The following is a 41,700-nucleotide window of genomic DNA, read 5'->3' on the forward strand; positions in this document are numbered from 1 at the left end:
TCTCGTAGATCTGGATAACCGAAATGCCATAAGTAAGCAACACCTCTTGCCCCACCACTCGGCACCTCGCCTAGGCTCGGTGTGCCCGTAATCCGCCAGTGATTTGGGGGGCCGCCGCCACGCGCCATCCATGGCGCGGGGCGGCTAAACCGGCATCCCTGCCGGTTTACCCCCCAAATCCCTGTCGAATTCCGGCCAGCGTGGTTTGATGGGGCGCCTAAGATCAAAAGCAGATCAAGAGCAAGATCAAGATCAAAAGCGGCTCGCTTCGCATCGTGGTTACCATCAACGCCGTGACGCTTGGCGTTCGGTCTTGCATCCAGTCCATTTCAACAGCGTTTCAACGCATATATCCATGGAACGCTGCTGCGTCTGCTCATACAACTGCAGCTCATCAATCGTGCTGCGCCCCAGCGCCTGCTCGAAGGCTGCCCGGTTGGAGTTGCCCGCGTAGTGACTCTGCGCCCCATCCCCCAGGTTTGACTGGAAGATTCCCGCCGCACTGACCGGCAGAAAATCCTCGTACACCAGCGGTTCCACCGCCACATGACCGGCGTTGACCAGCGTCTGCAACGTGCGTGGCTGGTCTACCTGGCCGCGTGCCGCCAAGCCCTTGTCGGTGACGAAGTAGCGAAAATACGCCAAGCCCTGCTCACGCATTTGCGGGTAGTTATCGGGGAAGGCATGGAAGTGCTGTTCCATCAATTGCACATAGCGTTCGGCGTTGGCTTCATTGGGGAATGTGCCGAGTTCGTCGCGGGCGGCGTTCAGCAGTTGGTCGTACAGGGCGCGACCTTTAGGCGTAAGCGCGACACCGCGTTGTTCGATTTCGCCGAAGCGCGCGCTGTGGCTGCCGTGGGCATCGGTGAAGGCGATGGGTTCGTCCAAGGCCTTGAAGCTGGTCTGGCGTAGCAGGATCGGGCACTGGCGCCGAGGTGGGCCTTCGATCACGGCTTTGGGGGTAATGCCTTTGCCAGGCATCGCCGCCTGCACCTGGTCGATGTCCAGGGTGCGTGGGGTGAGGTGGTTGATGTGCGGGCCTTTGAACGCGACGACGTCGGCGATCAGGCGGTGCTGGTCGCTCAGTTGCTGATATTGGGCGCCGGTGACCGTGGCAGTGTGGTGCCAGCGGAACGTCTCCAGGGCCTGGCGGATAAAGGCCTCGGCATCGCTGGCATTCAAGCCGCCTTGGGTCTCTGCCTGGTCGATCAATGCCAACGCCTCGGCGGTAAAGATCGAGCGTTTGGCCAGGGCGCTTTCGGCGAAGGCACGCAGGTCGGGGTTTTCGATCAGTTCCAGGCGCAGCAATGAGGTGAACACGCGAAACGGGCTGGTTTGCAGCGCATGTTCATGCACGGCGCGAAAGGCGGTGGAGTGAACAGGCACGCCAGCGGGGGTGAGGTCGTAGTAGCCCACCGGTTGCATGCCCATCACCGCGAATAAACGGCTGATGGTTGCCAGTTCCGCCGCGGTGCCCAGGCGGATGGCGCCGTGGCGTTCCATGTCCAGGCGCTGGATTTCGCCGGTACGTTGCAGTTGATGCGCCAGGCCCGGTTCGCTGTCGAGCACGCGGGCATTGGTCTGGGCCACCAGCTCAAGCAGCGCGCCGTACAAGGGCACTTCATCTCGATACATGTCGGACATGGCCTTGGAAAAGCCCTTGCGGATCTCGTCGGGGCTGACATGGGCGGTGGCGTGCATAGAAAAATTCCTGATGACTGGAGCGATGATCGTGGCCTTTGCCCGATTTTGTTGAGCGGCCGGCCGGCTTGCAAACGAAGATTCCTCTGGACTTCATTCTGCAAATGAATGAGTTGACCTTGCGTCCAAGTCTTCATGTGCATGCGGGCGTCATTGCGCTCTACACTGCGCCTCACTGTGTAGGTGAAGGAGGACCCGATGACGGCCAAACCCGCAACCAACCTGCTGGGCACCATTGAAGGCCAGCGCCTGGCAACGCAACACGCCGAACGTTGGCGCGAGTGGGGGCCGTACCTGAGTGAACGCCAGTGGGGCACGGTGCGCGAAGACTACAGCGCCGACGGTGACGCCTGGGCCTACTTCCCTCATGAACACGCTCGCAGCCGCGCCTATCGATGGGGCGAGGACGGGTTGGCCGGTTTCAGTGACAAGGCCCAACGCTGGTGCCTGGGCCTGGCGCTGTGGAACGAGCGCGATGCAATCCTCAAGGAGCGTCTGTTCGGCCTCGACAACGCCGAAGGCAACCATGGTGAAGACGTCAAGGAGCTGTACTTTTTCGTCGATGGCGTACCGAGCCATGCCTACATGCGCATGCTCTACAAATACCCCCATGCGGCGTTTCCCTACGCCGACCTGATCGCCGAAAACGCCCGTCGTGGGCTGGATGATGCCGAGTATGAAATCCTTGATACCGGTGTGTTTGCAGATAACCATTACTGCGATGTCAGTGTCGAATACGCCAAGCATCAACCCGACGATATTTTCATGCGCGTCACCGTGCATAACCGTTCGGACCAACCCACACGCCTGCAGGTGCTGCCCCAGCTCTGGGCGCGTAATGACTGGAGCTGGACCTTCGATGCACCCAAGCCCAGCTTGAGGCTGGACGGCGAGCGGATTCTGGCGCTTCATCATGAACTCGATGATCGCCACCTCAGTGCCTGGGGCCAGGACGGGTTGCAGTGGCTGTTCTGCGAAAACCAAACCAATCGGCCCAAACTGGACGGGCAACCGGCGCCGGGGCCATTCAAGGATGGCATTAACGATTACGTGGTGGGCGCGGTTGAGTCGGCCGTTCGCCGGGACGCCGGTACCAAGGTGGCCGCGCATTTCACCCTTGAGCTGGCAGGCCAGGAAAGCAAAACCCTTTACCTGCGTTTTGCGCCGGTGGGCGCGCCCGGTGTCAATGCGCGCAAACTGTTCGAACAGCGCCGCCAGGAGGCCGATGACTTCTACTCGGTGTTGCAACAGGGCCTTGCCGATGACGATGCGCGCACTGTACAACGCCAGGCCCTGGCCGGCCTGCTGTGGTCCAAGCAGCTGTACTATTTCGACGTGAACCAGTGGCTTGACGGCGACCCGGCCCAGCCCGCGCCACCGCCCGAGCGCCTGCATATCCGCAATACTCATTGGCGGCACCTGTGCAACTTCGACATCCTGTCGATGCCAGACACCTGGGAATACCCGTGGTACGCCTCCTGGGATCAAGGCTTCCAGGCGGTGGCCATCGCGCTGATCGACCCTGGTTACGCCAAGCAACAGTTGTTGTTGCTGGTAAAGGACCGCTTCATGCACCCCAACGGCCAATTGCCGGCCTACGAATGGCGCTTTGACGACGCCAACCCGCCCGTGCATGCCTGGGCCAGCTGGCGCGTATATCAGCAGGACAAGGCGCTGACCGGCGTGGGCGATATGGATTTCCTGGAGCGGATCTTTCACAAGCTGCTGTTGAATTTTTCTTGGTGGGTCAACCGCAAGGACGCCGAGGGCCGCAACCTGTTCCAGGGCGGTTTTCTGGGCCTGGACAATATCGCCTTGTTCGACCGCTCGGCCCCGTTGCCGACGGGTTACCAGTTGGACCAGGCCGACGGCACCGCCTGGGTGGCGGCCTATGCCCTGGACCTGATGCGCATCGGCCTGGAGTTGGCCAAGCGTAATGGGGTGTACGTGGATATTGCTGTGAAGTTTTTCGAGCATTTCCTCTACATCGCCGGCGCTATTAACCGCGTCGATGACAGCGCCGAAGGCTTGTGGGATGAGCAGGACCAGTTTTTCTATGACGTGCTGCACCGCCCTGATGGCCAGAGCGAGCCGGTGCGCCTGCGCTCCATCGTCGGGTTAATGCCGCTGTTCGCGGTGCTGGTGCTGGAGCAGCGCGAGCATGAAGGCTTGGAGGGCTTGCGCGAGCGCCTGCTGGGCTTTATGCATCATCGGCCGGACCTGGCCAAGCTGGTTTCGCGCTGGACCGAACCGGGGCAGGGCAACCGCCTGTTGCTGGCGCTGCTGCGCGGTGAACGCACCAAGGATTTGCTGCGGCGCATGCTGGATGATCAGGAGTTCTTGTCGGCCTTTGGCGTGCGCGCCCTGTCCAAGGCGTTCGCCGAGCAGCCCCTGGCGTTGAAGATGAATGGCGACACCTTGTGTGCCAGTTACCAGCCCGGTGAGTCCGACTCACGCTTGTACGGTGGCAACTCCAATTGGCGCGGGCCACTGTGGATGCCGGTCAATTACATGCTGATTGAATCGTTGCGCGAGTTTCACCGCTACTACGCCGATAACTTTTCCGTGGAGTACCCGGCGGGCAGTGGGTATCTGGCGTCTCTGGAGGAGGTGGCTGACAGCCTCAGCGAGCGGCTGACGCGGTTGTTTCTAAGAGATGAAAACGGGGTGCGGCCGTCGATGGCGGGCTATGCACAGTTGCAGGAGGACCCGGCCAGTCGTGACCTGGTGTTGTTCCATGAGTATTTTCATGGAGAGACAGGGCGAGGGCTGGGGGCTTCACACCAGACCGGGTGGAGCGCGTTGGTGGCGTTACTGTTACAACCAAAACCCTGAGCAATCCACAAACCAAATGTGGGAGCGGGCTTGCTCGCGAATGCGGTGGTTCAGTGCCTGATGCATTTAGCTGACACTGCGCATTCGCGAGCAAGCCCGCTCCCACAGAGATTCAGGGTTACCCGTGAATCAGGAAGGGAACAGCTCGCTCAGCTTCATCGCCAGCATCATGTCGCCTTCGGTGCGCAGCTTGCCGCCCATGAACGCCTGCATGCCGTCGGTGGAGCCGTCGACGATGCCTTCCAGGGTCTCGCTGTCCATCACCAGGGTGACCTGAGCGTCAGGGTTTTCGCCTTCTTTGAGTTCGCAGGTCTTGTCCTTGACCACCAGCGAGAAATTCTTGGTGTCGTCGATACGGAAACCGAACACCAGGTCCAAGCCTTCGGCAGCGCTTGGGTTGAATTTGGCTTTCATTGCTTCTACGGCTTTAGCTACGTCAGTCATGGTTTCGATCCTTAAGGGTAGAGTCCAGTGACCTTGGGGTCACGGTTGGCCACAGTTCATCGGAAAGTGATGAGCTGCGGCGCCTTCAACAGTTGCAAGTGGGCGTGACTGTTGAAGGAAGCCAGTGCCACCTCGCGACCACGGAACTTGAGTTGGTTGAGCGAGGTGTTAACAATTTGCCAGTTCATTTCGAAGGCCTGGGCGGCAGGCATTCGGGTAATCAGGTGAAGCAGGGCGGTGATGGTGCCGCCGGAGGTGAATACGGCGATTTTGTCGGTGTGGTTCGCGGCTTCCAGGATGCGCTGCAAGCCACCCTGAACCCGCTCGACAAACCCCAGCCAGCTTTCCAGCCCTGGTGGGTCATAGGTGCCGGCCAGCCAGCGCTCGATGATCAGGGCGAAAATGCGTTGGAACTCGCTGCGGTTCTGCGGGCCGTTGCGCAGGATGTGCACGGCATCCGGTTCACTGCTGAGCAGGTCGGGCAACAGGCCGCGAATGATCGCTTCGCCGTCGAACTCGTTGAACGCGCTATCTGTTTCCAGCGCCGGAACCGGCAAGCCCAAGGCGCTGTACTGATCGAACGTGGCGCTGGCAGTGTGCTGCTGGCGACGCAGGTCGCCGGCGATGCAGCGGTCAAACGCAATGCCCAGGTCTGCCAGGTGGCGACCGAGCACTTGCGCTTGTTCCACGCCAACGGGCGAGAGGACGTCATAGTCGTCTGCACCGAAGGAGGCCTGGCCATGTCGAATGAGATAAATGCTGCCCACGTCCGTTTTCCCGGTACGTTGAAAGTCTGGCGAGGTTATGAGGATGCCTGCGAGCTGTCAATGAAAAAACATACGCTTGTTTTAAAAGCGCGTTGGAGCCCGCCTGCTGGCGGTTTGATCACTGGCTCCTTCGCAGTGGCGTCGGTATGCTGGGGCCATCCGCGCCCGGCGCAGTGCATTTTTTAAGGAGACATATGGATTTTTTGGCCGAATACGCGAGCTTTCTGGCGAAGACCGTCACCCTGGTGGTCGCTATTCTGGTGGTACTGATCAGCTTTGCAGCACTGCGCAGCAAAGGTCGTCGTAAATCCGCCGGCCAATTGCAGGTCAGCAAGCTGAATGATTTTTACAAGGGCTTGCGCGAGCGTCTGGAGTCGAGCCTGCTCGACAAGGACCAGCTCAAGGCCCTGCGCAAGTCCGAAAGCAAAGCTGAAAAGAAAAAAGACAAGAAGAAGCCCGAGCCCAAGCCGAGGGTATTCGTGCTGGATTTCGACGGTGACATCAAGGCCTCGGCCACCGAAAGCCTGCGCCATGAAATCACCGCACTGCTGAGCCTGGCCACGCCCAAGGATGAAGTGGTGCTGCGCCTGGAAAGCGGCGGCGGCATGGTGCACAGCTATGGCCTGGCCTCTTCGCAACTGGCGCGTATCCGCCAGGCCGGCGTGCCGTTGACCGTGTGCATCGACAAAGTGGCGGCCAGCGGCGGCTACATGATGGCCTGCATCGGCGAGAAGATCATCAGTGCACCCTTCGCCATCCTCGGTTCCATTGGCGTGGTGGCGCAGTTGCCCAACGTCAATCGCCTGCTTAAAAAGCACGACATCGACTTTGAAGTGCTGACCGCCGGTGAATACAAGCGCACGCTCACAGTGTTCGGCGAAAACACCGAGAAGGGCCGGGAGAAGTTCCAGGAGGACCTGGACATCACCCACCAGCTGTTCAAGAACTTCGTCTCGCGTTACCGCCCGCAGTTGGCGATTGACGAGGTGGCCACCGGTGAAGTGTGGTTGGGCGTCGCTGCCCTCGACAAGCAGCTGGTCGATGAGCTGCAAACCAGCGACGAATACCTGGCTACCAAGGCCAAGACCGCCGAAGTGTTCCACTTGCACTATGCCGAGCGTAAGAGCCTGCAAGAGCGCGTGGGCCTGGCGGCCAGCGGTTCGGTGGACCGGGTGCTGTTGACCTGGTGGAGCCGCTTGACCCAGCAGCGGTTCTGGTAAGCCAGTACTGAAAACCAGGTAATCCCTTGTGGGAGCGGGCTTGCTCGCGAATGCGGTATATCAGTCAATAGATTTGCTGGCTGACACTCCGCATTCGCGAGCAAGCCCGCTCCCACATTGGTTTTCGGTCATGTCAGGTTAAGCGGGGTTTAATCGAGTCCGCCAACTGCGTAAGGATCAGGCAGCACGACACGGCCCCGGCATCCAGAACGCCGAGGGAGCGCTCACCCAAACGACTGGCCCGGCCAATCTTGGCCACCAGGTCCTTGGTCGAATCCCGCCCTTGGGAGGCGGCCGTTTTCATCGCATCGAGCGCATCGCTGAAAGAACGCCCCGACGCCTGCGCCCGTTCAAAGGCTTCTACCGCCGGAATCAATGTATCCATCAAGCACTTGTCGCCCACGCCCGCTTCGGTGATGTCCTGCAGCGAGGTCAAGCCGCCGCGCAGCAGGCGGGCGAAGGTGGCGGCGTCGATGTCTTCACTGCCGCGCACTTCGTCGGCCATGCCGATAAACAGGCTGCCATACAAGGGCCCCATGGAGCCGCCGATGCCTTCCATCAGGCTCAGGGTCAGTTCATCCAGAGCTTCGGCCAGGGTCAGTTGGCGGCCTTCGATCGTGCGGCCGCAATGGGCAAAGCCCTTGGCCATGTTTATGCCATGGTCGCCATCGCCTATAGCGCCGTCGACTTCGCTGAGGTACTCCCGGTTGGCCACGATCACGCTGACCAGGTCGGCGACGATGGCGCTGCCATCATGGGTGGAAAAATGCTGGCTCATGGTTCACTCCGCCTGGGTCATGCCGATGGAGCGGCAGGGTTGGTCGATCAGGGTTTTCAGCTCGGCGTCGAGGCCGAGCAGGGTCAAGGTCACGCCCATCATCTCCAGGGAAGTGAAGTAGTTGCCCACGTAGCAACGGTGAATCTTCAAACCTTTGGCCTTGAGCTGTTTTTCCACCTCGGCGTAGAAAATATACAACTCCATCACCGGGGTGGCGCCCAGGCCTGAGACCAACACCACCACGCTGTCGTCCTGGCTGAAATCGCGGTCGGCGAGGATCGGCGCCAGCATGCGCTTGGCCATGGCGGCGGCCGGTTCAATCGGGATGACTTCGATGCCCGGCTCGCCATGATGGCCAATACCTAATTCCATCTGCCCGTCGGGAATCTGGAAGTTCGGCTTGCCCACCGCGGCGATGGTGCAGGGCGTAAGGCCGATACCAATCGAGCGGCAGTGGTCGACGGTTTTCTGCGCCACCCGAATCACGCCGTCCAGGTCGTAATGCTGGGCAGCGGCGGCACCGCCGATCTTCCACATGAAGATCTCCCCGGCTACACCGCGACGCTTGGCGATGTCGGCCTTGGGCGCGGACGCCACGTCGTCGTTGGCGACCACCGTGCGGATGCGCATGTCTTTGCTGGCGGCCATTTTCATCGCCAGCTTCACGTTCATGTTGTCGCCCGCGTAGTTGCCATACAGGCAGGCAACGCCAGCACCATGGTCGGCAGCGCGGAAGGCGTCGAAAAAGCTTTTGGCGGTGGGCGAGGAAAAAATCTCGCCAACGGCCACCGCATCCACCAGGCCTGGGCCAACATAACCGAGGAACGCCGGCTCATGCCCGGAGCCGCCGCCGGTGACAATGCCAACGCGGCCCTGGGCTGAGGGCTTGGCCTTGACGATGACCCGTGGGTTGCTTTCGTACTGGCGCAGCTCGGGGTGCGCGACCAGGATGCCGCGCAGCATGTCTTCGACCACTTGGTCGGGATCGTTGATGACTCGATTCATAACGCGGGTTCCTGTGTTCTTGTTCTAAGGGGCGGCACTATTCCACTGTGGGAGCTGGCTTGCCTGCGATGGCGGTGTGTCAGCTGGGGATTTTTTACTGATGCACCGTCATCGCAGGCAAGCCAGCTCCCACAGGGTTTTGTGTTGTTACTCAGATCAGGGTTCGAGCACAACCTTGAGCGATTTATCGCCGCGCTCCATCACTGCAAACGCTTCCTTGAAATCCGCCAGCGCAAACTTGTGGGTCACCACGTCGCGCATGTCGATCTTGCGGTTGCCGATAAAGTCGATGGCCCTTGGGTACATATACGGTCCCAGGTGTGAGCCGAGGATATCCAGCTCCTTGCGATCGCCAATGATCGACCAGTCCACCGTGGCCTCGTCATTGAACACGCTGAATTCGACAAAGCGTCCCAGCTTGCGCAGCATCGCCAGGCCCTGGTTCACCGCCTTGTGGTGCCCGGTGGCTTCGATATAAATGTCGCAGCCGTAGCCATCGGTGATTTCGCGGATTTTCGCCAGCACATCCACCTCGGCCGGGTTCCACACTTCATCGGCGCCCAGGCGCAGGGCGAGGGCGGCGCGTTCGGGTTTCATGTCCAGCACAATGAGTTTTTTCGGGTTGCGCAACCGCACCGCGCCGATGATGCCCAGGCCCAGGGTGCCAGCGCCGGCGACCACCACGATGTCGTCATGGTCGACATTGGCGCGTTCCGCCGCGTGCAGCGAGCAGGCCAGCGGCTCGATCAGGATCGCTTCATCGGGGGCGATGGATTCCGGTACTTTGTGGATGATGCCTTCCTTGGTGAAGATCATGTATTGGGCCATGGCGCCCTGCACATTGTTCTGGAAGCCATACAGGTCGTGCTTCTGGCACATCCAGTACTGGCCGTGGTTGCAAAAGCGGCAGCCCCAGCACGGCACGATCTGCTCGGAGATCACCCGGTCGCCCACGGCCACGCCGCGCTTCTCGGCGCCTGGGCCAAGGGCGACCACGCGGCACACGAACTCATGCCCGGGGATCATCGGTGGCTTCACGTAGCGCGGTTGTTCGGCATCGCCCCAGAACGACGGCGCGCCGCGATAGGTCTTGATATCGCCCATGCAAATGCCGCACAGCTCGACTTTGGTCAGGATCTCGTCGGGGCCGGGGGTGGGCACGTCGACGGTTTCCAGGCGGTAGTCTTCCGGGCCGTGGCAGACCACAGCCTGCATGGTTTTCGGGATGCTCGGGGCGAGTTGTTCAGGTGTGCGTTCGGTGACAGTGGACATGACAAAACCTCACGACATAACGATGAATTACTGAATGCTGTAACCGCCGTCGATCACCATGTTGGCGCCGGTGATCATCTGCGCGGCATCGCTGAGCAGGTACAGCGCCAGCCCGGCGATTTCTTCCGGCTGGGCAAAGCGACCTGCCGGGATCTGCAATTTGGCCCGCTCACCCACCTCGCCGGCCCAGGCTTTTTTACCCAGGGCGGTTTCGACGATGGTGGGGGAGATAGCATTGACGTTCACCTGCGGCGCCCACTCCATGGCCAATACTTTGGTCATGCCGACGATGGCGGCTTTGCTGGCGCAGTAGGCGACGTGACGGTCCAGGCCAATCACGGCGGCCTGGGACGCCAGGTTGACGATGCGCCCGCTGCCCTGGGCGATCATGTGCCTGGCGCAGGCCTGAGCCATGAAAAAGCTGGCCTTGAGGTTGATGTCCAGGGTGGTGTCCCAGGCGCTTTCGCTGACGTCGATGGCCTTGTCCAGCAGCACCACGCCTGCGCTGTTGATCAGGTAATCCAGGCGCTGGAAATGTGCGAACACCTTGTCGACGGTCGGTTGTATCTGGTCGATCCTCCCGAGGTCGACGGCAATGCCCAGGTGCCCGGCACCCAGGCTGGCGGCCACCTCGACCACGGCCGGGTCGCGGTCCAGCAGCGCCACCCTTGCGCCGCGTTCCGCCAGCAAGGTGGCGCAGGCCAGGCCGATGCCGGCGGCGCCACCGGTGATCACCGCGCAACGGCCGCTGAGGTCGAAGGCTTGGTTCCAGAAACCAGACATGAATGACTCCTCGTTCCCACGCTCTGCGGGGGAATGCCGCGTGGAACGCTCTGCGTTCCGATGTTAAGTGACGCGCAGCGTCACGGGATGCGTTCCCACGCGGAGCGTGGGAACGATCAAACTACTTACCGCCGCTGACTTGCTTGTACAGCGCATCCGCATTGGCATTGGTCACCGGCACCCAGGGCAGGATGTAGTTCTTGGCTGTGCCGTCGGCCCATTTCACGTCCTTGGCGTAGCGCTCCCAGATCACCGATTGCGGCTTGTAGTCCTCGCCTGCCAGGGCGCGCAGGGCCACGTCCAGTGCGCCTTGGGATTGGGCCTGGGCATCCTGGAGGAAGGTGGTGACTTCGTCCTTTTTCGCCGCCTGGATCGCATCCGGCATGCCGTCGATAGAGGTAACGGGCACATCCTTGGCGGTGAGGCCATGGGACTTCAAGGCCTGCACGGCGCCCAGGGCCATGTCGTCGTTCTGGGCGATCACGCCATTGATGCCCTTGGGGTGGGCGTTGAGCCAGTCTTCGGTGAGGGTCATGGCCTGGGCGCGGTCCCAGTTGGCGGTTTTCTTTTCGATGATCTTGATGTCCGGGTGTTTGCCCAGCACTTCCAGCTCGCCTTTTTCCCGGTCGATCTGCGCCGACTGGCCAATCGGGCCTTGGATGATCACCACGTTGCCCTTGCCGTTGAGCTTGTCGACCATGGCCTGGGCCTGCAGGCGGCCGCCTTCCACGTCGTCGTTACCCACATACGGCACGCTGGCATCGGCTACTTTCGTATTGGAGGCGATGACCACCACGTCGTTGCTCATGGCGGCCTTGACGGTGCCGACGCCGGCCTTGGTATCAATCGGCACGAACAGAATCGCGTCGTAGCGTTGGGTCACCATATTTTCGATCTGGTTGTTCTGGGTCAGGGCGTCGTAGTTGCCGTCGAACACGGTCAACTGCACGGTGCCATCCTTGACGGCCGGATGCTCCTTGAGCTCACGAACCCAGTTCTGCATGAACTGCCCCTTGAGGCCATAGACGGCTGCGCCGATCTTGTAGGTCTTGCCGTCGGCGGCCAGGGCGATACTGCTGGCGAGCAGGGAGAGGGCCGCCGCGGCGGCCAGGGTGGTACCCAGTTTCATAAGTAGAACTCCGGTTATTGTTATGGGTCGTTCTTCAGCGTTTCTTCTTGCGCCACACGTCGATCAGTACTGCGAACACAATGATCAGGCCCTTGGCGACCTGCTGGTAATAGGAGGACACGCCGAGCAGGTTCAGGCCGTTGTTGATCACGCCGATCAACAGGGCCCCGAACAAGGTGCCGACAATGCTGCCGGTACCGCCCGACAGGCTGGTGCCGCCGATCACCACCGCGGCAATCGCGTCCAGCTCATAGGAAACCCCGGCCTGGGGCAGGGCAGAGGTGGTGCGTGCCGACAGCACCACGCCGGCCAGCCCGGCGAGCAGGCCCGAGACCACGTACACCGAGAACATCACCTTGCGCACGCCAATGCCGGAGGTGCGTGCGCTTTTTTCATTGCCGCCCACCGCATACACATAACGGCCGTAGGTGGTGTAGCGCAGCACCATCCAGAAAATAAGCGCGACCACGGCGAAGATGATGATCGGCACGCCCACCGGGCCGACCTTGCCGATGCCCAGGGCCAGGTAGGCGTCGGGCAGGTCGGTGATCGGGCTGCCGTCGTTGAGAATAAAGGTCATGCCCCGCGCGATGCTGAGCATGCCGAGGGTGGCCACGAACGGCGGGATCGACAGGTTGGCGATCATGAAACCATTGACCACCCCGAGCATCGCGCCGGCAAACATCCCTGCGCTGACCGCCGCCAACAGGCCATAACCCTGGGTGGCGACCATGGCGCTGCACAACCCGGCGAACGCCAGGATCGACCCCACCGACAGGTCGATACCCTTGGTCAGGATCACATAGGTCATGCCCACGGCGAGAATGCCGTTGATGGAGGTCTGGCGCAGGATGTCCATCCAGTTGCGCCAGGTCATGAAGTACTCACTGGAAAACGCCATCACCACGCACAGCAGGATAAACACCAGCGGCAGGCCGAAGCGGTCGAGGGACAGGCGCAGGCGGTTGCGCGGCGCGGCGGTAACGGGGGCAACGATGGTTTTGGCATTCATGAGGCAAGACTCAGCAAGGCTTCCTGGGAAAGGGCGGTGTCGGTGCTGATAGTGACCAGCCGGCCGCCTTTGAAGACGGCGATGCGGTCGCTCAAGTGCAGCAGTTCCGGTGCTTCTGACGACACCACAATGGCTGCGCCACCGGCCCGCACAAACTGGTCGAGCAGGTGGTAGATCTCCTGTTTGGCGCCTTCGTCGATGCCGCGGGTGGGTTCATCGCAGAGCAGGCACACCGGTTCCGTGGACAGGCATTTGGCGAGCACCACCTTTTGCTGGTTGCCGCCGCTCATGGACGCCACCGGCAGCTCCAGGGAACTGGTCTTGATCTGCAGGCGCTTGACCATCTCCTCGGCCAGTTGCGCCTCTTTGCGTGCGTTGATCAGCGACCAACTCGACAAGCGCTTATAGGCCGACAGTGCAATGTTCGACAGGATGCTGCCGGTCAGCACCAGGCCGCTGTCCTTGCGGTCTTCGGTGACCAGCGACATGCCGGCGTCGATGGTCGCCTTGGGCTGCCCGATGGGCATGGGCTTGCCTTGCAAGGTAACGCTGCCGGCATCCGCCACGGTCAGGCCGTAGATGCAATTGAGGAATTCACTGCGCCCGGAGCCCATCAACCCATAAATGCCGAGGATCTCGCCACGGCGCAGTTGCAGGCTGATGTCGTGGAACTCACCGTTGCGGCTCAGGTGGTCGACCTGCAGGCAGGTGCTGGCCGCGCATTCGCGGCCCACCTTGTGGTCGATGCGCGTCAGTTCCTGGCCGACAATGCCGCGCACCAGGTGGTCGCGGTCGATATCGGCCATGCGCCCGCTTTCCACAAAGGCGCCATCACGGAAGATGCTGTAGTCATCGGCGATCTGCGCCAGTTCGCTCAGTCGATGGGACACGTACACGATGCCGGCACCGCGTGCGGTAAGGCGGCGAATCGCCTTGAACAGGGTTTCGGCCTCGCGCTCGCCGATGGCCGAGGTGGGCTCGTCCATGATCATCACCTGGCAGTCATGGCTGAACGCCTTGGCGATTTCCACCAATTGCATCTGCGCCACGCTCAAGCGGTGCATGGGGCTGGTGGCGTCGACGTCGAACTCCAGGCTTTCGAGCAGTTCGCGGGTGCGGCGGTTGAGGGCCTTGCTGTCGACGATGCAACCGGCGCGGCGCGGTTCGCGGCCCAGCCAGATGTTTTCGGCGACGGTCATGTAGGGGATGGGTTCGAGCTCCTGGGTGATCATTGCGATCCCCGCGGCCAAGGCTTCACTCGGGCGATTGAACTGCACCGGTGCGCCGTTGAGCACAATGCTGCCGGCGTCACGCTGGGTGATGCCCATCAGGATGCTCAGGAAGGTCGACTTGCCGGCACCGTTGCCGCCGCACAGGGCGTGGACGCTGCCGGCGCGCAGAGAAAGGCGCCCGTCGCGCAGGGCTGGCACCCCGGCGTAAGCCTTGGCGACATGTTCAGCCTGGAGCAGTAATGGCGTGGCCATCGGCGTGTCCTCGTGCTGTGAATTCTTATTAGGTCGCACAGTCATGTTTCGCTGTGATCATATGTGTATCAAATGAAATTCTGATCAGTCAATCTCTTTCACTTAAAAGGTGTGATTCTCATCTTTGACGCGGTTATTGCCTTGGTATAGGGCTTTGACTGGCAGGTCAGTTAAATCTCGCTTGACAGTAAGGGGTGAATGCTTGCGAAATGAGTGAGAGATATTTCACTAAGTGATCATTTGATCAGTGGAGTTTGGCGCCATGAACACACCTTTCCCGGTGGCTATCGGATGTGATGAAGCGGGTTTTGAGCTCAAAGAGTTGTTGAAGCGCCATATCGAGGCGTTGGGGTACCCGGTCACCGACTTCGGTACGCATTCAACGGCGCCGGTGCTGTACCCGGACATCGCTCTGGCCGTGGCCACCGCCATCAATGCCGGGCAACAGCGCCTCGGCGTGCTGGTATGCGGCACCGGCATAGGCATGGCCATCTCGGCCAACAAAGTTCTGGGCATCCGTGCGGCCCAGGCTCATGACACCTACTCGGCGGAGCGGGCGCGCAAGAGCAACGATGCGCAAATCCTCTCCATCGGTGCGCGGGTCATCGGTGCGGAGTTGGCCAAAAGCATCGTCTGTGCGTTTTTGGCCTCGGAGTTCGAAGCGGCGCGGTCCGGGGCCAAGGTCGAGCGCATCAATGCGATCGAGCGCGATGGGCATCAGTAGTGGACGGCGCAGGGCAAGAGTCGGGAGAATGCGCCTTTGACGCCGAAACGGAAGCCCGTCCCCATGAGTGACAGTACCCAGCGCATGGCCAGTGATATCGATCAGATGACCGAAGTGGCGATGCTCTATTACCTTGAGAACGTCACTCAGGAGGCCATTGCCAAGCGTTTTGACCTGTCGCGGGCAAAAGTCAGCCGCCTGCTCAAGCGCGCGCGCGATGAAGGGATTGTCGAGGTGCGCGTGCTGCAGCACCCGGCAATGAACAACGAGCTGGAACGGGCACTGGTGGAGCGCTTCAAGCTCGACCGCGCCTTGATCGCGGTCGACCACAGCGACCCCGACACCCAGCGCTCGGCGGTCGCCAGCCTGGTGGCCAACTACCTCAACAAGACCCTGGGCGACGGCATGATCGTTGCGGTGGGCATGGGGCGTAACGTCGGCGCGGTGGCCGATAACGTGTTTCTGCCGGTGACCCGCAACTGCACCTTCGTGTGTGCCATCGGCGGTTCGCTCAAGGCCGGTGAATACATGAACCCTGACCACATCTGCCGGCGTCTGGCCCTGCGCTTTGGGGGCGAAAGTGAAAGCCTCTACGCCCCAGCGCTGGTGGCCAACCCCGAGCTGCGCGGGGTGCTGATCAACAACGACACGGTGCGCTCCACCCTTGACCGCGCACGCCGCGCTGACATTGCCTTGATCGGCATCGGCGACATGAGCGAGAACAGCAACATGGTGCGCATGGGCTGGTTCTCGCCCCAGGAAATCGCCCAGGCGCGCCTGTCTGGCACTGTGGGCGACATGATGGGCTATGACTTTATCGACATTCACGGCCAGCCGGCGGTCAACGCCATCCAGGGGCGCGTGATCGGGTTGACGGTGCAGGAGCTGTTTCGCATCCCGGATGTGGTGGCGATTGCCAGTGAGAACACCAAGGCGGCGGCGACCTTGGGGGCGTTGCGCTCGGGAGTGATCAATACGCTGGCGACCACCGTCACCAATGCGCACACCATCCTGGCGCTGGACGATGCCACTCGTAAAACCTGATACAGATCGTTCCCACGCTCCAGCGTGGGAACGCATCCTGTGACGCTCCGCGTCACCCTTGCGCGGGTGGGACGCGGAGCGTCAAAGGCGGCATTCCCACGCGGAGCGTGGGAACGATCAACACCGAGGTGCCTGCATCGCAGGCAAGCCAGCTCCCACAAGTATTGGTGTGCTTCTGATAGGGGCTACAGGTTTTGTAATAGTTTTGCGCTGTAGGAAATTTGTATTTCAAATGTAGGATTCAAGTCCTTTTGTCATTTCAGGACTTGCATGAACACCCTCTCGGAGCCTCCCAGTCGTCTTTCCCCAAGACAACCGCTGTCGCTGTTCCCGCTGAAGCACCCCGTATTCCGTCAACTAATCTTGTCTCGGTCGTATGACCGCACTTTGCCGTGCCCGGCGTTCTGAACACTTTAAAGACAGAGAATTTATAAATGGAATGGTTAGCGGATCCTACGGCCTGGCTCGGCCTTGCGACCTTGATTGTGCTGGAACTGGTGCTGGGTATCGACAACCTGGTGTTTATCGCGATCCTGGCGGACAAGCTGCCACCGGAGCAGCGTGACCGTGCACGTTTGATCGGTTTATCCCTGGCGCTGCTGATGCGCCTGGGCCTGTTGGCGAGTATTTCCTGGTTGGTGACCCTGACCCAGCCGCTGTTCGAGGTGTTCGACAAGAGCTTCTCGGGCCGTGACCTGATCATGCTGTTCGGCGGTATATTCCTGCTGTTCAAGGCCACCATGGAATTGCATGAGCGCCTTGAAGGCCATGTGGCGCAGCACAAGGGCAATGTGGCTTACGCGATGTTCTGGCCGATCGTCGCGCAAATCGTGGTGCTGGATGCGGTGTTCTCCCTCGATGCGGTGATTACCGCCGTGGGCATGGTCGACGAGCTGGCGGTGATGATGATCGCCGTGATCGTGTCCATCGGCCTGATGATCGTGGCGAGCAAGCCGCTGACCCGTTTCGTCAATGCGCACCCCACCGTGATCATGCTGTGCCTGGGCTTCCTGATGATGATCGGTTTCGCCCTGACCGCCGAAGGCCTGGGTTTCCATATTCCCAAGGGCTACCTGTACGCGGCCATTGGCTTCTCGATTCTGATCGAGGTGTTCAACCAGATCGCCCGAGCCCGTCGCAAGAAATCGGCGCAGGGCGTGTTGCCGGTGCGTGAGCGTACCGCCCATGCGGTGATGCGCTTGTTGGGCGGCCGCAGCCTGGCGGTGGAAGAAGTGGGTGAAGACGTGGCTGACCTGCTGGGCGAGCCGGATGCTGCGCAGGGTCCGCTGTTTGACCGGCGCGAACGGGTGATGATCAGCGGTGTGCTGCAACTGGCCGAGCGGCCGATTCGCACCCTGATGACCCCAAGGGCCAAGGTTGACTGTATCGACCTGGCGGACGACCCCGAGACGACGCGTCTGAAACTGATGCACTCGTCCTACTCGCGTCTGCCGTTGATCCGTAACGGTGCAGTGGATGAGCCTTTGGGCTTTGTGCACAAGAAAGAGCTGCTCAAGGAATACCTCGCTGGCAACGAGCCGAACCTTGCGCACTTGGCGCGTCGGGCGATCAACCTGCTGGAAAGCTTTTCGATCCTCAACGCCCTGGAGCAGATGCGCCAGGAGTCTACCCACATCGCTTTCGTGATCAACGAATTCGGCGACTTCATGGGTGTATTGAGCATGACGGATATTCTGGAATCCATCGCCGGTGAATTGCCCGATGCCAGCGAAATCGAAGGGCCGGACATAGTCGAGGACGGCGATGGTTTCCGTGCCAATGGTGCCTTGAACCTCAACCTGCTGCGTCAGCGAACGGGCTTCAAGGCTGCGGCTACCGAGGACTATCAAACCTTGGCGGGGTTGCTGATGAGCCTGCTCGACCGCCTGCCGGCGGTGGGCGATAGCCTGGAGCATGAAGGCTGGCGTTTGACCGTGGCTGAAGTGGAAGAGCGCCGGGTGACGCAAGTGCACTTGCGCCCTTGCTCAGGTCATAACGGCTGAAGATGTCTTTTACGCACTGCTCTTGTTCTTCAACGGGGCCGAAGCCTTTGAGCCGTTCTACCACGGCCCCCTTCAGGTAGATCAGCAGCGTCGGGGTGCCCGTCACGTCAGGGTGCCTCGGCGTATGGGCGCAGTCGAGTAACAGGTTGACTATCCAGGGATGCTTCCACGCGGTCTGTTCGAATAAGTGGCATGCCTGCGCGCAAGCGGGGCAGTGCTCTGAAAAAAAAAGAATAAACACCGGGCGCGGTGTGTTCAGTACCCGATTGAACCCTTGGGCGCTGGAAATTCTGCGCGTGGCGACTCCCATGTTGATCCTCCTGCCTGCCGTGTTGGTTTTTGCTCACGCTAGGCCGGAGGGTCGTCACCGTCTACTGTCAACCTTCACAGGTGCGCGTCACTTGCACTCGACCCGTCTAGGTGCGCTGTAACACCGTTGTGGGGCGTTGCGTAGCACTGCCATGCGACGACGGCGCAACGCTGTTTATCTCTGCAATCGCTATCACGCTGATCCATAACGCATTTATTACCCCCATAGGTTTCCTCCAGCGTCTGTGGCACACTTTCTGCTGTCTATTCCGTTGTTACATACCAAGTTCCGGTATAGCGGAATACACAATCCCTGGAGTGCTTGTCATGCATCACCGACCTTCCGTATTCAAAGCGTGTGTTTTTCTCGTCGCTGCATCGGCTTCCTTCGCCAGCCTGGTGCAGGCGGCAGACAGCAAGCTCGATGATGTGCTCAAGCGTGGGCACTTGATCGTAGGTACAGGGAGTACCAATGCGCCGTGGCACTTCCAGGGAGCGGATGGCAAGTTGCAGGGATTTGATATCGACATCGGCCGCATCGTGGCCAAAGGCTTGTTCAATGACCCGAGCAAGGTGGAGTTTGTGGTGCAGTCGTCCGATGCACGTATTCCCAACCTGCTCACCGACAAGGTCGACATGAGCTGCCAGTTCATCACCGTCACCGCCAGCCGTGCGCAGCAGGTGGCCTTCACCCTGCCGTACTACCGGGAAGGCGTCGGCCTGCTGCTGCCCAACAACAGCAAGTACAAGGAAATCGAAGATCTCCAAGCCGCAGGTGATGACGTTACCGTGGCAGTGCTGCAAAACGTATACGCCGAAGAGTTGGTACACCAGGCGCTGCCCAAGGCCAAGGTCGACCAGTACGACAGTGTCGACTTGATGTACCAAGCCGTGAACTCAGGTCGCGCCGATGCCGCCGCCACCGATCAGTCCTCGGTCAAATACCTGATGGTGCAGAACCCTGGCCGCTACCGCAGCCCCACCTACGCCTGGAGCCCGCAAACCTACGCCTGCGCGGTCAAACGCGGCGACCAGGACTGGCTGAACTTCGTCAACACCGCGCTGCACGAAGCCATGACCGGTGTGGAGTTCCCCACCTACAAGGCCTCGTTCAAGCAGTGGTTCGGCGTGGACCTGCCAGAACCGGCGATTGGTTTTCCCGTGGAATTCAAGTGACCCGCAACCATAGGGGCGTGCCTGAACACGCCCCCTTCAGGTGCTGCTGACCATGAACTATCAGTTGAACTTTGCCGCCGTCTGGCGTGATTTCGACACCTTGCTGGCGGGGCTCGGCCTGGGGTTGCAGTTGGCGTTGCTGTCGATCGCCATCGGCTGCGTGATCGGCCTGCTGATGGCGTTTGCCATGCTCTCCAGGCACCGTGCGTTGCGTATTCTTGCCTCGGTGTACGTGACGGTGGTGCGCAACACCCCGATCCTGGTGTTGATCCTGTTGATCTACTTCGCCTTGCCCTCCCTGGGTATTCGCCTGGATAAGATTCCCTCGTTCATCATCACCCTGTCGTTGTATGCCGGTGCCTATCTCACCGAAGTGTTCCGCGCAGGCCTGGTGAATATTCCCAAGGGTTTGCGGGAAGCCGGCCTGGCCATCGGCCTGGGGGAGTGGCGGATTCGCGCTTACATCACCGTGCCGGTAATGCTGCGCAACGTGCTGCCGGCGCTGTCGAACAACTTTATCTCGCTGTTCAAGGACACCTCCCTGGCCGCTGCGATCGCGGTGCCGGAGCTGACCTATTACGCCCGCAAGATCAACGTCGAAAGCTATCGGGTGATTGAAACCTGGCTGGTCACGACCGCGCTCTACGTGGCTGCCTGTTACCTGATTGCCATGCTGCTCCGTTACCTGGAACAGCGTTTGGCTATCCGTCGTTAAGGAAGGGTCCCATGTACGAATCCCCCAGTTGGCTGCATGAATTGTGGATCGCCCGCGAGACCCTTTGGGCTGGCTTCCAGGCCAGCGTGGCGGTCTCGGCGCTGGCGATTGTCTTTGGCACCCTGATCGGCATCGTCGCCGGGTTGATCCTCACCTACGGCAAATTCTGGATGCGCGCGCCGTTCCGTCTGTATGTCGATTTGATCCGTGGCACGCCGGTGTTTGTACTGGTGTTGGCGTGTTTCTACATGCTGCCGGCCCTTGGCTGGCAAATCAGTGCGTTCCAGGCCGGTGCGGTCGGGCTCACCTTGTTCTGTGGCTCCCATGTATCGGAAATCGTGCGCGGCGCGCTGCAAGCCATTCCCCGTGGGCAAATGGAAGCGGGTAAGGCGATTGGCCTGACGTTTTATCAGTCCCTGGGCTACGTGCTGTTGCCCCAGGCGCTGCGGCAGATTTTGCCGACCTGGGTCAATTCCTCCACGGAAATTGTCAAGGCTTCCACCTTGTTGTCGGTGATCGGCGTGGCCGAATTGCTGCTCAGTACTCAGCAGGTGATCGCGCGCACCTTCATGACCCTGGAGTTCTACCTGTTCGCCGGTTTTCTGTTCTTTGTCATCAACTACGCCATCGAATTATTCGGGCGCTACATTGAAAAACGGGTGGCCTTGCCATGAACCAAGCTCAAACCAACCCAGCGCTGCTGGACATTCGTGGCCTGCGTAAACAATACGGCCAGGTGGAAGTGCTCAAGGGCGTCGACCTGTCCATGCAGCGCGGCAATGTGGTGACGTTGATCGGCTCCAGCGGCTCGGGCAAGACCACCTTGCTGCGCTGCGTGAACCTGCTGGAGGAGTTCCAGGGCGGGCAGATCACCCTGGATGGCGAGTCCATTGGTTACAGCGATGTTGGCGGCAAGCGCGTACGCCACCCGGAGCGGGTGATCGCCCAGCACCGCGCAATGACCGGCATGGCGTTCCAGCAATTCAACCTGTTCCCGCACCTGACTGCGCTGCAGAACGTTACCCTCGGCTTGCTCAAGGTCAAGAAGATGGGCAAGGATGAAGCGGTAGCCCTGGCCGAAAAATGGTTGGACCGCGTCGGCCTGCTGGAACGCCGCAATCACTTTCCCGGCCAATTGTCCGGCGGCCAGCAACAACGTGTGGCCATTGCCCGGGCCATTGCCATGAACCCCAGCCTGATGCTGTTCGATGAAGTCACCTCGGCCCTCGACCCGGAGTTGGTGGGCGAAGTGCTCAGCGTGATCAAGGGGCTGGCGGAGGAGGGCATGACCATGTTGTTGGTCACCCACGAGATGCGCTTTGCCTATGAAGTTTCGGACCAGATAGTGTTCATGAACCAGGGCCGCATTGAAGAGCAGGGCAGCGCGAAAGATATATTCGAGCGGCCGCAGTCGCCGCGACTGGCGGAATTTCTCAAGAACATTCGTTTTTAACAAGGAGCAACTATATGAGCATTACTCGTTACGGCACCGGCAGCACCGCAGGTGGCGGCCAGCCACGCCCGTTCGCCCGCGCTGTGGAAGCCGATGGCTGGCTGTACGTGTCGGGCCAGGTACCTGCGGTGGACGGTGAAATCATCAACGGCGGCATCATCGAGCAAACCCGCCAGACGATGCGCAACGTGGTGGCGATCCTCGAAGAGGCCGGCTACGAGCTCAAGGATGTGGTTCGGGTGGGCGTATGGTTGGAAGACCCACGGGACTTCTGGAGCTTCAACAAGGTGTTCGGCGAATACTTCACCCCGGAACACGCCCCGGCGCGTGCCTGTGTGCAGGCCAATATGATGGTCGATTGCAAGGTCGAGATTGATTGCGTGGCCTACAAGAAAAAGGCCTAACTGATCATTCCCACACTCTGCGTGGGAATACCGCCTTGGACGCTCTGCGTCCGCGCTTGTGACGCAGAGCGTCACCGCATGCATGCCCACGCAGAGCGTGGGAACGATCATCTGGAACGGGACCGAGTACTGCCATGACCGAAGATACCATCAAACGCCGCGCCAAAGGCCTGGACCGTGCGTTCGATATCCTCGATTTTCTCAAGGAAATCGGCCAGCCCCTGCGCCCGAATGATATTGCCAGCGGCATCGGCAGCCCCAAATCCACGGTCTACGAACTGGTGGCGTCGTTGCTGGAGCGGCGCATCCTGGAAACCGTGGGCAAGGAAGGCCACGTGTACCTGGGGCGTCAGCTGTATTTCCTTGGCCAGGCACACTTGCGTCACTTTGACCTGACCCGCGAGGCCGACCACGCCTTGCAGGAGATCGTCAGCCAGACCCACGAAACCGCACAGATGTGCCTGCTCAACGGGCGCAAATACACGGTAGCGCTGATGCGCGAGGGCCAGCGGCATTTCCGTATTTCTTCGGATATCGGTGAAAACGCCCCCATTCCCTGGACCGCCTCGGGGCGCTTGTTGCTGGGGCATTTGAGCGATCAGCAGATCGTCGACCTGATCGACCCCGACGATTTCATCCTGCCGGACGGCCCGCGCCTGCCGCTGGACACCTTCCTGGCGCAGATCCGCCAGGCCAGCCTGGATGGGTTCTTCTCCTTCGACAGTGTGGCCGACACCTTCACCCATTGTTTTGCCGCCCCGGTGCGCGATGCCCAGGGCATCAGCATCGCGACTCTGTGCATCGTCGCCCCCCGGGCTGATGCGAGTAAAAACTACCACGACTATCGCCGGGTACTGATCGACAGTGCCAACAGCCTGGCCCGGCGCATCAACGAATAGGAGTTTTCCATGTCTGCCCTCAACGCCGTTGAAAAAGGTGCCGCTGCCGTCGGTGCCCATTTGGTTCGCGATGTCAGCCTGCCGGCCCTGGTGCTGCACCGTGACGCCCTGGAACATAACATCCGCTGGATGCAGGACTTTGTCCGCAGCAGCGGCGCCGAGCTGGCGCCCCACGGCAAGACCAGCATGATGCCCGCGCTGTTCCAGCGCCAGATCGCCGCCGGTGCCTGGGGCATCACCCTGGCTACCGCCGTGCAGACCCGCGCCGCCTACGCCAGCGGCGTGCGTCGCGTGCTGATGGCCAACCAACTGGTGGGCGCAGCGAACATGGCCTTGATCGCGGACCTGCTGGCCGACAAGGATTTTGACTTTCATTGCATGGTCGATCACCCGGACAACGTTGCCGACCTGGGCCTGTTCTTCGCCGCCCGTGGTCAGCGCCTCAATGTGATGATCGAGTATGGCGTGGTCGGTGGCCGGTGCGGCTGTCGCAGCGAGCAGCAAGTGCGCGACCTGGCCAAGGCGGTCCAGGCCCAGCCGGCCTTGGCCCTCACCGGTATCGAGGGTTACGAAGGCGTGATCCACGGCGAGCACGCCATCAGTGGTATCCGCGCCTTCGCCGCCAGCCTGGTGAGCCTGGCGGTCGAGCTGCAAGACAGCGGCCTGTTCGACCTGCCCACGCCGATCATCACCGCATCGGGCTCGGCCTGGTACGACCTGATCGCCGAGTCGTTCGAAACGCAGAACGCCGCCGGCCGTTTCCTCAGCGTGTTGCGCCCAGGCAGTTACGTGGCCCACGACCATGGCATCTACAAAGAGGCGCAGTGCTGTGTACTCGAACGCCGCAGCGACCTCAACGAGGGCCTGCGCCCGGCAATGGAAGTCTGGGCGCATGTGCAGTCGTTGCCGGAGCCTGGTTTTGCGGTGGTTGCCCTGGGCAAGCGCGACGTGGCCTACGACGCCGGTTTGCCGGTGCCACTCAAGCGCTACAAGGCCGGGATCGTGCCGGCGCAAGGTGATGATGTGAGCGGGTGCAAGGTCACGGCGGTAATGGACCAGCATGCGTTCATGACTGTGGCACCGGAGGTGGAATTGCGTATTGGCGACATCATTTCCTTTGGTACGTCCCACCCTTGCCTGACCTTTGATAAATGGCAGGTGGGGTGCCTGGTGGATGAGCAGTTGCAGGTGGTCGAGTCTCTGCGTACCTGCTTCTAGACCGCGTCCTTCGCGAGCAAGCCCGCTCCCACATTCGACTGCATTCCTTCAGTTGAAAGAGGGTCAACTGTGGGAGCGGGCTTGCTCGCGAAGGGGCCATCAGCCACACCAGAGAGCAAAGGCATGAACACCCACCCCCGCATCGCCCTCATCGGCGAATGCATGATCGAACTGCAACACCGCGCCGACGGCAGCCTGCACCAGAGCTTCGGCGGCGACACCCTGAACACTGCGGTGTACCTGCGTCGCGAGCTGGGCGATGCCGGCAGCGTTGACTACGTCACCGCCCTGGGCGATGACAGCTTCAGCGATGCCATGTGCGAGCATTGGCACGCCGAAGGCCTTGGCCTGGGCAGGGTCCAGCGTCTGCCTGGGCGCCTGCCGGGCTTGTATTGCATCCAGACTGATGCCCAGGGCGAACGTAAATTCCTCTACTGGCGCAACGAAGCGGCCGTGCGCGACTGCTTCACCACGCCTGCCGCCGAGCCGGTCCTGGCGGCATTGCCGGGCTATGACGTGGTGTATTTCAGTGGCATTACCCTGGCGGTGCTGGGAGACATCGGGCGTGAGCGCTTACTGCAGGCGCTGATCGAAGCCCGCCAGCGTGGCGCCAAGGTGGTGTTCGATAACAACTACCGGCCCAGGCTGTGGGCCGATGTGCAAACGGCCCGTGAGGCGTATCGCAGGGTGTTGGCCGCAGTGGATATTGCCTTGCTCACCGAGGATGACGAACGCGCGTTGTTCGGCTATGAGGATAGCGAGCAGGTGTTTGCGGCGTATCCCTCGATTGCAGAAGTGGTGCTCAAGCGGGGAGCGGATGCGTGCTTGATTCGTTGCGCGGGCGAGCGCTTTGCGGTGCCGGCGTTGAAAGTGGAGAAGGTGGTGGACACCACGGCGGCGGGGGATTCGTTCAGTGCGGCGTATCTGGCCAGTCGGCTCAACGGTGGTTCGCCCCAAGACGCCGCACTGGCGGGGCATCGGTTGGCGAGCCGGGTGATTCAGGTGCCGGGGGCGCTGATACCGAGATGATCACTGATCGTTCCCACGCTCTGCGTGGGAGCGCAGCCCGGGACGCTCCGCGTCCCAGAAACGGACGCAGAGCGTCCAGTGAGGCATTCCCACGCAGAGCGTGGGAACGATCGGATGTGGGAGCTGGCTTGCCTGCTATAGCGGACTGAAGCCATCCACTCAATCGCGGTAAAACACCTGCACCAGGTGATAGCCAAACTTGCTCTTGATCGGCCCGTGCACCACCTTCACCGGTTTCTTGAAGATCACCGCATCAATCGCCCCCACCATCTGCCCGGGCCGCACTTCGCCCAGGTCACCACCGCGTTTGCCCGACGGGCAGGTGGAGTACTTCTTGGCCAGCACATCAAAGGCTTCGCCTTTGGCAATACGCTGCTTGAGTTGTTCGGCTTCTTCGCTGGTTTTCACCAGGATATGACGGGCTTGGGCTTTCATGGGGCTCTACCAGCTGTGCGACGGCGCGCGATTATGCCTGAACTCAGGCCTCGACGCCGATCATGCTACGGATTTTGTTGGCCAACAGGTCAATGGAAAAAGGCTTGGCGACCATGTCCATGCCGTCCTCCAGGAACCCCTGGCGTTCGGCGGCTTTCTCGGCATAACCGGTCATGAACAGCACGCGCAGGCCGGGGCGATGCTGGCGGGCGATTTCCGCCAGTTGCCGGCCGTTCATGCCGGGCAAGCCAACGTCGGTCACCAGCAAGTCCACGCGCAAATCCGATTCCAGCAACGGCAGCGCCGCACGCGCATCCGCCGCCTGGTGAGCGGTATAGCCCAGTTCGTCGAGTACATTGACCACCAGCATACGCACCGCCGGGTCGTCCTCGACCACCACCACCGCTTCACCGGCCAGGGCCACGGGGGCTTCGGTCAGGCTGGTAGGCAGGCTGCTTTCCAGTGCGGTGCCATACAAACGCGGCAGGTACAGGCGCACGCAGGTGCCCTGGCCCGGTTCGCTCTGGATGGTCACGTGGCCGCCGGATTGCTGGGCAAAACCGTAGATCATCGACAACCCAAGGCCAGTGCCTTGGCCGATGGGTTTGGTGGTGAAGAACGGGTCGAACGCCTTGGCGAGGATTTTCGGCGCCATGCCGCTGCCGTTGTCGCTCACGCCAAGCATCACATAGTCGCCGGCCTTGACCGGTTCCAGGGTGGTGATGTCGGTGCCGTCCAGGTAACTGTTGGCGGTTTCGATCAGCAGCTCGCCGCCGTCGGGCATGGCGTCGCGGGCGTTGATCACCAGGTTGAGCAGGGCGTTTTCCAATTGGCTGGCATCGGTGTTCACCGGCCAGGTGTCCTTGCCCAGTTTTACCTTGAGTTCGATATGCGCGCCCTTGGTGCGCCGGAACAGGTCTTCCAGGGACGCCACCAGTTGGTTGGGGTCGGTGGGGCGACGGTCCAGCGACTGGCGTCGCGAGAACGCCAGCAGCCGGTGGGTGAGGGCGGCGGCGCGGTGGGCGGAGGACACGGCGGCATCGGCAAAACGGCCGATATCGTCGCTGCGTCCGGCGGCAATGTAACGCTGCATCAGGTCGAGGCTGCCGATGATGCCGGTGAGCATGTTGTTGAAGTCATGGGCGATACCGCCGGTGAGCTGGCCGACCGCTTCCATCTTCTGCGCATGGCGCAGGGCATCTTCGGCACGCTCGCGCTCGAACATCTCGTTTTGCAGGCGCTGGTTGGCTTCGGCCAGCGCCTGGGTGCGCTGGGCCACGCGTTCTTCAAGGTTCTCGTTGAGGTGGCGCAGGGCTTCTTCGGTGAGCTTGCGTTCGGTCTCGTCGATCACAAAGATGTAGAAACCATTCACCGAACCGTCACTGCTAAAGCGCGGCAGGTACTTCATCAGTGCATGGCGCGGGCGGCCATCGCGATGAGGCGTCACCGTCATGAAGCTGCACGCCTTGCCCTTGAGCGCGGCGGCAATCTTGTCTGCGCGCCCGGCATACACCTCGTCGCCAAGTACTTCGCGGATGGTTTTGCCGTACAGCTCCTGGGGCGTCTTGCCGTACCAGTCCAGGTAAGCGCTGTTGTTGAGGCGAAAGCGCTGGTCGTGGTCAACGTAGCCGATCAACACCGGCATGGCGTTGATGATCAGTTGCAGCTCAGTCTGGCTCTGGCGCAGGGCTTGCTCGGTGTTTTTACGCTCGGTGAGGTCCAGCGCGGCGCCGAGGAAACGCGCAGGCCGGCCCTGTTGATCCTTGTAGCAGCGGCCACGGGCGAACACCCAGCGCACCTGGCCGTCGGCTTGCAGCAAGCGATACTCCTCGGCGTATTCGGTGCCATGGGTAATGCAATGCTTGATGCTGCGCGTCACCGTTCCCCGGTCCTCAGGGTGCACACCATGCAGGTAGGCGCTGATGGGCAGCAGGCTCGAATCGTTGGGGTCGACGCCATGCAGGTAGGCGAAATGGGCGTCGGCGATGAAACGGTCTTCGCCGATATCCCAGTCCCAGGTGCCTACCGCGTCGGTGGCCGCCAGTGCCAGTTGCAGGCGCTGTTCGGTGTTGTGCTGGGCCTTGAGGCTGGCTTCGGAGCGCTGTTGCAGTTCGAGGGTTTTGCTGCGCCGCTCATTGGTTTCAATGGCCGTGACCAGGATGCCGGCCACCCGGCAGCTTTCATCGCGCACCGGGCTGTAGGTCAGGTCGAGCCATATCTCGGTGTCGCGGCCCTCGCGTTGCAGCACAAAGCGTTGCTCGCTGAAGGTGCGCACCTGGCCGCCGAGCACGGCGTCGTAGACCGGCGCGGCGAAGCTTTCCAGTTCGGGCCAAGTGTGGTGCGCCGGCTGGCCCAGAGCGCCGGGGTGCTTGCCGCCTATCAGGTGGGCAAAGCCATCGTTATAGAGTTGTATGAGGTGTGGGCCCCACAGCAGCACCATTGGCATGGGTGAATGCACGACGATATCGACAGCAGTGCGCAGGCTTTGCGGCCACTCACTGGCCTCACCGAGGGGGCTTTGCGCCCAGTCCAGCCGCCTGATCAATGCAGCGGCTTCGCTACCGGTGGATGTTCCATTCATAAAAAGCCCTGAGCCTGACGCTTTGAAAAATGACAACACCCATTGTCCCAAGGAACGACAACGGGTGGCTACCCCGGAAAAATAGCATGCCTTGAGGGTTTTTCTTCAAAACGCTGCGTCAGCGCTGAAACCTTTCATCTAATCGGCCAGTTCAGCTCTGTGGCGAAATTGCTCCAGTGCCTGGGGGTTGGCCAGGGCATCGGTGTTTTTCACCGGCTCGCCATGCACCACATTGCGCACCGCCAATTCGACGATTTTGCCGCTGATGGTGCGGGGGATATCCGTGACAGCGAGGATCTTCGCCGGCACGTGCCGCGGTGTGGTGTTGGCGCGAATCACCTGGCGAATCTGCTGTTGCAGCGCCTCGTCCAGTTCAATTCCATCATCCAGGCGCACAAACAGCACCACGCGCACGTCGTCCTGCCAGCGTTGACCGATGGCGAGGCTTTCCAGCACCTGCGGGACCTTTTCCACCTGGCGATAAATCTCGGCGGTGCCAATGCGCACGCCGCCGGGGTTGAGCACCGCATCGGAACGCCCGTGGATCAACAGGCTGCCGTTGGCGCGTTGCTCGGCATAGTCACCCTGTGCCCACACGCCGGGGAACTGGCTGAAATACGAGGCGCGCAATTTTTGCTGTTGCGGGTCATTCCACAGCCCGATGGGTATGGCAGGGAAGTGCCGGGTGCACACCAGTTCGCCTTTCTCCCCGATCAGGGGCCGGCCCTGGTCGTCCCACACTTCGATGGCCATGGCCAGGCTCTTGCACTGCATTTCACCGCGCCGTACCGGCAGCACCGGGTTGCCGATCACAAAGCAGGACACAATGTCGGTGCCACCGGACATCGAGGACAGGCACAGCTCAGCCTTGATCTCGCGGTACACGTAGTCGTAACTCTGGGGCGACAGCGGCGAGCCGGTCGAAATCAGACCCTTGAGGCTGCCCAGGTCGTGGCTCAGGCGCGGCTGCAACCCGGATTTTTCCAGGGTGGCGAGAAATTTGGGGCTGGTGCCGAACATGCTGATTTTTTCCGCATCGATCAGGTCGATCAAGCGTTCGGGGCCGGGATGGAACGGCGAGCCGTCGTACAGCACCGCGGTGGCGCCGATCGCCAGCACCGACACCAGCCAGTTCCACATCATCCAGCCGCAGGTGGTGTAGTAGAACAGGCAGTCCTCGCGGTTCAGGTCGGCATGCAGGCCATGTTCCTTGAGGTGCGTCAGCAATACGCCGCCCGTCCCGTGGATGATGCACTTGGGGATGCCGGTGGTGCCGCTGGAATAAAGGATATACAGCGGGTGGTCGAACGGCACCGCGACAAATTCGGGTTCGCCGCAGGCTTGGTAGAAGTCGTCCCACAGCGCGACATGGGCGTGGGTGGCGTAGTCCCCAGTCTGCGCCTCGGGCTTGGCGTAAGGCACGATGATCAGCTGTTGCAGGGAGGGCAGGCGTTCAAGGATCTCATTGAGCTTGGCGCTCTGGTCGATGCGCTTGCCGGCATAGCGGTAGCCTGCGCAGGTGATCAGCACCTTGGGCTCGATCTGGCCGAAGCGGTCGATGACGCCCTGGGTGCCGAAATCTGGCGAGGAGCACGACCAGATCGCACCGAGGCTGGTGGTGGCGAGCATGCCGACCAGGGTTTGCCAGGTGTTGGGCATGCACGCGGCCACCCGGTCACCCAGGCCGACCCCTGCCGCCCGCAGGCTTTTTTGCAGGCCGGCCACGTGTTCCGCCAGCTGCGCATAGCTCAATTGTTCACGTCGGCCGTCTTCGCTGACAGCCACCACAGCAGGATGATCGTCGCGGCGGCGCAACAGGTGTTCGGCAAAGTTCAGGGTGGCGCCGGGAAACCATTGGGCGCTGGGCATCTCCACGTCTTCGATCAGGGTGACGCTGGGCGGGCTGCGAAACTGCACGTCAAAGAACGCGACAATCGCCTGCCAGAAGTCCGGGCGTTGGTCGATGCTCCATTGGTGCAGGGCGGGGTAGTCGTGGAGCTGCACGCCGTGGCGTTGGTTGATGAAGCGGCGGAACTGATCCATGCGCGTGTTGGCGATGCGTTCCGGGGACGGTTGCCAGAGGATGTCGGACATAAGCTGCCTCTTCTCGTTCCCACGCTTCGCGTGGGAATGCCTGACTGGACGCTCTGCGTCCACTTTTGGGGCGCGGAGCGCCCCGGTCTGCGTGCCCACTAGAGCGTGGGAACGATCATCACGGGTTTACTGGGCCAGCCAGCCACCATCGATGTTCCAGGCCGCGCCGCGCACCTGGGCACCGGCTTCACTGCACAAGAACAACACCAGCTCCCCGAGCTGCGACGGCGTCACAAACTCCAGCGACGGCTGTTTCTCCGCCAGGAGATCCTGCTGCGCTTGCTGTGGGTCGACCCCGGTAGCCACGCGATCATCAATCTGCTTCTGCACCAGCGGCGTCAGCACCCAGCCCGGGCAGATGGCGTTGCAGGTGACATTGCTGGTGGCGGTTTCCAGGCCCACCACCTTGGTGAGGCCGATCACCCCATGTTTGGCCGCCACATACGCCGCCTTGCCCACTGAGCCGACTTGCCCATGCACCGAGGCGATATTGACGATGCGCCCCCAGCCCTTGGCCTTCATGCCCGGCAAGCTCAGGCGTGTGCTGTGGAACACCGAGGACAGGTTGATGGCGATGATCGAATCCCAGCGCTCCACAGGGAAGTCTTCTACCGCTGCCACATGCTGGATACCGGCATTGTTGACCAAGATGTCCACGCCACCGAACTCGCGCTCGGCGTAGGCGAGCATGTCGGCGATTTGCGCGGGGTCGCTGACGTCTGCCGGGTGATGCCCGACCTTGCCGCCAAACGCCTGTACCTGGGCGATCACCGCGCTGGCGTCGCCGAAGCCGTTGAGAATCAGGTTGGCGCCGGCCTTGGCCAGGCTCAGGGCAATCCCTAAGCCGATGCCGCTGGTGGAGCCGGTGACCAGGGCGGTCTTGCCATTCAAAGTTGTCATGAAAACCTCACACAATGCCGGTGGCGTAGAAAGTGCCGATCACCACGAACACCGCAAGGGTCTTGATGATCGTGATGCCAAAAATGTCCTTGTAGGCTTCGCGGTGGGTCAGCCCGGTGACGGCCAGTAGGGTGATCACCGCGCCGTTGTGGGGCAGGGTATCCATGCCGCCGCTGGCCATGGCCGCGACCCGGTGCAGCACCTCAAGGGGGATATTGGCCGCGTGGGCGGCTGCAATAAAGCTCTCGGACATCGCGGCGAGGGCGATGCTCATGCCGCCGGAAGCGGAGCCGGTGATACCGGCCAGCAAGGTCACGGTGATCGCTTCGTTGACCAGCGGGTTGGGGATGCCCTTGAGCCAGTCCGCCAGTACCAGAAAGCCTGGCAGCGAGGCGATTACTGCGCCAAAGCCGTATTCCGAGGCGGTGTTCATTGCCGCTAGCAGCGCACCGCTGACCGCACTTTTACTGCCTTCGGCCAGCTTGCTCCTGATCGCCGAGAAGCCGAACACCAGCACCACGATAATCCCCACCAGCAACGCCGCCTGCACCGCCCAGATCGCGGTGAGCTTGGCGATTTCGGTGGTCACCGGCGCGCTCATGCCCGGCAGGCTGAGGCTGTGGGTCTTGCCGTACCACTGCGGGATCCAGTGGGTGAACAACAGGTTCATCACCCCCACCAGAATCAGCGGTGACAACGCGAGCCACGGGTTGGGCAGGCTCAGGTTGTCGGCGGTTTCGGGCTCATTGCGCAACTCGGTGCCATAACCTTCACCGGCGCGCTGGGCCTTGTTGCGCTGGCGTGCGAGGTAGAGCATACCGGCGCAAAACACGAAGATCGTGCCGATCAGCCCTAGCCACGGCGCCGCCCAGGCGGTGGTGTTGAAGAAGGTGCTGGGGATGATGTTCTGGATCTGCGGCGTACCGGGTAGGGCGTCCATGGTGAACGAGAAGGCGCCGAGGGCGATGGTCGCCGGGATCAGGCGCTTGGGGATATTGCTCTGGCGGAACATCTCGGCGGCGAACGGGTACACCGCAAACACCACCACGAACAGCGACACGCCACCGTAGGTGAGCAGGGCGCAGACCAGCACAATCACCAGCATCGCCTGGCGCGTGCCGAGCAAGCGGATCGCGGCGGCGACGATCGAGCGCGAAAACCCCGACAGCTCAATGAGCTTGCCGAACACCGCACCGAGCAGGAATACCGGGAAATACAGCTTGATAAAACCGACCATCTTTTCCATGAACACCCCGGTAAAGGCAGGGGCGACGGCGGACGGGTCGGTGAGCAGCACCGCGCCAAGGGCGGCGATGGGGGCAAACAGGATAACGCTATAGCCACGGTAGGCGGCCAGCATCAGCAGCGCGAGCGCGGCCAGGGCAATGATCACACTCATGGTGTGTCTCCATCGGATTGTTATTGTTGTGGGTGAGGCTGTGGGAGGAAGCTATAGCGAGATGTGTGCCAGATTTATAACTTGTTGATATATATGGATTTACTGTGGATTCAGAGTGATTTTCGAGACGGCAGTCTCAATCTGGAGACGAGTGGAGATCCTTGTGGGAGCTGGCTTGCCTGCGATAGTGGTGGTTCAGCTGGCTTGTAGGGCACTGTTAGACCGCTATCCCAGGCAACCCAGCTTACACATAAGAATGTCTTGATATTGGGAATAGAGTCTCTTTTTTGAGACTAGGTTAGTCCAAGCGCCAGCATTTTTTTATACAATGTCGACCGCCCAAGCCCCAACCGCTTGGCCGCCTCTACAACATTTCCGTCACTGGCCTTGAGCGCGCCCGCAATCACCTGGCGATCAAACCGCTGCCGCGCCGCCGCAAAGGTTTCACCCTCGACCGCCGCCACCGCGCCTCGCTGTACCGGGCTGAACGTGCCAATCGCTGCGCGAAGGTCGCTGGCATTGAGCATCAGGTCATCACTCAACAGCGCCGCACGCTCCAGCACATTGCGCAGCTCGCGGATATTGCCCGGCCAGGCATGTTGGGCCAACAGCGCCAGGGCATCGCGGTCCAGTTCGTGCTGGCTGCGCAACTCCTCAAGGATCGCCTCGCTCAATGCCGGAATATCCTCCAGCCGCTCACGCAACGGCGGCACCTGGATCGGCAGCACATTGAGGCGGTAATACAGATCGGCACGAAACTCGCCACGCTTGATCGCTGCCTCCAGGTCCATGGACGTCGCGGCAATCACCCGCACATCACTGTGCAGCATCTCGTTGGAGCCCACCGGTTCGAATTCCTTTTCCTGCAACACCCGCAGCAATTTGCTTTGCAGTGGCAGCGGCATGTCGCCGATTTCATCGAGAAACAGCGTGCCGCCCTGGGCGATCTGGAATTTGCCGGGGCGACCCTTGCGGTCGGCACCGGTAAAGGCGCCGGGTGCGGTGCCGAAGAATTCGGCTTCAAGCAGGTCATGGGGAATCGCCGCGCTGTTGATGCTCACAAAGGCTTTGTGCGCCCGGGGCGATGCGCCGTGGATGGCCTGGGCGAGCAACTCCTTGCCGGTGCCGGTTTCCCCGAGCAGCAATACCGGCGACTCGGCACTCGCACTGCGCCGCGCCCGGCGCTTGACCTCAAGGCTGGCGGCGCTGGTGCCGATAAAGTGCGCAAAGTTGTATTTGCTTTGCCGCGAACGCAGCAGCGAGCGCGTGGAGGCCAGCTCCTGCTGCATGCTCAGGTAGCGCTCGATCAGCGGCGACAGGTTGCGCAGTTCATCGAACAGCGCAAACCCGATCGCGCCGATCACCGCCCCGGCCTCGTCGTGGATCGGCAGGCGCATCACCACCAGTGGGCCTTTGGGAGTGTCCTGGATATCCAGCAGGATCGGCCGGTCGTTGCGCACCACCTGGCGCAGCAGGCTGTTGGAAATCACCTGCTCGCAAGGCTGGCCAATGGCTTGGTCGGCGCTCTTGAGGCCAAAGCGCTTGGCGTAACGCTCGTTCATCCACACGATATTTGCATCGCGGTCGACGATGACCGTGCCCTCGCTGGACTGCTCGATGATCTCGAACAGCGACTGGATGGCCAGGCCGCGAACCTGTTGGTAGTCCTTGAGGCTAGTGCTCATGGGTACAGAATCCTGTTAATGATCGTTCCCACGCTCTGCGTGGGAATGCCTACCGTGACGCTCTGCGTCACTTGGCGTAGGGCCAAGACACGACGCGGAGCGTCTCGGGTTGTGTTCCCACGCAGAGCGTGGGAACAATCTCACCTCACAAAGGGATGTGCGCTGCTGCCAGCAGTTCTTTGGTGTACGGGTGTTGGGGCGATTCGAACACCTCATGGCTCGCGCCACGCTCCACCACCTTGCCATCCTTGACCACGATCATGTCATGGGCCATGGCGCGCACCACCGCCAGGTCATGGCTGATGAACAGGTAGGTCAGGCCGTATTTGTCCTGCAGTTCGCGCAGCAGCGCCACCACTTGTTTCTGCACCGTACGGTCCAGGGCCGAGGTGGGTTCGTCGAGCAGCATCAGCGCTGGCTTGAGTACCAGGGCGCGGGCAATGGCGATGCGTTGGCGCTGGCCACCTGAAAACTCATGGGGGTAGCGATGTCGGCTGGCAGGGTCGAGGCCCACGTCCTTGAGCACCTGGACCACTTGCGCATCGCGGTCGGCCAGGCTGCACGGGGCATGCACTTCCAGGCCCTCGCTGATGATCTGCTGCACCGACATGCGCGGGCTGAGGCTGCCATAGGGGTCCTGGAACACCACCTGCATCTGCTTGCGCCATGGGCGCATCTGCTGATGGTTGAGCGGATCCAGAGCTTCACCCTGAAAGCGGATGCTGCCGCTGGAGTCGAGCAAGCGCAGGATCGCCTGGCCCAGGGTGGACTTGCCGGAGCCGGACTCGCCGACAATCCCCAGGGTCTTGCCGCGCTGCACGCTGAGGCTGATGCCGTCCACTGCGCGCAGGTAGGTCTTGGCCCGGAACAGCCCGCCTCCCAGGGGAAACTGCACGCTCAGGTCATCCACTTCCAGTACCGTGTCACGCGGCTCGCTGCACAGCACGTCGCCCGAGGGCTCGGCATCCAGCAGCAGGCGGCTGTAGGGATGCTGCGGTGCGGTGAACAGGGCCTGGCAGTCAGCCTGCTCGACGATTTCGCCGGCACGCATCACGCAGACCCGCTGGGCGATACTGCGTACCAGGTTGAGGTCATGGCTGATCAGCAGCAGCGACATGCCCAGGCGTTGTTGCAAGGACTTGAGCAGCAACAGGATCTTGCGCTGCACCGTCACGTCCAGCGCTGTGGTGGGCTCGTCGGCAATCAGCAGCTCGGGCTCGCAGGCCAGGGCCATGGCGATCATCACCCGCTGGCGCTGGCCGCCGGACAATTGATGGGGGTAGGCCTTGAGCCGTTCCTGGGGTTTCTGGATGCCCACCAGTTCCAGCAGTTCGAGGATGCGCGCCTGCGCCGCCTTGCCGCCCAGGCCCTTGTGCAGCAGCAGGGTTTCGCCGATCTGCTTTTCGATGCTGTGCAGGGGGTTCAGGGAGGTCATCGGCTCCTGGAAGATCATGGCAATGCGGTTGCCGCGCAATTTTTGCAAGGTACTCGGTGAGGCGCCGATCAGTTCCTGGCCGCGATACTTGATCGAACCCAGGGTTTGGGTGCCGGCTTGCGGCAGCAGTTGCAGGATAGAGTGGGCCGTCACCGACTTGCCCGAGCCCGACTCGCCCACCAGCGCCAGGCACTCGCCAGGGCGCACGTCCAGGCTCAGGTTGCGCACGACGGTCTGGCCGTTGAAGGCGACGCACAGGTCGCGGATTTCGATCAGGTTCATACGCGGTCACTCATGAGCGGGGGTCGAAGGCATCACGCAATGCCTCGCCGATAAACACCAGCAACGACAGAATCAGCGCCAGGGTGAAAAACGCCGTCAAGCCCAGCCACGGCGCTTGCAGGTTCTGCTTGCCCTGGCCGATCAGCTCGCCCAGGGACGCGCTGCCGGCGGGCATGCCGAAGCCAAGGAAATCCAGGGCGCTCAAGGTGGATATCGCCCCGGTCAAAATGAACGGCAAATAGCTGAGGGTCGCGGTCATGGCGTTGGGCAGGATGTGCCGACGAATGATCTTGCCGTCGCCCAGGCCCAGGGCGCGCGCGGCCTTGACGTATTCCAGGTTGCGCCCGCGCAGGAACTCGGCGCGCACCACGTCCACCAGGGCCAGCCAGGAAAACAGCGCCATGATCCCCAGCAACCACCAGAAATTCGGCTCCACAAACCCCGACAGGATAATCAGCAGGTACAGCACCGGCAGGCCAGACCACACCTCCAGGATGCGCTGGCCGAGCAAGTCTACCCAGCCACCGTAGTATCCCTGCAACGCCCCGGCGGCAATGCCAATGACGGCGCTGATGGCGGTCAGGGCCAGGGCAAACAGGATCGACACCCGTGCACCAAAGATCACCCGGGCCAACACATCGCGGGACTGGTCATCGGTGCCCAGCCAGTTCACCGCCGACGGCGGGCTCGGGGCAGGGCGGGTGAGTTCGTAGTTGGGCGTGTCATCGCTGAAAGGAATTGGCGGAAACAGCATCCAGCCGCCCTCCTGCTTGATCAGCTTTTGCACGTAGTCACTGCGGTAGTCCGCCTGGAACGGCAACTGCCCACCGAACTGCTGCTCGGTGTAGCGCTTGAACACCGGAAAATACAGCTCGTTCTTGAAACTGAGCACCAGCGGCTTGTCATTGGCGATCAACTCGCCGCCCAGGGTCAGGATAAACAGGCCGATAAACAGCCACAGCGACCACCAGCCACGGCGGTTTTTCTTGAAGCGCTCGAGGCGTCGGCGGGCCACGGGGGAGAGGTTGAGCATCAGGCGTTCCTCGCGGCGAAGTCGATACGCGGGTCCACCAGGGTGTAGCAGAGGTCACCGATGAGTTTTATCAAGAGGCCGAACAGGGTGAAGATAAACAGCGAGCCAAACACCACCGGGTAGTCGCGGGACACGGCCGCCTCGTAGCTCATGCGGCCCAGGCCATCGAGGGAGAAGATCACCTCGATCAGCAGCGAACCGGCAAAGAACACGCTGATAAACGCTTGGGGAATCCCCGAGATCACCAGCAACATCGCATTGCGGAACACGTGACCGTACAGCACCCGGCGTTCGCTCAAACCCTTGGCGCGGGCGGTGACCACGTACTGGCGGGTAATTTCATTGAGGAACGAGTTCTTGGTGAGGATGGTCAAGGTGGCGAACCCGCCGATCACCAACGCGGTTACCGGCAATACCAGGTGCCAGAAGTAGTCGGCGATTTTGCCCACGGTGCTCAGTTCTGCAAAGTTTTCCGAGACCAGCCCGCGTACCGGGAACCAGTTCAGCGAGGTACCGCCAGCGAACACCACGATCAGGAACATCGCGAACAGGAATGCCGGCATCGCGTAACCGATGACGATGGCCGTGCTGCTCCACATATCAAAGCTGCTGCCATGGCGCACGGCCTTGCGTATGCCCAACGGGATCGACACCAGGTAGGTGATCAGCGTGGCCCACAGGCCGAGGGAAATGGTGACGGGCATCTTTTCCAGGATCAGGTCAGTTACCGTTGCGCCGCGAAAGAAGCTGTTGCCGAAGTCCAGTTGGGCGTAATTCTTGAGCATCAACCACAGGCGTTCCGGCGCGGATTTGTCGAAGCCGTATTGTTTCTCGATGTCCTTGATCAGCTTTGGGTCCAGACCGCGGCTGGCTCGCGAGCCGCTGATGCCTTCGCCGGATGCGCCGGCTACACCACCGCCGCCAATGCCTTGCAAGTGGGCGATAGCTTGCTCCACCGGCCCGCCGGGCGCGGCCTGCACGATCACGAAGTTCACCAACAGGATGATCACCAGCGTCGGGATGATCAGCAGCAGGCGCCGTACGATATAGGCAAACATCAGTGGGCCTCTCCGCGTTTTTTCAACTCAGCCTGCATTTGTTCGTTCGTCAGCGGGGTGGGGCTGACTTCCCACCAGGTTTCCAGGGCTTCGTCGTTCTTCGCCTCGATGGCCGGGCGCCCGAAACGGTTCCACCATGCGGCGGAGGTGCCCGGTGGGTAATAGTTGGGGATCCACAGGTAATTCCATTGCAGCACGCGGTCCAGGGCGTGGGCATAGGTGAGCATCTTCGCCTGGGTGTCAGCCTTGACCAGGCCATGGATCAGGGTATCGACGGCCGGGTCCTTGAGCACGATGTAGTTGTTGGCGCCCGAATCGAACGCGGCGGCAGAGCCGAAATAGTTGTACAGCTCCATGCCGGGCGAGGTGGTGACCGGGAAACCCGTGACGATCATGTCGTAGTCGCGGGCCATCAGTCGGTTGACGTATTGCGAGGAGTCGATGCGGCGGATATTCAGGGTGATGCCGATCTGCGCCAGGTTACGTTTGTAGGGCAGCAACAGGCGCTCAAGGCCGTTCTGGACGTTGAGGAAGGTGAATTCCAGTGGCTCGCCCTGGGCATTGACGAGTTTGTCGCCCACAGGTTTCCAGCCGGCGTCTTCCAGCAGGGCCAAGGCTTGCAGCTGTTTGTCGCGGATCATGCCACTGCCATCGGTGACCGGGGCCTTGAACACCTGGGTAAACACCTCGTCGGGAACCTGACCGCGCAGGGGTTCGAGGATCGCCAGTTCTTCCGGGGTCGGTAACTCGCTGGCGGCCAGCGGGCTATTGGAGAAATAGCTCTGCTGGCGGATGTACAGGTTGCGCATCATCTGGCGGTTGGCCCATTCAAAGTCCCACAGCATCGCCAGGGCCTGGCGCACGCGGCGATCCTTGAACATCGGTTTTTGCACATTGAACACATAGCCCTGGGCCGGCTGCGGCATCTCCTTGGCCAGGTGCGCGCGCTGCAGACGGCCATCGTCCAGGGCCGGGCCGTTGTAGCCGATGGAGTAACCAGTGGCGGAGAATTCACGGTTGAAATCATAGGCGCCGCCGCGTAGCACTTGGCGCGCTACTTCGGTGTCGCCGAAGTACTCCAGGCTCAGGTGATCGAAGTTGTACAAGCCGAGGCTGACCGGCAAGTCCTTGCCCCACCAGTCGGGGTCGCGGGTGAAGGTGATGGTACTGCCGGAGTCGATCTTGCTGACCTTGTAAGGGCCGCTGCCCAGTGGCGCTTCGTAGCCGCCGCCGTTGGCAAAGTCGCGGGTCTTCCACCAGTGCTCGGGGAACACCGGCAAAGTGGCGAGATCCAGAGAGAGGGTGCGGTTTTCGTTGCTGGAAAAATCAAAGCGCACCTGTCGTTCGCCTTCGATTTCGACGTGTTTGACGTCTGCAAATAACGTGCGATAGCGCAGGCTGCCTTGGGTCATCAACACGTCAAAGCTGTAGCGCACGTCTTGCGCGGTAATGGGCGTGCCATCGGCAAAGCGCGCCTTGGGGTTCAGGTAGAAGCGCAGCGACAGGCCGTCGTCGGCCCGTTCCATCTTTTGCGCCACCAGGCCATAGACGGTGTAAGGCTCATCCAGCGAGCGCAACGCCAAGGGTGCATACACCCAGCCGTCGACCTGGGACACGCCGATCCCTTTGTCGATATAGGGCAGCACATGGTCAAACCGCCCCACCTCCAGCGCTGAGCGCCGCAGGCTGCCGCCCTTGGGGGCGTTGGGGTTGGCATAGTCGAAATGGCTGAAACCTTCGGCGTACTTGGCGGGCTCGCCGTACACCGTCAGGTAGGTTTGCGGGGCTGCGATCACCGCAGTGCTGGCCATTAGAAAGGCCAGGGTGGAGCAGAGCAGAGATGAAAAAGCCAATCGCATTATCAGCCTTGAGCGCCGGGTAAAGAATAATAAGGATTTGTACGCTAACGGCCTGGGCATCGCCAGTCATCAGATGCACAACGGCCCACCAAAGGGCGGGCCGTTGTTTATAGCATCAGCGCAGATTGAATCAATCCTGGCGGCTGGTGACTTCCAACAGGTGATAGCCGAACTGGGTCTTCACCGGGCCTTGCACGGTGTTGACCGGGGCACTGAAGACCACGGTGTCGAATTCCTTGACCATCTGGCCTGGGCCGAACGAACCGAGGTCACCGCCCTGACGGCTGGATGGGCAGCTGGAGTTGGCTTTAGCGACTTCTGCGAAATCAGCGCCGCCTTCGATTTGGGCCTTGAGTTCGTTGCACTTGTCTTCAGAGGCAACGAGGATGTGACGGGCGGTGGCTTTGGCCATGGTGAGTAACTCCTAGAGTAAAAAACGGTGAGCGTACCGGATTCAGGCGGTTATTTCTCGGCAAAGTTCCACTGGGTTTTCAGTCGCCGCTGTTTAGGTCATGCCGGTTCAAGGCAGTACGAGATAGTCGTTGCGCTGCACGATCGCTTGGTGCGCTGCTTGCACCAGGTGGATATAGCGGCCGTCCACCAGGTCGATGGGCAGGCAATCGTCGATATCCAGCACCGTGTCGGTGTGGGCCTGGGACCAGTGGCTGAGCATCTGCTGCTTACCTTTGCGCATGGCCTCCTGTTTGTTACGGGCGACCACCAGCAGGTAGTGGTGGGCTTCGCCAAAGCTATTGGCCTCGTAGCCGCCGAGGTTGATGAAGTACAGGCGCGGCGCATCGCCGTGGGGCGCCAGGTGGCTCAGTTCAACCTTCCAGCCGTCGACGCCATCGACGGCCATCCATGAATCGATGTGTACGCCTTTGGGGCTGCCAAACCAGGCGTCGCGTAATTGTGGGTAGGTGGCTTGCAGGGTATCGGCCACTGCGAATACCACATCGTGTACTTCGATCCTGGCTCGCGGGTGCTTTCCCCCGAGCATGACGACAAACAGCATTACCGGGGTTTCCTGGGGAGTGGTTAGAGGGCAACCATACTGCGATTGAGCTGGTTTGTCCGGTTGTGATGGGGCCTGTGTGTCGCGACGCTGAACCTGTGGGAGCTGGCTTGCCTGCGATAACGCCCTGACAAGCAATACCTATCTACCTGACACCCCAGGATCCAACTGTGGGAGCTGGCTTGCCTGCGATAACGCCCTGACAAGCAATACCTATCTACCTGACACCCCACAATCCAACTGTGGGAGCGGGCTTGCTAGCGAAGGCGGCCTGGCAGTCAACACAGTTGGATTGTGTACATATCCATTTCTGCGGTTACGGCCACCTAGGGTTCCGCCCAACGGCGGCTCACTTTCGAAAAGCGCGAAAGTAAGCAAAGCGCTCTTGCCCCACCACTCGGCACCTCGCTTGGGCTCGGTGTGCCCGAACGCAGGCTTGAATCCGTGCCGCCGCCACCCCCCTTCCCCTCGCGCCGCACAGGCCGCCGACCCCACCGCCACTCCGGATCACCCCCAAACC

Annotated in this window: 35 protein-coding genes and 1 pseudogene; 13 read left to right on the top strand and 23 right to left on the bottom strand. The window is 61.3% G+C overall.

The window, feature by feature from the left end; genetic code table 11:
• Nucleotides 1-285: 285 nt before the first annotated feature.
• A complete protein-coding gene (locus BMH52_RS24500; protein WP_073845334.1) occupies nucleotides 286-1,701 on the bottom strand; it encodes a VOC family protein in 1,416 nt (471 codons plus the stop codon).
• 198 nt (nucleotides 1,702-1,899) lie between these two features.
• Between BMH52_RS24500 and BMH52_RS24505 the strand changes: the two genes are divergently transcribed.
• Nucleotides 1,900-4,536, top strand: a complete 2,637-nt coding sequence (locus tag BMH52_RS24505; protein WP_073845336.1) for a glucosidase — start codon at nucleotides 1,900-1,902, stop codon at nucleotides 4,534-4,536.
• Between the two features lie 129 nt (nucleotides 4,537-4,665).
• Here BMH52_RS24505 and BMH52_RS24510 read toward each other — a convergent pair whose 3' ends face one another.
• Entirely contained in the window at nucleotides 4,666-4,980 is a 315-nt protein-coding gene (locus BMH52_RS24510; protein ID WP_014718185.1) for an SCP2 sterol-binding domain-containing protein, read from the bottom strand.
• 56 nt (nucleotides 4,981-5,036) lie between these two features.
• Complete coding sequence (locus BMH52_RS24515) at nucleotides 5,037-5,747, bottom strand: histidine phosphatase family protein (protein ID WP_014718186.1); 711 nt, start codon at nucleotides 5,745-5,747, stop codon at nucleotides 5,037-5,039.
• A gap of 194 nt (nucleotides 5,748-5,941) precedes the next feature.
• Between BMH52_RS24515 and sohB the strand changes: the two genes are divergently transcribed.
• The gene (sohB, locus tag BMH52_RS24520) at nucleotides 5,942-6,967 is read left to right on the top strand and encodes a protease SohB (RefSeq protein WP_014718187.1); all 1,026 of its coding nucleotides are present in this window, start codon (nucleotides 5,942-5,944) and stop codon (nucleotides 6,965-6,967) included.
• 133 nt (nucleotides 6,968-7,100) lie between these two features.
• On the opposite strand, the gene dhaL is transcribed toward sohB, so the two are convergent.
• From dhaL to BMH52_RS24555, 7 genes are all read right to left on the bottom strand, one after another.
• On the bottom strand, nucleotides 7,101-7,745 hold the full coding sequence (gene dhaL / locus BMH52_RS24525; RefSeq protein ID WP_019817619.1) for a dihydroxyacetone kinase subunit DhaL: 645 nt from the start codon (nucleotides 7,743-7,745) through the stop codon (nucleotides 7,101-7,103).
• A gap of 3 nt (nucleotides 7,746-7,748) precedes the next feature.
• Complete coding sequence (locus BMH52_RS24530; protein WP_072434463.1) at nucleotides 7,749-8,750, bottom strand: dihydroxyacetone kinase subunit DhaK; 1,002 nt, start codon at nucleotides 8,748-8,750, stop codon at nucleotides 7,749-7,751.
• A gap of 156 nt (nucleotides 8,751-8,906) precedes the next feature.
• Nucleotides 8,907-10,022 carry an erythritol/L-threitol dehydrogenase gene (locus BMH52_RS24535; protein ID WP_019817618.1) on the bottom strand — a complete coding sequence of 372 codons (1,116 nt, stop codon included), beginning with the start codon at nucleotides 10,020-10,022 and terminating at the stop codon, nucleotides 8,907-8,909.
• Between the two features lie 27 nt (nucleotides 10,023-10,049).
• Nucleotides 10,050-10,805 (bottom strand): SDR family oxidoreductase, encoded by a 756-nt coding sequence (locus tag BMH52_RS24540; RefSeq protein ID WP_073845338.1) that lies wholly within the window; start codon nucleotides 10,803-10,805, stop codon nucleotides 10,050-10,052.
• Nucleotides 10,806-10,926: 121 nt separating this feature from the next.
• Nucleotides 10,927-11,934 carry a substrate-binding domain-containing protein gene (locus tag BMH52_RS24545; protein WP_014718192.1) on the bottom strand — a complete coding sequence of 336 codons (1,008 nt, stop codon included), beginning with the start codon at nucleotides 11,932-11,934 and terminating at the stop codon, nucleotides 10,927-10,929.
• Nucleotides 11,935-11,968: 34 nt separating this feature from the next.
• Entirely contained in the window at nucleotides 11,969-12,946 is a 978-nt protein-coding gene (locus BMH52_RS24550; protein ID WP_014718193.1) for an ABC transporter permease, read from the bottom strand.
• On the bottom strand, nucleotides 12,943-14,430 hold the full coding sequence (locus tag BMH52_RS24555) for a sugar ABC transporter ATP-binding protein (protein WP_060767524.1): 1,488 nt from the start codon (nucleotides 14,428-14,430) through the stop codon (nucleotides 12,943-12,945). Before BMH52_RS24555 ends, BMH52_RS24550 begins: the two co-directional genes overlap by 4 nt.
• 262 nt (nucleotides 14,431-14,692) lie before the next feature.
• Here BMH52_RS24555 and rpiB point away from each other — a divergent pair, with 262 nt between their 5' ends.
• From rpiB to BMH52_RS24570, 3 genes are all read left to right on the top strand, one after another.
• On the top strand, nucleotides 14,693-15,154 hold the full coding sequence (gene rpiB / locus BMH52_RS24560) for a ribose 5-phosphate isomerase B (protein ID WP_073845340.1): 462 nt from the start codon (nucleotides 14,693-14,695) through the stop codon (nucleotides 15,152-15,154).
• A 63-nt stretch (nucleotides 15,155-15,217) separates the two neighbouring features.
• A complete protein-coding gene (locus BMH52_RS24565) occupies nucleotides 15,218-16,198 on the top strand; it encodes a sugar-binding transcriptional regulator (protein ID WP_003191835.1) in 981 nt (326 codons plus the stop codon).
• Nucleotides 16,199-16,632: 434 nt separating this feature from the next.
• Nucleotides 16,633-18,201 carry a TerC family protein gene (locus BMH52_RS24570; RefSeq protein WP_073845342.1) on the top strand — a complete coding sequence of 523 codons (1,569 nt, stop codon included), beginning with the start codon at nucleotides 16,633-16,635 and terminating at the stop codon, nucleotides 18,199-18,201.
• A 37-nt stretch (nucleotides 18,202-18,238) separates the two neighbouring features.
• Here the strand turns inward: BMH52_RS24570 and BMH52_RS24575 are convergent.
• Nucleotides 18,239-18,511, bottom strand: a pseudogene (locus tag BMH52_RS24575) (thioredoxin family protein); the annotation flags it as partial.
• Between the two features lie 326 nt (nucleotides 18,512-18,837).
• On the opposite strand from BMH52_RS24575, the gene BMH52_RS24580 reads away from it, so the two are divergent.
• From BMH52_RS24580 to BMH52_RS24615, 8 genes are all read left to right on the top strand, one after another.
• Complete coding sequence (locus BMH52_RS24580; RefSeq protein WP_019817613.1) at nucleotides 18,838-19,686, top strand: transporter substrate-binding domain-containing protein; 849 nt, start codon at nucleotides 18,838-18,840, stop codon at nucleotides 19,684-19,686.
• 52 nt (nucleotides 19,687-19,738) lie between these two features.
• Complete coding sequence (locus BMH52_RS24585; RefSeq protein ID WP_019817612.1) at nucleotides 19,739-20,401, top strand: amino acid ABC transporter permease; 663 nt, start codon at nucleotides 19,739-19,741, stop codon at nucleotides 20,399-20,401.
• Nucleotides 20,402-20,412: 11 nt separating this feature from the next.
• Nucleotides 20,413-21,075, top strand: coding sequence for an amino acid ABC transporter permease (locus tag BMH52_RS24590; RefSeq protein ID WP_014718199.1), 663 nt, complete (start codon nucleotides 20,413-20,415; stop codon nucleotides 21,073-21,075).
• On the top strand, nucleotides 21,072-21,854 hold the full coding sequence (locus tag BMH52_RS24595) for an amino acid ABC transporter ATP-binding protein (RefSeq protein ID WP_020301585.1): 783 nt from the start codon (nucleotides 21,072-21,074) through the stop codon (nucleotides 21,852-21,854). Before BMH52_RS24590 ends, BMH52_RS24595 begins: the two co-directional genes overlap by 4 nt.
• 14 nt (nucleotides 21,855-21,868) lie before the next feature.
• The gene (locus BMH52_RS24600; protein WP_003191822.1) at nucleotides 21,869-22,258 is read left to right on the top strand and encodes a RidA family protein; all 390 of its coding nucleotides are present in this window, start codon (nucleotides 21,869-21,871) and stop codon (nucleotides 22,256-22,258) included.
• A gap of 134 nt (nucleotides 22,259-22,392) precedes the next feature.
• The gene (locus BMH52_RS24605) at nucleotides 22,393-23,157 is read left to right on the top strand and encodes an IclR family transcriptional regulator (protein ID WP_073845346.1); all 765 of its coding nucleotides are present in this window, start codon (nucleotides 22,393-22,395) and stop codon (nucleotides 23,155-23,157) included.
• A gap of 9 nt (nucleotides 23,158-23,166) precedes the next feature.
• Nucleotides 23,167-24,375, top strand: a complete 1,209-nt coding sequence (locus tag BMH52_RS24610; protein WP_072434466.1) for an amino acid deaminase — start codon at nucleotides 23,167-23,169, stop codon at nucleotides 24,373-24,375.
• Between the two features lie 123 nt (nucleotides 24,376-24,498).
• Nucleotides 24,499-25,404 (top strand): sugar kinase, encoded by a 906-nt coding sequence (locus BMH52_RS24615; RefSeq protein WP_014718203.1) that lies wholly within the window; start codon nucleotides 24,499-24,501, stop codon nucleotides 25,402-25,404.
• A 159-nt stretch (nucleotides 25,405-25,563) separates the two neighbouring features.
• Here BMH52_RS24615 and BMH52_RS24620 read toward each other — a convergent pair whose 3' ends face one another.
• From BMH52_RS24620 to BMH52_RS24675, 12 genes are all read right to left on the bottom strand, one after another.
• The gene (locus tag BMH52_RS24620; RefSeq protein WP_003174397.1) at nucleotides 25,564-25,839 is read right to left on the bottom strand and encodes a peptidylprolyl isomerase; all 276 of its coding nucleotides are present in this window, start codon (nucleotides 25,837-25,839) and stop codon (nucleotides 25,564-25,566) included.
• A 43-nt stretch (nucleotides 25,840-25,882) separates the two neighbouring features.
• Nucleotides 25,883-28,420 carry a PAS domain-containing protein gene (locus BMH52_RS24625; RefSeq protein WP_014718204.1) on the bottom strand — a complete coding sequence of 846 codons (2,538 nt, stop codon included), beginning with the start codon at nucleotides 28,418-28,420 and terminating at the stop codon, nucleotides 25,883-25,885.
• A gap of 138 nt (nucleotides 28,421-28,558) precedes the next feature.
• The gene (locus tag BMH52_RS24630; protein ID WP_073845348.1) at nucleotides 28,559-30,514 is read right to left on the bottom strand and encodes an acetoacetate--CoA ligase; all 1,956 of its coding nucleotides are present in this window, start codon (nucleotides 30,512-30,514) and stop codon (nucleotides 28,559-28,561) included.
• Nucleotides 30,515-30,640: 126 nt separating this feature from the next.
• Nucleotides 30,641-31,414: a 3-hydroxybutyrate dehydrogenase gene (locus tag BMH52_RS24635; protein ID WP_003191811.1), complete on the bottom strand. Its 774-nt coding sequence runs from the start codon at nucleotides 31,412-31,414 to the stop codon at nucleotides 30,641-30,643.
• A 7-nt stretch (nucleotides 31,415-31,421) separates the two neighbouring features.
• Nucleotides 31,422-32,813 carry a GntP family permease gene (locus BMH52_RS24640; protein ID WP_014718207.1) on the bottom strand — a complete coding sequence of 464 codons (1,392 nt, stop codon included), beginning with the start codon at nucleotides 32,811-32,813 and terminating at the stop codon, nucleotides 31,422-31,424.
• 293 nt (nucleotides 32,814-33,106) lie between these two features.
• The gene (locus BMH52_RS24645; protein ID WP_014718208.1) at nucleotides 33,107-34,498 is read right to left on the bottom strand and encodes a sigma-54-dependent Fis family transcriptional regulator; all 1,392 of its coding nucleotides are present in this window, start codon (nucleotides 34,496-34,498) and stop codon (nucleotides 33,107-33,109) included.
• A gap of 145 nt (nucleotides 34,499-34,643) precedes the next feature.
• Complete coding sequence (locus BMH52_RS24650; RefSeq protein WP_019817606.1) at nucleotides 34,644-36,215, bottom strand: ABC transporter ATP-binding protein; 1,572 nt, start codon at nucleotides 36,213-36,215, stop codon at nucleotides 34,644-34,646.
• Nucleotides 36,216-36,225: 10 nt separating this feature from the next.
• Nucleotides 36,226-37,248: an ABC transporter permease gene (locus BMH52_RS24655; RefSeq protein WP_019817605.1), complete on the bottom strand. Its 1,023-nt coding sequence runs from the start codon at nucleotides 37,246-37,248 to the stop codon at nucleotides 36,226-36,228.
• Nucleotides 37,248-38,306: a microcin C ABC transporter permease YejB gene (locus BMH52_RS24660; RefSeq protein ID WP_005788805.1), complete on the bottom strand. Its 1,059-nt coding sequence runs from the start codon at nucleotides 38,304-38,306 to the stop codon at nucleotides 37,248-37,250. Before BMH52_RS24660 ends, BMH52_RS24655 begins: the two co-directional genes overlap by 1 nt.
• Nucleotides 38,306-40,165: an extracellular solute-binding protein gene (locus tag BMH52_RS24665; protein WP_073845350.1), complete on the bottom strand. Its 1,860-nt coding sequence runs from the start codon at nucleotides 40,163-40,165 to the stop codon at nucleotides 38,306-38,308. The genes BMH52_RS24660 and BMH52_RS24665 overlap by 1 nt, the downstream gene beginning before the upstream one ends.
• A 130-nt stretch (nucleotides 40,166-40,295) precedes the next feature.
• The gene (locus tag BMH52_RS24670; RefSeq protein ID WP_014718212.1) at nucleotides 40,296-40,577 is read right to left on the bottom strand and encodes a peptidylprolyl isomerase; all 282 of its coding nucleotides are present in this window, start codon (nucleotides 40,575-40,577) and stop codon (nucleotides 40,296-40,298) included.
• A 108-nt stretch (nucleotides 40,578-40,685) separates the two neighbouring features.
• Nucleotides 40,686-41,180: a DUF1543 domain-containing protein gene (locus tag BMH52_RS24675; RefSeq protein ID WP_014718213.1), complete on the bottom strand. Its 495-nt coding sequence runs from the start codon at nucleotides 41,178-41,180 to the stop codon at nucleotides 40,686-40,688.
• Nucleotides 41,181-41,700 lie beyond the last annotated feature (520 nt).

The organism is Pseudomonas sp. BTN1, assembly GCF_001907715.1.
In the GTDB taxonomy this organism is placed as follows: Bacteria; Pseudomonadota; Gammaproteobacteria; order Pseudomonadales; family Pseudomonadaceae; genus Aquipseudomonas; species Aquipseudomonas paracarnis.

What these genes read in the sequence shown, in the direction of transcription:
- BMH52_RS24500 (WP_073845334.1), bottom strand. Translation starts at nt 1,701, where the DNA reads ATGCACGCCACCGCCCATGTCAGCCCCGACGAGATCCGCAAGGGCTTT.
- BMH52_RS24505 (WP_073845336.1), top strand. Translation starts at nt 1,900, where the DNA reads ATGACGGCCAAACCCGCAACCAACCTGCTGGGCACCATTGAAGGCCAG.
- BMH52_RS24510 (WP_014718185.1), bottom strand. Translation starts at nt 4,980, where the DNA reads ATGACTGACGTAGCTAAAGCCGTAGAAGCAATGAAAGCCAAATTCAAC.
- sohB (WP_014718187.1), top strand. Translation starts at nt 5,942, where the DNA reads ATGGATTTTTTGGCCGAATACGCGAGCTTTCTGGCGAAGACCGTCACC.
- dhaL (WP_019817619.1), bottom strand. Translation starts at nt 7,745, where the DNA reads ATGAGCCAGCATTTTTCCACCCATGATGGCAGCGCCATCGTCGCCGAC.
- BMH52_RS24530 (WP_072434463.1), bottom strand. Translation starts at nt 8,750, where the DNA reads ATGAATCGAGTCATCAACGATCCCGACCAAGTGGTCGAAGACATGCTG.
- BMH52_RS24535 (WP_019817618.1), bottom strand. Translation starts at nt 10,022, where the DNA reads ATGTCCACTGTCACCGAACGCACACCTGAACAACTCGCCCCGAGCATC.
- BMH52_RS24540 (WP_073845338.1), bottom strand. Translation starts at nt 10,805, where the DNA reads ATGTCTGGTTTCTGGAACCAAGCCTTCGACCTCAGCGGCCGTTGCGCG.
- BMH52_RS24545 (WP_014718192.1), bottom strand. Translation starts at nt 11,934, where the DNA reads ATGAAACTGGGTACCACCCTGGCCGCCGCGGCGGCCCTCTCCCTGCTC.
- BMH52_RS24550 (WP_014718193.1), bottom strand. Translation starts at nt 12,946, where the DNA reads ATGAATGCCAAAACCATCGTTGCCCCCGTTACCGCCGCGCCGCGCAAC.
- BMH52_RS24555 (WP_060767524.1), bottom strand. Translation starts at nt 14,430, where the DNA reads ATGGCCACGCCATTACTGCTCCAGGCTGAACATGTCGCCAAGGCTTAC.
- rpiB (WP_073845340.1), top strand. Translation starts at nt 14,693, where the DNA reads ATGAACACACCTTTCCCGGTGGCTATCGGATGTGATGAAGCGGGTTTT.
- BMH52_RS24565 (WP_003191835.1), top strand. Translation starts at nt 15,218, where the DNA reads ATGAGTGACAGTACCCAGCGCATGGCCAGTGATATCGATCAGATGACC.
- BMH52_RS24570 (WP_073845342.1), top strand. Translation starts at nt 16,633, where the DNA reads ATGGAATGGTTAGCGGATCCTACGGCCTGGCTCGGCCTTGCGACCTTG.
- BMH52_RS24580 (WP_019817613.1), top strand. Translation starts at nt 18,838, where the DNA reads ATGCATCACCGACCTTCCGTATTCAAAGCGTGTGTTTTTCTCGTCGCT.
- BMH52_RS24585 (WP_019817612.1), top strand. Translation starts at nt 19,739, where the DNA reads ATGAACTATCAGTTGAACTTTGCCGCCGTCTGGCGTGATTTCGACACC.
- BMH52_RS24590 (WP_014718199.1), top strand. Translation starts at nt 20,413, where the DNA reads ATGTACGAATCCCCCAGTTGGCTGCATGAATTGTGGATCGCCCGCGAG.
- BMH52_RS24595 (WP_020301585.1), top strand. Translation starts at nt 21,072, where the DNA reads ATGAACCAAGCTCAAACCAACCCAGCGCTGCTGGACATTCGTGGCCTG.
- BMH52_RS24600 (WP_003191822.1), top strand. Translation starts at nt 21,869, where the DNA reads ATGAGCATTACTCGTTACGGCACCGGCAGCACCGCAGGTGGCGGCCAG.
- BMH52_RS24605 (WP_073845346.1), top strand. Translation starts at nt 22,393, where the DNA reads ATGACCGAAGATACCATCAAACGCCGCGCCAAAGGCCTGGACCGTGCG.
- BMH52_RS24610 (WP_072434466.1), top strand. Translation starts at nt 23,167, where the DNA reads ATGTCTGCCCTCAACGCCGTTGAAAAAGGTGCCGCTGCCGTCGGTGCC.
- BMH52_RS24615 (WP_014718203.1), top strand. Translation starts at nt 24,499, where the DNA reads ATGAACACCCACCCCCGCATCGCCCTCATCGGCGAATGCATGATCGAA.
- BMH52_RS24620 (WP_003174397.1), bottom strand. Translation starts at nt 25,839, where the DNA reads ATGAAAGCCCAAGCCCGTCATATCCTGGTGAAAACCAGCGAAGAAGCC.
- BMH52_RS24625 (WP_014718204.1), bottom strand. Translation starts at nt 28,420, where the DNA reads ATGAATGGAACATCCACCGGTAGCGAAGCCGCTGCATTGATCAGGCGG.
- BMH52_RS24630 (WP_073845348.1), bottom strand. Translation starts at nt 30,514, where the DNA reads ATGTCCGACATCCTCTGGCAACCGTCCCCGGAACGCATCGCCAACACG.
- BMH52_RS24635 (WP_003191811.1), bottom strand. Translation starts at nt 31,414, where the DNA reads ATGACAACTTTGAATGGCAAGACCGCCCTGGTCACCGGCTCCACCAGC.
- BMH52_RS24640 (WP_014718207.1), bottom strand. Translation starts at nt 32,813, where the DNA reads ATGAGTGTGATCATTGCCCTGGCCGCGCTCGCGCTGCTGATGCTGGCC.
- BMH52_RS24645 (WP_014718208.1), bottom strand. Translation starts at nt 34,498, where the DNA reads ATGAGCACTAGCCTCAAGGACTACCAACAGGTTCGCGGCCTGGCCATC.
- BMH52_RS24650 (WP_019817606.1), bottom strand. Translation starts at nt 36,215, where the DNA reads ATGAACCTGATCGAAATCCGCGACCTGTGCGTCGCCTTCAACGGCCAG.
- BMH52_RS24655 (WP_019817605.1), bottom strand. Translation starts at nt 37,248, where the DNA reads ATGCTCAACCTCTCCCCCGTGGCCCGCCGACGCCTCGAGCGCTTCAAG.
- BMH52_RS24660 (WP_005788805.1), bottom strand. Translation starts at nt 38,306, where the DNA reads ATGTTTGCCTATATCGTACGGCGCCTGCTGCTGATCATCCCGACGCTG.
- BMH52_RS24665 (WP_073845350.1), bottom strand. Translation starts at nt 40,165, where the DNA reads ATGCGATTGGCTTTTTCATCTCTGCTCTGCTCCACCCTGGCCTTTCTA.
- BMH52_RS24670 (WP_014718212.1), bottom strand. Translation starts at nt 40,577, where the DNA reads ATGGCCAAAGCCACCGCCCGTCACATCCTCGTTGCCTCTGAAGACAAG.
- BMH52_RS24675 (WP_014718213.1), bottom strand. Translation starts at nt 41,180, where the DNA reads ATGCTGTTTGTCGTCATGCTCGGGGGAAAGCACCCGCGAGCCAGGATC.